The organism is Agromyces sp. NPDC055661 (assembly GCF_053618135.1).
The window spans coordinates 951,816-1,009,486 of sequence record NZ_JBSHHC010000001.1 but is presented as its reverse complement, the minus strand read 5'-3'; the positions used below and the strand labels follow the sequence as shown (position 1 = coordinate 1,009,486).

General features: G+C 70.3%; 49 protein-coding genes (1 of these 49 only partly in view). 32 read left to right on the top strand and 17 right to left on the bottom strand.

The window, feature by feature from the left end:
• The 5 genes from nrdI to ACWGO8_RS04595 form a co-directional block, all read left to right on the top strand.
• Positions 1–383, top strand: partial view of a class Ib ribonucleoside-diphosphate reductase assembly flavoprotein NrdI gene (gene nrdI, locus ACWGO8_RS04615; protein ID WP_452041948.1) — the 3' portion only. It extends 52 nt beyond the left edge of the window; the window shows 383 of its 435 coding nt (coding positions 53–435); its start codon lies beyond the left edge, outside the window; the stop codon is at positions 381–383.
• A 5-nt stretch (positions 384–388) separates the two neighbouring features.
• On the top strand, positions 389–2,521 hold the full coding sequence (gene nrdE / locus ACWGO8_RS04610) for a class 1b ribonucleoside-diphosphate reductase subunit alpha (protein ID WP_452041947.1): 2,133 nt from the start codon (positions 389–391) through the stop codon (positions 2,519–2,521).
• 93 nt (positions 2,522–2,614) lie between these two features.
• The gene (nrdF, locus tag ACWGO8_RS04605) at positions 2,615–3,637 is read left to right on the top strand and encodes a class 1b ribonucleoside-diphosphate reductase subunit beta (protein ID WP_376955938.1); all 1,023 of its coding nucleotides are present in this window, start codon (positions 2,615–2,617) and stop codon (positions 3,635–3,637) included.
• A gap of 115 nt (positions 3,638–3,752) precedes the next feature.
• Positions 3,753–4,130: a VOC family protein gene (locus tag ACWGO8_RS04600; protein ID WP_452041946.1), complete on the top strand. Its 378-nt coding sequence runs from the start codon at positions 3,753–3,755 to the stop codon at positions 4,128–4,130.
• A 71-nt stretch (positions 4,131–4,201) separates the two neighbouring features.
• Positions 4,202–4,801 (top strand): DnaJ family domain-containing protein, encoded by a 600-nt coding sequence (locus ACWGO8_RS04595; RefSeq protein ID WP_452041945.1) that lies wholly within the window; start codon positions 4,202–4,204, stop codon positions 4,799–4,801.
• On the opposite strand, the gene arfB is transcribed toward ACWGO8_RS04595, so the two are convergent.
• Positions 4,792–5,229, bottom strand: a complete 438-nt coding sequence (arfB, locus tag ACWGO8_RS04590) for an alternative ribosome rescue aminoacyl-tRNA hydrolase ArfB (protein WP_452041944.1) — start codon at positions 5,227–5,229, stop codon at positions 4,792–4,794. The two genes, ACWGO8_RS04595 and arfB, sit on opposite strands and share 10 nt — an antisense overlap.
• Positions 5,230–5,543: 314 nt before the next feature.
• Here arfB and ACWGO8_RS04585 point away from each other — a divergent pair, with 314 nt between their 5' ends.
• Positions 5,544–6,164 (top strand): Pr6Pr family membrane protein, encoded by a 621-nt coding sequence (locus ACWGO8_RS04585; RefSeq protein ID WP_452041943.1) that lies wholly within the window; start codon positions 5,544–5,546, stop codon positions 6,162–6,164.
• 11 nt (positions 6,165–6,175) lie between these two features.
• Here ACWGO8_RS04585 and ACWGO8_RS04580 read toward each other — a convergent pair whose 3' ends face one another.
• Positions 6,176–6,781: a dihydrofolate reductase family protein gene (locus ACWGO8_RS04580; RefSeq protein ID WP_452041942.1), complete on the bottom strand. Its 606-nt coding sequence runs from the start codon at positions 6,779–6,781 to the stop codon at positions 6,176–6,178.
• An 89-nt stretch (positions 6,782–6,870) separates the two neighbouring features.
• Here ACWGO8_RS04580 and ACWGO8_RS04575 point away from each other — a divergent pair, with 89 nt between their 5' ends.
• Positions 6,871–7,311: a DUF1801 domain-containing protein gene (locus ACWGO8_RS04575; RefSeq protein WP_452041941.1), complete on the top strand. Its 441-nt coding sequence runs from the start codon at positions 6,871–6,873 to the stop codon at positions 7,309–7,311.
• A gap of 13 nt (positions 7,312–7,324) precedes the next feature.
• Here the strand turns inward: ACWGO8_RS04575 and ACWGO8_RS04570 are convergent, their stop codons facing one another.
• Complete coding sequence (locus ACWGO8_RS04570; RefSeq protein WP_452041940.1) at positions 7,325–7,732, bottom strand: VOC family protein; 408 nt, start codon at positions 7,730–7,732, stop codon at positions 7,325–7,327.
• Positions 7,733–7,830: 98 nt separating this feature from the next.
• Positions 7,831–9,573: an L-aspartate oxidase gene (locus ACWGO8_RS04565; RefSeq protein WP_452041939.1), complete on the bottom strand. Its 1,743-nt coding sequence runs from the start codon at positions 9,571–9,573 to the stop codon at positions 7,831–7,833.
• A gap of 77 nt (positions 9,574–9,650) precedes the next feature.
• Here ACWGO8_RS04565 and ACWGO8_RS04560 point away from each other — a divergent pair, with 77 nt between their 5' ends.
• Positions 9,651–10,595, top strand: a complete 945-nt coding sequence (locus ACWGO8_RS04560) for a LysR family transcriptional regulator (RefSeq protein ID WP_452041938.1) — start codon at positions 9,651–9,653, stop codon at positions 10,593–10,595.
• 16 nt (positions 10,596–10,611) lie between these two features.
• On the opposite strand, the gene ACWGO8_RS04555 is transcribed toward ACWGO8_RS04560, so the two are convergent.
• Positions 10,612–11,052 (bottom strand): hypothetical protein, encoded by a 441-nt coding sequence (locus ACWGO8_RS04555; RefSeq protein WP_452041937.1) that lies wholly within the window; start codon positions 11,050–11,052, stop codon positions 10,612–10,614.
• A 147-nt stretch (positions 11,053–11,199) separates the two neighbouring features.
• Here ACWGO8_RS04555 and ACWGO8_RS04550 point away from each other — a divergent pair, with 147 nt between their 5' ends.
• From ACWGO8_RS04550 to ACWGO8_RS04510, 9 genes are all read left to right on the top strand, one after another.
• Positions 11,200–11,961 (top strand): aspartate/glutamate racemase family protein, encoded by a 762-nt coding sequence (locus ACWGO8_RS04550; protein ID WP_452041936.1) that lies wholly within the window; start codon positions 11,200–11,202, stop codon positions 11,959–11,961.
• A 48-nt stretch (positions 11,962–12,009) separates the two neighbouring features.
• Complete coding sequence (locus ACWGO8_RS04545; protein WP_452041935.1) at positions 12,010–13,389, top strand: FAD-binding oxidoreductase; 1,380 nt, start codon at positions 12,010–12,012, stop codon at positions 13,387–13,389.
• Positions 13,386–14,732, top strand: a complete 1,347-nt coding sequence (locus ACWGO8_RS04540; RefSeq protein ID WP_452041934.1) for a class I SAM-dependent methyltransferase — start codon at positions 13,386–13,388, stop codon at positions 14,730–14,732. The genes ACWGO8_RS04545 and ACWGO8_RS04540 overlap by 4 nt, the downstream gene beginning before the upstream one ends.
• A 54-nt stretch (positions 14,733–14,786) precedes the next feature.
• On the top strand, positions 14,787–15,329 hold the full coding sequence (locus tag ACWGO8_RS04535) for a hypothetical protein (RefSeq protein ID WP_452041933.1): 543 nt from the start codon (positions 14,787–14,789) through the stop codon (positions 15,327–15,329).
• 81 nt (positions 15,330–15,410) lie between these two features.
• Complete coding sequence (locus ACWGO8_RS04530; protein WP_452041932.1) at positions 15,411–16,553, top strand: 3-oxoacyl-[acyl-carrier-protein] synthase III C-terminal domain-containing protein; 1,143 nt, start codon at positions 15,411–15,413, stop codon at positions 16,551–16,553.
• Positions 16,550–17,257 carry an iron-containing redox enzyme family protein gene (locus tag ACWGO8_RS04525; RefSeq protein ID WP_452041931.1) on the top strand — a complete coding sequence of 236 codons (708 nt, stop codon included), beginning with the start codon at positions 16,550–16,552 and terminating at the stop codon, positions 17,255–17,257. The genes ACWGO8_RS04530 and ACWGO8_RS04525 overlap by 4 nt, the downstream gene beginning before the upstream one ends.
• Before the next feature lies 1 nt (position 17,258).
• Complete coding sequence (locus tag ACWGO8_RS04520; RefSeq protein WP_452041930.1) at positions 17,259–18,110, top strand: DUF6999 family protein; 852 nt, start codon at positions 17,259–17,261, stop codon at positions 18,108–18,110.
• 3 nt (positions 18,111–18,113) lie between these two features.
• Positions 18,114–18,590: a DNA alkylation repair protein gene (locus ACWGO8_RS04515; protein WP_452041929.1), complete on the top strand. Its 477-nt coding sequence runs from the start codon at positions 18,114–18,116 to the stop codon at positions 18,588–18,590.
• Positions 18,591–18,644: 54 nt separating this feature from the next.
• On the top strand, positions 18,645–19,391 hold the full coding sequence (locus ACWGO8_RS04510) for a formylglycine-generating enzyme family protein (protein ID WP_452041928.1): 747 nt from the start codon (positions 18,645–18,647) through the stop codon (positions 19,389–19,391).
• Positions 19,392–19,455: 64 nt separating this feature from the next.
• On the opposite strand, the gene ACWGO8_RS04505 is transcribed toward ACWGO8_RS04510, so the two are convergent.
• From ACWGO8_RS04505 to ACWGO8_RS04485, 5 genes are all read right to left on the bottom strand, one after another.
• Positions 19,456–20,037 carry a dihydrofolate reductase family protein gene (locus ACWGO8_RS04505; RefSeq protein WP_452041927.1) on the bottom strand — a complete coding sequence of 194 codons (582 nt, stop codon included), beginning with the start codon at positions 20,035–20,037 and terminating at the stop codon, positions 19,456–19,458.
• Between the two features lie 77 nt (positions 20,038–20,114).
• On the bottom strand, positions 20,115–20,843 hold the full coding sequence (locus ACWGO8_RS04500; protein WP_452041926.1) for a B3/B4 domain-containing protein: 729 nt from the start codon (positions 20,841–20,843) through the stop codon (positions 20,115–20,117).
• Between the two features lie 60 nt (positions 20,844–20,903).
• Entirely contained in the window at positions 20,904–22,331 is a 1,428-nt protein-coding gene (locus tag ACWGO8_RS04495) for an APC family permease (protein WP_452041925.1), read from the bottom strand.
• 145 nt (positions 22,332–22,476) lie between these two features.
• Complete coding sequence (locus ACWGO8_RS04490; RefSeq protein WP_452041924.1) at positions 22,477–23,232, bottom strand: TSUP family transporter; 756 nt, start codon at positions 23,230–23,232, stop codon at positions 22,477–22,479.
• Between the two features lie 74 nt (positions 23,233–23,306).
• Positions 23,307–23,978, bottom strand: a complete 672-nt coding sequence (locus ACWGO8_RS04485) for a YdeI/OmpD-associated family protein (RefSeq protein ID WP_452041923.1) — start codon at positions 23,976–23,978, stop codon at positions 23,307–23,309.
• Here ACWGO8_RS04485 and ACWGO8_RS04480 point away from each other — a divergent pair.
• From ACWGO8_RS04480 to ACWGO8_RS04465, 4 genes are all read left to right on the top strand, one after another.
• Positions 23,977–24,108 carry a hypothetical protein gene (locus tag ACWGO8_RS04480; protein ID WP_452041922.1) on the top strand — a complete coding sequence of 44 codons (132 nt, stop codon included), beginning with the start codon at positions 23,977–23,979 and terminating at the stop codon, positions 24,106–24,108. The two genes, ACWGO8_RS04485 and ACWGO8_RS04480, sit on opposite strands and share 2 nt — an antisense overlap.
• A 445-nt stretch (positions 24,109–24,553) precedes the next feature.
• Positions 24,554–26,983, top strand: a complete 2,430-nt coding sequence (locus tag ACWGO8_RS04475) for a M14 family metallopeptidase (RefSeq protein ID WP_452041921.1) — start codon at positions 24,554–24,556, stop codon at positions 26,981–26,983.
• A 133-nt stretch (positions 26,984–27,116) separates the two neighbouring features.
• Positions 27,117–27,611, top strand: a complete 495-nt coding sequence (locus ACWGO8_RS04470) for a bifunctional nuclease family protein (protein WP_452041920.1) — start codon at positions 27,117–27,119, stop codon at positions 27,609–27,611.
• 375 nt (positions 27,612–27,986) lie between these two features.
• Complete coding sequence (locus ACWGO8_RS04465; protein ID WP_452041919.1) at positions 27,987–28,931, top strand: NADP-dependent oxidoreductase; 945 nt, start codon at positions 27,987–27,989, stop codon at positions 28,929–28,931.
• Between the two features lie 94 nt (positions 28,932–29,025).
• Here the strand turns inward: ACWGO8_RS04465 and ACWGO8_RS04460 are convergent, their stop codons facing one another.
• Positions 29,026–30,051, bottom strand: a complete 1,026-nt coding sequence (locus ACWGO8_RS04460; RefSeq protein ID WP_376955973.1) for a LacI family DNA-binding transcriptional regulator — start codon at positions 30,049–30,051, stop codon at positions 29,026–29,028.
• A 168-nt stretch (positions 30,052–30,219) separates the two neighbouring features.
• On the opposite strand from ACWGO8_RS04460, the gene ACWGO8_RS04455 reads away from it, so the two are divergent.
• From ACWGO8_RS04455 to ACWGO8_RS04435, 5 genes are all read left to right on the top strand, one after another.
• Positions 30,220–31,710 (top strand): sugar ABC transporter ATP-binding protein, encoded by a 1,491-nt coding sequence (locus tag ACWGO8_RS04455; RefSeq protein ID WP_452043517.1) that lies wholly within the window; start codon positions 30,220–30,222, stop codon positions 31,708–31,710.
• The gene (locus tag ACWGO8_RS04450; RefSeq protein ID WP_452041918.1) at positions 31,707–32,729 is read left to right on the top strand and encodes an ABC transporter permease; all 1,023 of its coding nucleotides are present in this window, start codon (positions 31,707–31,709) and stop codon (positions 32,727–32,729) included. Before ACWGO8_RS04455 ends, ACWGO8_RS04450 begins: the two co-directional genes overlap by 4 nt.
• Positions 32,726–33,781, top strand: a complete 1,056-nt coding sequence (locus ACWGO8_RS04445) for an ABC transporter permease (RefSeq protein ID WP_376955975.1) — start codon at positions 32,726–32,728, stop codon at positions 33,779–33,781. Before ACWGO8_RS04450 ends, ACWGO8_RS04445 begins: the two co-directional genes overlap by 4 nt.
• A 62-nt stretch (positions 33,782–33,843) precedes the next feature.
• Positions 33,844–34,881 carry a rhamnose ABC transporter substrate-binding protein gene (gene rhaS, locus ACWGO8_RS04440; RefSeq protein WP_376955976.1) on the top strand — a complete coding sequence of 346 codons (1,038 nt, stop codon included), beginning with the start codon at positions 33,844–33,846 and terminating at the stop codon, positions 34,879–34,881.
• Between the two features lie 52 nt (positions 34,882–34,933).
• Entirely contained in the window at positions 34,934–35,860 is a 927-nt protein-coding gene (locus ACWGO8_RS04435) for a hypothetical protein (protein ID WP_452041917.1), read from the top strand.
• Between the two features lie 57 nt (positions 35,861–35,917).
• Here ACWGO8_RS04435 and ACWGO8_RS04430 read toward each other — a convergent pair whose 3' ends face one another.
• The 3 genes from ACWGO8_RS04430 to ACWGO8_RS04420 form a co-directional block, all read right to left on the bottom strand.
• Positions 35,918–37,237 carry an MFS transporter gene (locus tag ACWGO8_RS04430; protein ID WP_452041916.1) on the bottom strand — a complete coding sequence of 440 codons (1,320 nt, stop codon included), beginning with the start codon at positions 37,235–37,237 and terminating at the stop codon, positions 35,918–35,920.
• A 465-nt stretch (positions 37,238–37,702) separates the two neighbouring features.
• Positions 37,703–39,535 (bottom strand): hypothetical protein, encoded by a 1,833-nt coding sequence (locus ACWGO8_RS04425; RefSeq protein ID WP_452041915.1) that lies wholly within the window; start codon positions 39,533–39,535, stop codon positions 37,703–37,705.
• Position 39,536: 1 nt separating this feature from the next.
• A complete protein-coding gene (locus ACWGO8_RS04420) occupies positions 39,537–42,464 on the bottom strand; it encodes an MMPL family transporter (protein ID WP_452041914.1) in 2,928 nt (975 codons plus the stop codon).
• Between the two features lie 164 nt (positions 42,465–42,628).
• Between ACWGO8_RS04420 and ACWGO8_RS04415 the strand changes: the two genes are divergently transcribed.
• The 4 genes from ACWGO8_RS04415 to ACWGO8_RS04400 all read left to right on the top strand — a co-directional run bounded on the left by ACWGO8_RS04415 (position 42,629) and on the right by ACWGO8_RS04400 (position 49,423).
• Entirely contained in the window at positions 42,629–43,117 is a 489-nt protein-coding gene (locus tag ACWGO8_RS04415) for an N-acetyltransferase family protein (RefSeq protein ID WP_452041913.1), read from the top strand.
• An 18-nt stretch (positions 43,118–43,135) separates the two neighbouring features.
• Positions 43,136–44,149: a helix-turn-helix transcriptional regulator gene (locus ACWGO8_RS04410; RefSeq protein ID WP_452041912.1), complete on the top strand. Its 1,014-nt coding sequence runs from the start codon at positions 43,136–43,138 to the stop codon at positions 44,147–44,149.
• Between the two features lie 163 nt (positions 44,150–44,312).
• Complete coding sequence (locus tag ACWGO8_RS04405) at positions 44,313–48,875, top strand: S8 family peptidase (protein WP_452041911.1); 4,563 nt, start codon at positions 44,313–44,315, stop codon at positions 48,873–48,875.
• A 74-nt stretch (positions 48,876–48,949) separates the two neighbouring features.
• Positions 48,950–49,423: an NUDIX hydrolase gene (locus tag ACWGO8_RS04400; protein WP_452041910.1), complete on the top strand. Its 474-nt coding sequence runs from the start codon at positions 48,950–48,952 to the stop codon at positions 49,421–49,423.
• Between the two features lie 36 nt (positions 49,424–49,459).
• On the opposite strand, the gene ACWGO8_RS04395 is transcribed toward ACWGO8_RS04400, so the two are convergent.
• From ACWGO8_RS04395 to ACWGO8_RS04385, 3 genes are all read right to left on the bottom strand, one after another.
• The gene (locus ACWGO8_RS04395) at positions 49,460–49,858 is read right to left on the bottom strand and encodes a DUF1801 domain-containing protein (protein ID WP_452041909.1); all 399 of its coding nucleotides are present in this window, start codon (positions 49,856–49,858) and stop codon (positions 49,460–49,462) included.
• 5 nt (positions 49,859–49,863) lie between these two features.
• Positions 49,864–50,439 (bottom strand): GNAT family N-acetyltransferase, encoded by a 576-nt coding sequence (locus tag ACWGO8_RS04390; RefSeq protein WP_452041908.1) that lies wholly within the window; start codon positions 50,437–50,439, stop codon positions 49,864–49,866.
• Between the two features lie 194 nt (positions 50,440–50,633).
• Positions 50,634–51,035 (bottom strand): cupin domain-containing protein, encoded by a 402-nt coding sequence (locus ACWGO8_RS04385; protein ID WP_452041907.1) that lies wholly within the window; start codon positions 51,033–51,035, stop codon positions 50,634–50,636.
• Between the two features lie 287 nt (positions 51,036–51,322).
• Here ACWGO8_RS04385 and ACWGO8_RS04380 point away from each other — a divergent pair, with 287 nt between their 5' ends.
• Both ACWGO8_RS04380 and ACWGO8_RS04375 read left to right on the top strand, forming a co-directional pair.
• Positions 51,323–54,409, top strand: coding sequence for a DUF7402 domain-containing protein (locus tag ACWGO8_RS04380; RefSeq protein ID WP_452041906.1), 3,087 nt, complete (start codon positions 51,323–51,325; stop codon positions 54,407–54,409).
• Between the two features lie 58 nt (positions 54,410–54,467).
• A complete protein-coding gene (locus ACWGO8_RS04375; RefSeq protein WP_452041905.1) occupies positions 54,468–57,548 on the top strand; it encodes a DUF7402 domain-containing protein in 3,081 nt (1,026 codons plus the stop codon).
• Positions 57,549–57,671 lie beyond the last annotated feature (123 nt).

Genomic DNA, 57,671 nt, shown 5'->3' with positions numbered 1-57,671 from the left:
TCGAGAAGCTCGGCCGCCCTGCGGCCCGCATCCCGCTGCATGTTCGCGACGACGCCCTGCACGCTGAGGAGCCGTTCGTGCTCGTCGTCCCCACCTATGGCGGTGGGGACGGCAAGGGTGCTGTGCCGAAGCAGGTCATCAAGTTCCTCAACGACCCGCAGAACCGCGCACTGCTGCGCGGCGTCATCAGCGCCGGGAACACCAACTTCGGCAACGCCTACGGCCTCGCCGGCGACATCATCGCCGCGAAGACGGGCGTGCCCCATCTGTATCGATTCGAAGTATTCGGAACACCAGACGACGTTCGCGCCGTCGACGAGGGATTGGACGCATTTTGGTCACGACAAGCACAGCGGCGAACTCGGCAGCAGCAGACGGCGTAGCCCTCATGGACGCTCCGCGCACCACCGTCGCGATGGACTACCACTCGCTGAACGCGATGCTCAACCTCTACGGTGCCGACGGTCGGATCCAGTTCGAGAAGGACCGTGAGGCGGCGCGGGAGTACTTCCTGCAGCACGTCAACCAGAACACCGTCTTCTTCCACTCCCTCAAGGAGCGCCTCGACTACCTCGTCGAGAAGCAGTACTACGAGCAGGCGGTGCTCGACCAGTACCCGTTCGAGTTCATCCAGAAGCTCAACGACCTCGCGTACTCGAAGAAGTTCCGCTTCGAGACCTTCCTCGGCGCGTTCAAGTACTACACGAGCTACACGCTGAAGACGTTCGACGGCAAGCGCTACCTCGAGCGTTTCGAGGACCGCGTCGTCATGACCGCACTCGGCCTCGCCCAGGGCGACGAGCAGCTCGCGACCGACCTCGTCGAAGAGATCATCGGCGGCCGCTTCCAGCCGGCCACGCCCACCTTCCTCAACACGGGCAAGGCGCAGCGCGGCGAGCTCGTCTCCTGCTTCCTCCTCCGCATCGAGGACAACATGGAGTCGATCGCGCGCGGCATCAACTCGGCGCTGCAGCTCTCGAAGCGCGGCGGCGGCGTGGCGCTGCTGCTCAGCAACATCCGCGAGTCGGGCGCGCCGATCAAGCAGATCGAGAACCAGTCGTCAGGCATCATCCCTGTGATGAAGCTGCTCGAGGACTCGTTCAGCTACGCCAACCAGCTGGGTGCCCGCCAGGGCGCCGGCGCGGTGTACCTCAGCGCGCACCACCCCGACATCATGCGGTTCCTCGACACCAAGCGCGAGAACGCCGACGAGAAGATCCGCATCAAGACGCTGTCGCTCGGCGTCGTCGTGCCCGACATCACGTTCGAGCTCGCGAAGAACAACGAGGACATGTACCTCTTCTCCCCGTACGACGTCGAGCGCGTCTACGGCAAGCCGTTCGGCGACGTGCCCATCACCGAGCACTACCGCGCCATGGTCGACGACCCGCGCATCAAGAAGACGAAGATCAACGCGCGCGAGTTCTTCCAGACCCTCGCCGAGATCCAGTTCGAGAGTGGATACCCCTACATCGTCTTCGAGGACACGGTGAACGCGGCGAACCCCATCAAGGGCCGCATCAACATGTCGAACCTGTGCTCCGAGATCCTTCAGGTCAACACCCCGACCACGTACAACGAGGACCTGAGCTACGACGCCATCGGCAAGGACATCAGCTGCAACCTCGGTTCGCTGAACATCGCCCTCACGATGGACGGCCCCGACTTCGGCAAGACCGTCGAGACCGCCATCCGCGGCCTCACCTCGGTGTCGAACCAGAGCCACATCTCCTCGGTGCGGTCGATCGAAGACGGCAACGACAAGTCGCACGCCATCGGCCTCGGCCAGATGAACCTGCACGGCTACCTCGCCCGCGAGCGCATCTTCTACGGCAGCGAGGAGGGCATCGACTTCACGAACATCTACTTCTACACGGTGCTGTTCCACGCGCTGCGCGCGTCGAACACGATCTCCATCGAGCGTGGAGAGGTCTTCGACGGGTTCTGGGAGTCCAAGTACGCGTCGGGCGAGTTCTTCGAGAAGTACACGGATGCCGCGTGGGTGCCCGCGACCGCGAAGGTCACGCAGCTCTTCGCCGACGCCGGCGTGCACATCCCGACGCAGGAGGACTGGCGCGAGCTCGCGGCATCCGTCAAGCAGCACGGCATCTACAACCAGAACCTGCAGGCCGTGCCGCCCACCGGCTCGATCTCGTACATCAACAACTCGACGGCATCGATCCACCCGATCGCGTCGAAGATCGAGATCCGCAAGGAAGGCAAGCTCGGTCGCGTCTACTACCCGGCGGCGTTCATGACGAACGACAACCTCGAGTACTACCAGGACGCGTACGAGATCGGCTACGAGAAGGTCATCGACACCTACGCCGCGGCGACGCAGCACGTCGACCAGGGCCTCTCGCTCACGCTCTTCTTCAAGGACACCGCGACGACCCGCGACATCAACAAGGCGCAGATCTACGCGTGGAAGAAGGGCATCAAGACGATCTACTACATCCGCCTCCGCCAGCTCGCGCTGGAGGGCACGGAAGTGGACGGCTGCGTCAGCTGCATGCTGTAGCTCCGGTGGTCGAGTAGCGCCGCCGCAGACGACGCGTATCGAGACCCACTCCCCGCGACATCCGCTCGAGACATCCGTTCAGAAGGAACCGACATGACCCTCACAGACCCGGTGAACTCGGCGAGCAACGACCCGGCACACACCGGCGGAAAGCTGAAGCTCGTCGACCACGTCAACGCGATCAACTGGAACAAGATCCAGGACGACAAGGACGTCGAGGTCTGGAACCGCCTCGTCAACAACTTCTGGCTGCCCGAGAAGGTGCCGCTGTCGAACGACGTGCAGTCGTGGAACACGCTCACCGCCGACGAGCAGCAGCTCACGATGCGCGTGTTCACGGGGCTCACCCTGCTCGACACGATCCAGGGCACGGTCGGCGCGGTGTCGCTGATCCCCGACTCGCTCACCCCGCACGAGGAGGCGGTGTACACCAACATCGCGTTCATGGAGTCGGTGCACGCGAAGAGCTACTCGTCGATCTTCTCGACGCTGTGCTCGACGAAGGAGATCGACGACGCCTTCCGCTGGTCGGTCGAGAACGAGAACCTGCAGAAGAAGGCTGCGATCGTCATGGAGTACTACCGTGGCGACGAGCCCCTGAAGCGCAAGGTCGCCTCGACGCTGCTCGAGTCGTTCCTCTTCTACTCGGGCTTCTACCTGCCGATGTACTGGTCGTCGCGGGCGAAGCTGACCAACACGGCCGACCTCATCCGCCTCATCATCCGCGACGAGGCCGTGCACGGGTACTACATCGGCTACAAGTTCCAGAAGGGGCTCGAGCTGGTCGACCAGGCCAAGCGCGACGACCTGAAGGACTACACGTTCTCGCTGCTCTACGAGCTCTACGACAACGAGGTGCAGTACACGCAGGACCTCTACGACGGCGTCGGCCTGACCGAAGACGTGAAGAAGTTCCTGCACTACAACGCGAACAAGGCGCTGATGAACCTCGGCTACGAGCCGATGTTCCCGAAGACGGTCACCGACGTGAACCCGGCGATCCTCTCGGCGCTCTCGCCGAACGCCGACGAGAACCACGACTTCTTCTCGGGGTCGGGCTCGTCGTACGTCATCGGCAAGGCGGTCAACACCGAGGACGAGGACTGGGACTTCTAGCGCTCCTGTGAGGCGCGTCGAGAGCTCTGACGTGACCCTGCTCTGAAACGGACGCTCTGGTCCGGGCAACTGGACGGGACTACCCTTTCGCCTGAACGCAAGGTGAGGAGTAGTCATGAAGGTGGAGGGCATCACCTGGCACGCGGTCGTGCTCGAGGATGGGACGTTCGCTGCGACCCGGAAGCTGCTGACGGAGACCATGGGCCTGTCGCCCAAGCTCGAGATGGACGGATGGTCGATGTTCGGCATGCCGAACGGCTCGATCATCGACCTGTTCGCTCCCGAGGCGGCGTCGGAGATGTGTCCTTGGGGCCTCAACGACGGCGTCGTGTTCGGCTTCCGGGTGGACGACATCGATGAGGCCTCTCAGCAGCTGGAGGCAGGCGGCTGCGAGCTCCTCGGTGACGTCAACTTCATCGAGGAGTTGGACTACTCCTGGCGTCACTTCCGCGCTCCCGACGGTCGCGTGTACGGCATCAACCAGCAGCACTGACGGGCCTGCCGGGCCGAGGCGCTGCGTCGTATCGTGGAAACGGATATCCGACGCCGCGAGGGAGGTCGAGGATGAGCGAGGATCCCCAGCGCGCGGCGTGGCAGTACCGGATCGATCGCCTCGCCCGTGAAGAGGCGATCGCCCGTGGCGAGGACCCCGAGGTCGCCGCCGCGACCTCCGAGCCGGCTCGACCGTCCACGCAGGCCGAGCGGTCGGCGTACGTGGAGAACGCGATCCAGCAGGCGATCCGTCGCGGTGAGTTCGACAACCTCCCCGGCGCGGGAAAGCCCCTCGAGGGGTTGACCGGGCAGCACGACCCCGACTGGTGGATCCGTCGCAAGATCGAACGCGAGCAACTGCGCGGATTGGGTCCGCCGGCGCTCACCCTGCGGGTCGAGAGCCTTGAGCTCGAGGCCAACCTGGATCGGATGCATCGCGAATCCGAGGTGCGCGAGGCCGTCGAGGACTTCAACCGGCGCGTGATCGAGGCCCGCCGCCAGCTGCTCGGCGGGCCGCCCGTCGTGACCCCGACTCGGGATGCCGGCGACGAGGTTCGTGCATGGCGCGAGCGCCGCGAAGCCCGACAGCGCCAGGCGGCCGAGGAGCGCGCACAGCTCGAGCAGGAGCAGCGGACACCACGAACTCGCTGGTGGCGGCGTGGTCAATCCTGAGGTGGACGACGCAGCCGCTTGACGTCGGTGCGCCGCTTCTTCGCGTCCAGTCGCCGTTCCTTGGCGCCGCGACTCGGCTTCGTCGGTCGTCGTTGCGGTGACGGCGGCCGCAGCGCGTCGGCGACCACCGCGGCGAGCCGAGCGCGCGCAGCATCTCGGTTGCGCAATTGGGCGCGGTGCTCGGATGCTGCGATCGTCAGTACCCCGTCGACGAGGCGATTGCTCAGACGGTCGAGCAGCCGCTCCCGCTGGTGCGGAGTGAGCACTGTCGAGCCGGCGACATCCCACACGAGCTCTGCTCGGGAGTCGGCGGTGTTCACACCTTGCCCGCCGGGACCTGATGACCGCGAGAAGCGCCAGGACAGCTCGGACTCGGGGATCGTGAGTCGGGAGTCGACCCGAAGACCGGGACGGTGGGCAGCGACCATGCACCCATCATCCTCTTGGGGTCCAGCAGTTCGGGCGAGTCATATGCTCCTGCGCTCATGTAGTTGGAGCCTGTTCACAATCACTGGGCTCTTGTGTCGAGGTTTCCTCAATCCTCGCGCCAATCTTCCCGTGGCCGACTTCCGTCAGGACTACAACATCCCCAATCGGAAATGCAGTCGGATCGACCTGGGGGGATCTCATGCGTTGGATATGGTTCAGGGCCTCGGCCGCAATCGTCGCGAGTTCAGGCGTCGTCGCCGGACTGTTGGTCAACATCGATCGCGCCACACGCGAGGGTCAGGTTCGCGGCGACGTGCTGGCGAATTACTTCAGCCTGTTCACGATCGTGTCGTCGATCCTCAGCGCCGTCGTGCTGACCATCGCGGCGCGATGGATGTTGCGGCACCCCGGGCCTTCACCCGAGCCGGTCGGCATCGCCATGGCGATCGCCGCGGTCACGGCGCCGGTGATCCTGCTCGGCATCGTGTTCAACGTGCTCCTGCGCGGGAATCCAGCCCCGATCGCCGCTACCGACCCCGGCTGGGTCTCGTTCATGGACTCGTGGGCCACGGAAACGCTCCACGTCGTCCTGCCGATCTACTTCGTGATCGACCTGCTGTTCGCGAGCAGGCGCCGTGCGCTCCCATGGTCGTCGCTCGCCATCATCGTCAGCTACCCGCTCGCGTGGACCGTCTACACGATGGTCCGCGGGGAACGCGTGGTCAATCCTGACGGCAGCACGCCCTGGTGGTACCCGTACGGGTTCCTCGACCCGCACACGGCGGGGTACGTGTCGGCGTTCACGTACATCGGCGGCATCCTGTTCGCGTTCCTGCTGCTCGGGGCCGCCATCATCGGCATCGGTCGGGCTCGCGAGCGACACGCCGCGCATCAGGAGGCGTCGCGGCCGCGCATCGGCGGCCTGCCGTTCTGAACCTCGGCCGGTCAGCTCGCCCGGCGGTAGCGGATGTGCGTGGCCAGCGGCGAGTGCAGCACCTCGACGGGCTCGAACCCGAAGGATTCCACGCCGTCGAAGATCCGCTCGCCGGACACGAGCAGGACCGGGGCGATGTCGAGCGTGAGCTCGTCGATCACCCCGGCGACGAGCGCCTGCCGAACGGTGGAGGCGCCGCCCGCGATGTCGACCCCTCCGTCGCCGGCCGCCTCACGTGCGCGTGCATACGCGACGTCGAAGCCGTCGGTGACGAAGTGGAAGGTCGTCCCGCCCTCCATCTCGATCGGTTCGCGAGCGTAATGGGTGAGCACGAACACCGGCGCGTGATACGGCGGCTCGGCTCCCCACCACCCGCGCCAGTCGTCCTCCCACTCACCGCGGATCGGCCCGAACATGTTGCGGCCCATGACGTAGGCGCCGCGCGGGCGCATCAGCCAGCCGGCCGCGATCTCGTCGGCCCCGTTGGCACGCGGATCGCCGGTATGCCAGCCGTGCAGTTCGAATCCGCGCTTGCCGAGCGGGTTCTCGCGACTCTGGTCCGGCCCGGCGACGAAGCCGTCGAGCGAGATGGACATGTGGCAGGTGGTGTGCGGCATCCGACCCAGCGTACTCGTGCGGTCACACGTGCGACGGGGTAGCGTCCAGTGATCGGATGCCTCATGCGACGTGAAGGGCGGGGACGAGGATGGCAGACCAGGACGACCGCTCGGTCGACGGGTACCTCGCCTCGCTCGATGAGCAGACGGCCACGGACAGCGAGACGCTGATCGGGATGATGCGGCGGATCAGTGGGCAGGAACCCACGCTGTGGAATGTCGGCACCATCGGATTCGGCACGTACCACTACCAGTACGCGAGCGGCCGCGAGGGCGACGGCCACACGATCGGCTTCTATCCGCGCAAAGGCAAGCTCACCATCTACCTGATGGATGGCACGGCACGCCACTCGGCGCTCCTCGCCGAACTGGGGGTGCATTCCACCACGGGATACTGCGTCTACATCAAGCGGCTCAGCGACGTCGACCCGGTCGTGCTCGAGCGGATCGTCCGAGCGTCGTACGAGTTCGTCGAATCGAAGTCGCAGGAGGGGCCGATTCGCGAGATCCTCTGGAAATCCGAGGCGTAGACGACCACGCGCCTCAGCCTGCGCCAGGCTCCCGCGGCGGGTTGTACATGAACTCGAGGCGGATGCCGTTGTCGTCCTCGACGAAGGACGCGTAGTAGCGGTCGTTGAACCGCGGGTAGAGCTTCGGCTCGCGCACGGCCGTCCAGCCGGCGTCGAGCGCGATCGCGTGCAGGCGGTCGACCTCCTCGCGGGAGTCGATGGCGAAGGCGAGGTGCTGCCAGCCGACCCGGCCGTGGCGGTGCGGTCCGCTGCCCGGCTCGCGGGCGGGGAAGAGGATCAGCTCCTCCACACCCCGGTACCACGACACGCCGTTGTCGGCGTCCTGCCGCGTGCAGCCGAGTGCCGTCATCACCGGATCGAACTGGGCGACCGAACGAGGCAGGTCATCGACGGTGATGCCGAGGTGATCGAAGAGAGGCACCGGGACATCCTATGGGGGCGAGGTGCGACACCGCCCGCGCGCTCCGGAACTCGCAGAGCGCACGGGCGGCCCGGCGCGGCACAGCACGTGCGAACGGGCTACTCGACGAGCTTGCCCACAGTCGACACGTCGCGCATGAGCGCTGCGATCTCCTCGGGGATCGCGGGGATCTCCTCGCGGGTGACGCCCGTCGACGGCGACCACACCAGGTTCACCTGCAGTGACGGATCGAGCGACGGGTAGTCGCTCCGGTTGTGGCATCCGCGGGTCTCGCGCCGTTCGAGCGCGGCCTCGAGGGTCGCCCGAGCGGCGAGCGCGGCCGACTTCAGGTCGAAGGCGTGCGCCAGGTCCTGGTAGCCGGCGATGTCGGGGTGCACGCCGATGTCGGCCATGCGCGCCTTGATCGCGTCGAGCTCGGCGAGTCCGGCGAGGAGGCCGGCGTCGTCGCGCACCACACCGGCGTGCTCGGTCATGGTGTTGCGGATGGCGCGCTGCAGGGCGCGGACGTTCTCCGAGCCATCCGATGCCAGCAGCCCGGCGATCTCGGAGCGTGCCGCCTCGACCGCGGCCGCCGAGCGCTGCTGCGCAGGGAGCGCGGCAGAGTACGCCGCCGCCGCCTGTCCCACGATGCGTCCGAAGACGAGCAGCTCGATGAGCGAGTTGCCGCCGAGGCGGTTGGCGCCATGCAGGCCCGAGGATGCCTCGCCGATGGCGTAGAGGCCGGGGACATCCGTGCCGTGGTCGTCGGGGCGCACCCACACGCCGCCCATCGAGTAGTGCGCGGTGGGCGCGATCTCGATCGGCTCCTTCGTGATGTCGAGCATCTGCAGCTCGAGCATGGTCTGGTAGACGCGGGGGAGGCGCTGCATGATCGTCTCGCGGGGCAGGTGCGAGACATCCAGCCAGACACCGCCATTGGGTGTTCCGCGCCCCTCCTTGATCTCGGTGTACGCCGCGAGCGCGACGCGGTCGCGCGTCGAGAGCTCCATGCGCTCGGGGTCGTACTTCGCCATGAAGCGCTCGCCGAGGCCGTTGGTGAGGACGCCGCCTTCGCCGCGGGCCGCCTCGGAGATGAGGGTGCCCGCCGCGCTCTCGGGCTCGATGATGCCCGACGGGTGGAACTGCACGAGCTCGGGGTCGCGCACGCGGCCGCCCGCCTCGACGGCGAGGCGCCACGAGTCGCCCGTGTTCTCGTCGCGGCGCGACGAGGTGCGACGCCAGATGCGGTTGTGGCCGCCGGCGGCGAGGATGACCGCGTCGGCGTGGATGAGGTACCGCGTGCCGTCCTCGAGGTCGAAGCCGTAGGCGCCGAAGACCGCGCCGTCGTCGTTCACGAGGATGCGCGTGACGTACACCGTGTCGAGGATCGGCACGTTGAGCTGCGCCGCCCGGTTGACGAGGGTGCGCTGGATCTCGAGCCCGGTGTAGTCGCCCGCGAACGCCGTGCGGCGGTAGGTGTGGGCGCCGAAGAAGCGCTGTGAGATGCGGCCGTCGTCCTCGCGGGCGAACGGCATGCCGTAGCGCTCGAGGTCCTGGATGCCGCGGGCCGCGTTCTTCGTGACGATCTCGACGGTGTGCGGGTTCGCGAGGAGGTAGCTCTCCTTCAGCGTGTCGGCGGCGTGCTGCTGCCAGCTGTCGTCGGGGTCCATCGTGGAGAGGGCGGCGTTGATGCCGCCGGCGGCGAGCGAGGTGTGCGCGTCGGACTTCGGTCGCTTGCCGAGCGCGAGCACGTCGACGCCGGCCTCGGCGAGTTCGATGGCGGCGCGCAGGCCCGATCCGCCGGTGCCGATGACGAGCACGGTCGTGGAGAGCTGCCGCTCGGACGTGGTACTGGTGGTCATGCGCTCCACGCTAAGCATCCCTCGCGTATTACTCCAATGCATATTCGGCGTGCGAACGATGCGCGTAGGCTATTGATGTGAACCTCGAGCAACTGCGCAGCTTCGTCGAGGTGGCGAAGTTCGGCAACTTCACCCGGGCCGCCGAGGAGCTCTACCTCGCCCAGCCCTCCCTGAGCCGCCAGATCGCCGCGCTCGAGCAGGACCTCGGCGCCGAGCTGTTCCACCGCGCCCGAGGCGGCAGCACGCTCACGGTCGCGGGCGAATCGCTGCTTCCGCTCGCGCGCAGAATGCTCGCCGACGCCGATTCGGTGCGGCGCGAGCTCGCCGAACTCGCCGGCCTCGAGCGCGGGCGGGTGCGCCTCGGCGCGACGCCGACGCTCTGCATCAGCCTCGTCGCCGAGGTGTTCAGCGCGTTCCACGCGGAGCATCCCGGCATCGACCTGCACCTGTCCGAACAGGGCTCGCGCCGGCTGCTCGACGAGCTCGGCGCCGGCGAACTCGACCTCGCGCTCATTACGACCTCCGACGCGGCATCCGCCGGCGCGGCCGAACGGTTCACGGTGACGCCACTGCTCGTCGAAGAGCTCGTGGTGGTGTCATCCGCTGCGGCCCCGCCGGTGACCACCGCAGACACGATCAGGCTCGCGGATGTCGCCGAGCTGCCGCAGATCGTCTTCAGCTCGACCTACGACCTGCGCGCGACCACCGATGCGGCATTCCGCGCGGCCGAGCTCATGCCCGAGGTCGTGCTCGAGGGCGCCGAGATGGACGCGGTCCTGCGCTTCGTCGAGCGCGGGCTCGGGGTCGCCATCGTCCCCGCGATGGTGCTCATCGACCGCCCCGGCCTGCGATCGGTTCGGCTCGAGGAGCCGACGCTCGAGCGCACGATCAGCGTCGCTCGGCCGGCCGACGTCGCGCCGACCGCGGCGGTCGAGGTCATGCGCCACACCATCAGCGTCAGCGCGACGGCATTCGCTGCCAGGGCGGGGGAGACGATGCGGCTCGCCGGCGCGACGCCGTGACCCGATTCCTCGTCGTTCAGTCTCCGATGGGCTCCCAGACCAGCTCGGCCACATCCAGCACGAGCGCGGGGCCGGCATCCGAACCGCTGGACGATCGCACTTCGCCGACGCACACGCACACGACGTCGTTCAGCCTGCGGTAGTCGGGATGATCGCTCAGGTGCAGCACCGTGCCGACGACCTGCCGCGAACCGACCGGGTGAGCCCGCCCGTACCCGTGGCATTCGAACATGATCGTGGCAGCGTCGTCCGTCTCGATCACCCCGCGCATGTCGGGCTGGAACGGGCCGTCGTCCGTCCGCCGCAGCGGGGCATTCGCCGCCCGGAAGCGACCGGTGAGCGCGCCCTCGCAGGATCCCTCCGCCAGGTAGAAGTGCTGCTGCCAGCCGCCCTCGAGGTCGACCGCCCAACCCTGCGGATAGACGAATCGAAGTCGGTAGAGGTACTCGAGCCGCATCCGCCCCGCTCCTCGCTTCGGACTCGATCGTTCAGGTGCGGCTCCCTGGCCGCGCGACCCACGGTAGAAGTGCCGGCCACGGCGGTCAAGCGACGTCGCCGACCTCCCGCATGCCCGCGTACGGTGGAGCAGGGTCGAATCTCCACGATGACGTGGAGTGAGGGGGGCACCTTGGGCACGATCATCCACCAGCCTGCTGCACAGATGATGGCCGGGCACGCCGTCGGAATCCTGCTGCTGAACACCGGTTACCCGATCATCCCGGGCAACGTTGCGAACGCGTCGACCTACGACTACCCGGTCAGGTTCACGGTCGTCGAGGGCGCCGACAGTCCCCGCCTGATCGGCGGTGATCCGACGCTGCTCGAGCCCATCCTCGCCGCCGCCCAAGAGCTGGTCCGCGATGGCTGCCGCGCGATCGTCGGTGCATGCGGCTACTTCGCCAGATTCCAGCGCGAGCTCGCCGAGGCGCTGCCGGTCCCGGTGTTCCTGTCGAGCCTGTGCCAGGTCCCGATGCTGCTCGGAGCACTGCAGCCCGAGCAGCGGCTCGGCATCCTCTGCGCGAAGCAGAGCAGCCTCGACCAGCGGATGCTGACGGCGGTGGGCATCCGCGAGGACGCGCCCATCGTCGTGGCCGGAATGGAGCACAGCCCCGGGTTCCGCGGCGCGATCCTCGAGGACCAGGGCTGGATGGACGTCGACCAGGTGCGGGACGAGGTCGTCGGCGCGGCCGTTCGGCTCGTGGCCGATCATCCCGAGATCGGCGGCCTGCTGCTCGAGTGCAGCGACATGCCCCCGTACGCCAAGCAGATCCAGGACGCGACCGGCCTGCCCGTGTGGGACTACGTCACCCTCATCGACTGGATCCACTCGAGCGTCGTACGTCGCACCTACGACGGCTTCATCTAGCTCGACAGGGGAGTGCGTCCGCCGACTCCGAGGACTAGCGTGGGGCGCGTGTCCGTTCGCGAGGCCGACGCACGCACCGCTCACGCCGACGGCGTGGAGCGGCTCCTGGCAAGCTACCGGGCGCTGCCCGAGGCATCCGCGGTTCGGCTCGCGAAGCCCACGTCGAACCTGTTCCGGCCTCGCGTGCCGGCGGATGCCGCGGGGCTCGACACGTCGGGACTGACGCACGTCATGGCGGTCGACCCCGAGGCCCGCACGGCCGACGTCGCGGGCATGTGCACCTACGAGGACCTCGTGGCTGCGACCCTCCCGTACGGGCTCACGCCACTCGTCGTGCCGCAGCTGAAGACGATCACGCTCGGTGGCGCGGTCACGGGCCTCGGCATCGAGTCGGCGTCGTTCCGCAACGGGATGCCGCACGAGTCCGTGCTCGAGCTCGACATCCTCACCGGGGCCGGCGAACTCGTGACGGCGTCGCCCGACGAGCATGCCGACCTGTTCCGCGCGTTCCCCAACTCGTACGGCACGCTCGGCTACGCGGTGCGCCTGCGCATCGAGCTCGAGCCCGTGCAGCCGTTCGTGACGCTCACGCACGTGCGGTTCCACACCCTCGCGGAACTCGTCGCAGAGATGGATCGGATCGTCGAGACCGGCCTGCACGACGGCGAACGGGTCGACTACCTCGACGGCGTCGTGTTCAGCGCCGACGAGAGCTACCTCTGCCTCGGCACGCAGACCGCGGCATCCGGCCCGGTCAGCGACTACACCCGGCAGCGGATCTTCTATCGCTCGATGCAGCACGACGAGGGGGAGCTCCACGATCGCCTGACGATCCACGACTACCTGTGGCGGTGGGACACCGACTGGTTCTGGTGCTCGGAGGGGTTCGGCGCGCAGCATCCGCTCGTTCGCCGGCTCTGGCCGCGACGGTATCGCCGCAGCCGCTCGTACTGGAAGCTGATGCGGATCGCGCGGCGGTACGGCATCGCCGACGCGATCGAGCGCTTCAAGCGGCGCCCGCCGCGCGAATGGGTCATCCAGGACATCGAGGTGCCGATCGGGCGCACCGTCGAGTTCCTCGACTGGTTCCTCGAGAACGTGCCGATCGAGCCGATCTGGCTCTGCCCCGTGCGGATGCGGGACGACGACGGCTGGTCGCTCTATCCGCTCCGGCCGCGCGAGACCTACGTCAACGTCGGCTTCTGGTCGACGGTGCCGGTCGGGGCGACCCCCGGCGAGACGAATCGGCGCATCGAGCAGCAGGTCGGCGAGCTCGACGGGCACAAGTCGCTCTACTCCGATGCCTACTATCCCTGCGAGGAGTTCGACGCGCGGTACGGCGGCGACGCCTACCGCGCCGTGAAGGGCCGCTACGACCCCGACGGACGACTCCTCGACCTCTACGAGAAGGCGGTGCAACGACGATGACGACGTTCAAGGACCAGGCGCCCGAGACGGCCGAGACGGATGCCGCGACTGGACCGTCGGGCGACGACGGCAAGCTCAGCCTCGCCGAGATCCTCGAGCTGCTCGCCGGCGGGCGGCTGCCGCTGCGGTTCACCGCGTACGACGGCAGCGCGGCCGGCCCCGAGGACGCCCCGTTCGGGCTCGAGCTGACGTCGCCGCGCGGCACCACGTACCTCGCCACCGCGCGCGGCGATCTCGGCCTGGCCCGCGCCTACATCGCCGGCGACATCGAGGTCCACGGCGTCCATCCGGGCGACCCGTACGAGTTGCTCAAGGCCCTCGCCGACCAGCTGGTGTTCCGAATGCCGCCGCCGAAGACCATGGCGAGGATCGTGCGGTCCATCGGCGTCGAGCACCTGCGCCCGATCGCCCCGCCGCCGCAGGAGGTGCCGCCGCGCTGGCGACGGCTCGGCACCGGACGCCGGCACAGCAAGGCGCGCGACGCCGAGGTGATCCACTACCACTACGACGTCTCGAACACCTTCTACGAGTGGGTACTCGGGCCGTCGATGACGTACACCTGCGCGTGCTACCCGAGCGCCGAGGCATCCCTCGACGAAGCGCAGGAGAACAAGTACCGGCTCGTGTTCGAGAAGCTGCGGCTGAAGCCGGGCGATCGACTGCTCGACGTCGGATGCGGCTGGGGCGGCATGGTGCGCTACGCCGCGCGCCGTGGCGTGCGCGCGCTCGGTGTGACCCTGTCGCAGGAGCAGGCGATGTGGGCGCAGCGAGCGATCGCCGACGAGGGGCTCGCCGACCTCGCGGAGGTGCGCTACGGCGACTACCGCGACATCCGCGAGTCGAACTTCGACGCGGTGTCGTCGATCGGGCTGCTCGAGCACATCGGCGTGCGGAACTACAAGGGGTACTTCCGCTTCCTGCGGTCACGGCTGCGGCCGGGCGGGCTGCTGCTCAACCACTGCATCACCCGCCCCGAGAACACGACCGAGCCGTCGACGCACGGGTTCATCGACCGCTACGTCTTCCCCGACGGCGAGCTCACCGGCTCCGGCCGCATCATCACCGAGGCGCAGGATGCCGGGCTGGAGGTGCTGCACGAGGAGAACCTGCGGCCGCACTACGCGCTGACACTGCGGGACTGGTGCGCCAACCTCGTCGCGCACTGGGACGATGCCGTCGAGGAGGTCGGCCTCGAGAGAGCCAAGGTGTGGGGCCTCTACATGGCCGGGTCGCGGCTCCAGTTCGAGCGCGGCGGGATCCAGCTGCACCAGGTGCTCGCGGTGAAGGACGACGGGCACGGCGGCACGGGCGACCTGCCGCTGCGGCCGTGGTGGAGCGGGTAAGCGTTTTCGTCCGGGGGTGCCGCCGGCGCCTCGATGCCAGATAGGCTCCTGCGGGTGAAGCCTCTCGCCGCCGCCGCCACCGCCGCCCTGCTGATCACTGCGCTCGCCGGATGCGTCGGCTCCGACACCGTCACGCCCGGGACGCCCTCGTCGAGCCGGACGCCGAAGGCGAGCGCTCCGGCGACGGCGACCGCGACGCCTGGCGCGACCGACGCGACCGAGACCACTCCCGGCGCGGCTCCGGATCCCGCGCAGCTGAAGTGCCTCACGGTCGACCAGTCCGCCATCGACGTGATCGCGCAGGGATTGCTCAGCGGCGTCACGGTGAACACGGCGGCCGCTCACCTCGCGACCGACGACAGCGGGGTCTTCTACGTCACGCTCGATCTCGTCGGAGCCGGCGCGGAGTCCGGGCAGGCGGTCGCGACGTTCGCGACGAACGACGACCCCTCGGTGCCCGGCGGGGAAGGCATCACGATCGCCGTCGGCGAGGCGGCGCACCGGTTCTCGGACTGGCCGCGGGGCGAGGAGTCCGACTTCCAGCTGACCAGCGACTCGCCGGGCGTCGCCGAGTCGGTCGCGTGCCTCGGGCTCTGAGGCCGGTGCGCCTCGGGTCGACGGACCCGTGTTGTGCACACCTGACGGCTCCTGACGGCGTCGTGGCTTAATCTCGTCACCATGGGCTCGACGGCGACCGCATACCTCACGGGCTTCGGCCGGTACCTGCCAGGCGACCCGGTCGACAACGACGGGATCGTCGCGCGCCTCGGCGGCGACGACGCGGTCACCGAGCGCATCCGCCGTCGCATCCTCGACGCCAACGGCATCCGCACGCGGCACTACGCCCTCGACGAGCAGGGCGAGCCGACCGAGCTCAACGAGGAGCTCGCCGTCAAGGCGCTGCGTGCGGCGCTCGACGACCGGGGGATCGACGCGTCCGACCTGCGAATGCTCGCGTGCGCGACGACCATGGGCGACGTCCTCGTGCCGGGCTTCGCGTCGATGGTGCACGGCCGTCTCGGCGGGGGGCCGATGCAGCTGCTCACCGCATCCGGCGTCTGCGCGTCGAGCCTCGCCGCGCTCGACGCCGCCGCGAGCAAGATCCGGCTCGGCGACCATCCGCGCGCTGCGGTCGTCGGGTCGGAGCTCGCGAGCCGCAGCCTGCGCCAGCGCCGCTTCGACGGCATCCGCGCCGGCATGGACTCGCACTTCCTCCGCTGGATGCTCTCCGACGGCGCCGGTGCCGTGGTCCTCGAGTTCCAGCCGCATCCGACCAAGCCGTCGCTGCGACTCGACTGGGTGCGCCACGTCTCGCTCGCGCACGAGCACGAGGTGTGCATGCGCGCCGGCATGGAGGGTGCCGAGCCCGTCGTCGGGCACACGTGGCAGGACGTCGACCTCGCCGACGCCGAGGCATCCGGCATGTTCGTCATCAGGCAGGACGTGAGCATGCTCGACGACCTCGCCGACGCTGGGCTCGAGCAGTTCGAGGAGCTCGTGGACATCGGACTCGTCGATGTCACGCACCTCGACCACGTGGTCTGCCACTACAGCACCAACGTCTTCCGCGACCTGGCGTTCGAGGGGCTGCGGCGCCGCATCCCCACGCTCGATACCGACCGCTGGTACTCGAACCTCGAGACGCGGGGCAACACCGGCTCGGCGAGCATCTTCATCGCCCTCGAGGAGGCGTGGCACGAGGGCCGCTTCGCCCCCGGCGAGACGGTGCTGCTCGCGGTGCCCGAGTCGGGCCGGTTCTCGTTCGCCTTCGCCCACCTCACCGTGGTCGCCCCACCTGAACAGCAAGGAGCATCGACATGACCGACACGACGACCGCCCCGACCGTCGGCGCCGCCGCGCCGCTCGCCGACGTCGGCACGCTCGCCGAGCGCCTCGCCGAGGTGTGGATCGAGCTCGAGGAGCGCCTCGACCGGGTGCCGATCCTGCAGCGGCTCGCCGAGGGCACGGTGACCATCCACGACTACGAGCGGCTGCTCTTCAACCTCCGCCAGCAGGTCGTCGACGGCTCGCCGTGGATCTCGCGCGCGGCATCCAACTTCGACATCGAGCACTTCACGCTGCGTGCGGCGGCGATCAAGCACGCGGAGGAGGAGCATCGCGACTACCTCATGCTCGAGCGCGACTACGTCGCGATCGGCGGCTCCCTCGACGAACTGCGCACCGGCCGCAAGAACCTCGGCTCCGAGGCGCTCTCGGGCTACATGTTCCACTACGCCGACCAGCCGAACCCGGTCGGGCTCCTCGGCGCGATGTTCATCATCGAAGGACTGGGCGCGAAGTGCGCCGCGGGATGGGCCGCCCGGTTCCAGGAGGTGCTCGGCCTCGCCGACAACCAGGTGCACTTCATGCAGTACCACCAGGAGGCGGACGGCGCGCACACCGGCGATCTCGAGGCGATCCTCACGTCGGGCATCATCGACGACACGGCCGCCGACGAGATCGTGCGGTGCGCGCAGGTGGTCGCCCGGCTGTATGCGCTCCAGCTCGAGGAACTGGATCGCTGACATGGCGGAGTTCGTCCGCTCCGATCCGAGCATGTGGGAGGCGGTGTACGCCGACCCCTCGGTGCCACTCGACCGCGCGCTCGTGCGACTCATCATCGACGACCAGCGGCGCCTCTCACGGCGGTGGCTCTACCCGATCGCGCGCATCGTGTCGCGGATCCTCGTCGCGCTCATCTCGATCGTCAAGCGCGTGCTGCCGTTCCGGTGGATGCCGCTGCACACGATGGACGTGCTGTGCGTGTGGTTCCTGCGGCGGTTCGTCTCGCCCGACGCCGTCGAGCTGCTCATCCGGCACTTCGTCGTCGAGACCAACCTCGTCAACTTCATCATCCGCAACACGCCCGTCGCGATGGAGCCGGTGACGCTGCGTCCCGAGACCCTCTCCGGGCTCGGCGACCAGGCCGTCGTCGAACACGACGTCAACGTCTACGACGTGCTCATCGCGCTCGACGCCGTGCCGCTGACCCGGCCCGAGACGCTCGACTTCGCGCAGCTCGACATCCCGCCGCTCGACGCCGAGCGCTGGCGCCGACGCACCCTCCGCCTCGACATCCAGACCGCCCTCTGCTTCATGAACATCCCGTTCTCGATGGCGCTGACGGTCGAGGAGTACCGCCGCGCGGTGCACTCGATCCGGTTCGACGACTCGTTCCTCGAGATCCTCGCCCTGGTCACCGACGACGACACGTTCCGGCACTGGAAGAACGCGGGCATGAGCCTCTGGATGGACTCGAACGTCGACGTGCCGCGCATGGTCTACCGGCACGCGCTGGTGTGCGAATACGCCCACGCCCACCTGGTGAAGCTCGCCGGCGGCGCGTATCCGCGCGACACCGACGTCGAGTTCGACTGACACGTGGCCTCTCCCGCCGCCGAGTTCATCGACCGCACGCTCCGGTTCGAGGGCTCGGAGTTCCGGGCGGAGGCGGACGCCGAGCGGATCGGCGGCGGGCTGCGGTTCTACGGGGCGTCGGTCGGGGCGATCCGCGGCACGGTGCGCGACGCGGGCCGGCGGCATCCGGGCCTGACGCACGACGAGGTCACGGCGCTCGCCGCGGAGCTCTGGGAGGAGCCGGTCTACGAGCGCCGGCTCGCCGCGATCGTCCTGCTCCAGGGGCAGGTGCGGATGCTGCGGGGCAACGACCTCACGCGAATCGAGCAGTTCCTGCGCGATGCCCGCATCGGCGAGCTCGTGGATCCGCTCGCCGCCGACGTGGTGCGTCCGCTGCTCGATCGGCTCGAGGGTGCGGAGGCGGAGCGCGCACGCCGGATCATCGAGCGATGGACGACCGATCCCGATCCGATGCTGCGGCGGGCGGCCGCGTTGCTCTGAGCGTCCGCCGACTCGAACGGATGCCGCGTCGGCGCGCCGTGCGAGACTGCACCGGTGATGGACATCGAGCTCGCCCGCATCGCGGGCGGCACCGTGGGGCTCCACGACGCGCGCCGCAAGGTGCGGTGGACCGTCGAGCTCGAGCCGTTCGAGCTCGGCGTGTATCCGGTGACGCAGGCGCAGCTCGGCGAGCTGCTGGGGGAGACGGCATCGCATCCGCGGCGGCCCGCGACCGACGTGAGCTGGCTGCGGGCGATCAGGTTCTGCAACGCGGCATCCGAGTGGGAGGGGCTCGACCCCGTGTACGCATTCGACGGCGAGGACGTGACCTGGCACGTCGACGCCGACGGGTACCGCCTGCCGACCGAGGCCGAGTGGGAGTTCGCGTGCCGCGCCGGGTCGACGGCTCCGCACTACGGCCCGCTCGCCGAGGTGGCGTGGACGAGCGCCGACGGCGTGACATCGCCGCAGGACGTCGGCGGGAAGCATCCGAACCTCAACGGGCTCTTCGACACGCTCGGCAACGTCTGGGAGTGGTGCTGGGACCTGCTCGACCCCGCGCGGTACGACGACTACCGCGTGTTCCGCGGCGGCGGGTTCGCCGACGACGCGTGGAGCGTGCGGGCGTCGACCCGGCGCGGGGGAGCGCCGCGCATGCACCACGAGGACGTCGGGTTCCGCGTCGCGCGCGGCGGCTTCGACGACGCGACGGATGCCGCGCAGGGCTGGTCGACGCAGGCGGACCTCGAGCGTGCCGACCTCGACGGTCCGACGCCGTTCGGGTGGACGCCCCGGCGCTGACACGGCGTCGACCCGACGGCCGACGGCCGCGGGTCGCGGCCGCCGGGCACGCTGCGCCGCGACGCTACTTCACGACGCGGTAGCGCAGGTGCGTCGCGGCATCCGTGTCGATCACGACGGGCCCCTCGAGCCGCACGTGCTGCTCGAGCCAGCCATCGCCGAAGAGGGGCGTGCCGCTGCCGAAGAGCACGGGCACCAGGTGGATCGAGATCTCGTCGACGACGCCCTCGGCCAGGTACTGCCGGGCGATGTCGGCGCCGCCCATGATGCCGACGTCCTGGTCGCCGGCCGTCGCACGGGCTGCCTCGAGCGCCGAGCGGGTGTCGCCGGCGAACGTGTAGACGCCGTCCTCGGGAACGTCGGCGGGCGTGTCGTGGCTCACGACGAACAGGGGGATCCGGGCCGGGCCGGTCGGGCCGTCGGCTCCCCACCACCTGATGGAGTTGTCGTACGTGCGACGGCCGGCGATGACGGCGCCCAGCCGCTCGCCGGCCTGCTCGAGCAGTTCGCGGTCGCGCTCGCCGCCGTCGAGCGCCCAGTCGTGCAGCACCTCGCCGTCGACCCCCATGCCGACCTCGGGCGTCATGCCGCTCGCCGCGATGAATCCGTCGAGCGACATGCTGATATCGAAGATGACCGTCCCCATGATGAGCTCCTTTCTCGAAACGTTCGCTCACTGCTGCGTCGAACGGGGAAGGGGCTGGATCGACAGCGCGAGGATGTTCAGCCGTGGCGCTCCGCATCGCCGGCGCGGAGCAGCCGACGCGCGCTCGTCACCGACGGACCGAGTCGGGCCAGGTGCGCGACGAGCTCGTCGGCCGTGGCGGCCAGCTCGTCGTCGGACGTCGGGTCCAAGGCGTCGAGGATGAACACGGCGGCCGTCGTGTGCTCGGTGAGCTGCGTTCGACGGGCCTGACGCCAGTTCCAGCGTCGGCACGTCACGCCCGCATCGTCGCACCAGACGACCTCGCCGACCTCGGGATGCTCGACCACCTCGGCCCCGTCGGCGATCGTGTCGAACGGCTCGGCGCCGGTCGCCCGGAGCAGCCGCGGCGCGCCGCGGTATCGCGAGAGGTCCTCGCCGCCGAGCGGCACCTGGTGCAGCACGGACACCGCGTTGTAGAGGTCGGTGAGCGGATTCACCCGCGGTAGGCCGCCCGCGGCTCGACGAAGCAGCGCCTCGAGGCTGTTGCGCGTGCGCTGCGGCTTCGCGCCGAATGCGCGATACGCCTCGCGCCACGCAGCGACGTGGGGCAGCTCCTCGACGGGGGTGGCGGCCAGCGCGGCGCGAGCGGATGCCTCGGCGGCCTCGATGAGCGCGGCGCTCGTGCCGTCGCTCGAGCCCGGCACGAGTCCGTCGACGGCGATCAGGAGCGCCCGATAGTCGGGGCGCAGTCTGAACACGGCCGGTTCGACCTGCGCCCCCGACAGCGCGTCATGCAGTGCGTCCATCCCGTGACATCCTCCTCCGTCGAGGGTCCCGTGTCACCGGCGGTGCGCTCCGCGAGCGGGCTACTTCTCGGCGTCCAGGCGCTGCCGGTCGGCGTCGAGCAGCGCGTCCTCGCCCTCGTCGCCCTCGGCGATGACCTCGTCCTCCTGCAGCGACAGGCGCAGGCGGCGTCGGAACAGTCGGGTCATCACGAGCAGCGCGACGAAGCCGATCGCGAGCCAGATCAGGCCGTAGGTCATGGCCTCGCTGCTCACGTTGAGCCAGAGCACGACCGTGAGCACGACGCCGATCACCGGCAGCACGATGTTGCGCACGACCTGCCAGAGCGTCTTCACCTCGCGACGGCGGATCGCGAAGTGGAGGATGACCGACAGGTTGACGACGGTGAACGCGATCAGCGCGCCGAAGTTGATCATCGAGAACACGAAGTCGAGGTCGGCGATGGCCGCGCCGAGCGACACGATGCCGACGAGCACCACCGCGACTGCCGGCGTGCGGAACTTCGGATGCACGTACGACAGGCGCCGCGCGATCGGGCCGGTGCCGTTGCGGCCCATCACGTAGATCATGCGCGAGACGCTCGCGTGCGACGCGAGGCTCGAAGCCGCCGCAGCCGCGACCGCCGCCGAGACGAAGAAGATCTGGAAGACCATGCCGCCGACCGAGTACGCGATCTCGGGCAGCGCGGTGCCCTCGGTGAAGCCCTCGGTCGACGGGAAGAGCGACTGCGCGAACCACGCCGCGGTGAAGAAGATCACGCCGCCGAGCACCAGGGCGAGCACGATCGCCTTCGGCACGGTGTGCGCGTCCTTCGCCTCCTCGGTGTACATCGTGATCGCGTCGAAGCCGATGAACGAGAAGCACACGATCGTGGCCGCGCTGATGACCGTCGCGATCTGCGTGTTGGCGTGGTACAGCGGCTCGAGGCTGAACGCCGTGCCGTTGCCGGCGCCCTGCGACAGCGCACCCCAGGCGAGCACCACGAAGACCGCGATGAGCACGACCTGGAACACGAGCAGCGTCGCGTTCACGCGCGAGGTCGACGAGATGCTCCAGAGGTTGAGCAGCGTGATCAGGGCGACGTAGCCGAAGACCCAGATCCAGCCGGGCACGTCGGGGAAGAACGACTCGAAGTACTGGCGCACGAGCAGTGCGTTCACGAGCGGCAGCAGGAGGTAGTCGAGGAGGGCCGTCCAGCCGACGAGGAAGCCGACGTTCGGGTGGATGGTCTCGGAGGCGTACGTGTACGCCGATCCGGCCGAGGGGTAGACCCGCGTCATCCGCCCGTAGCTGATGGCCGTGAACAGCATCACGACCAGGGCGAAGAGGTAGGCGAGCGGCACGACGCCGCCGCTCTCCTCCGAGACGTAGCCGAACGTGTCGAACACCGTCATGGGCGTCATGTACCCGAGGCCGAGGGCCACGATGGCCCACAGGCCGAGGGAACGCCGAAGCTTCGTGGGGTTGGCCGTCCGTGTAGTGGTGGTCATCGTCGATCCTGTCGTCGCCATTGTCGAGCGAGGTGACATTACGCCAGCCGACGTGCTCGAGGCATGTACATGACGGCGATCTCGAACTCCACGATCCGCCACCGTGTCCAACCGGGCGGCCGGTCGGGCGTTGAGCAACCCGAGGCTACGCGCGCACGAGCAGGAAGATCCCCGACGACAGTGTGAGCACCAGCACGATGCGCTCGAACCAGACGGGGGAGATCCGGCGCGCGACGGCTCGACCGCCGAGCGCGCCCAGGATCAAGGCCGGCACCAGGACGAGGTTCAGCAGGAGCGACGGCCAGGTCATCAGCCCGAGCCCGACGGAGAACGGCACCTTGAAGGCGTTCACGAGCAGGAAGAACCAGGCGGCGGTGCCGAGGATGGCCTGCACCGGGAGGCGCGACGCCACGAAGTAGAGCGTCATCACGGGTCCGGCGGCGTTCGCGATCATCGTCGTGAACCCGCCGAGCGGGCCGAACACGTAGGCCAGTCCCGACGGCACGGGTCGTGGCTCCGCCGCGCTGCGGCGATCGCGCAGCAGGAACGACACGCGGAGCACCACGAGCAGGACGAGCGTCGCGCCGATGATCCGGCGCACGGCCGCATCGTCCGCGTACCAGAGCACGACGACGCCGAGCAGCACGCCCGCGACGACCGTGGGGATGAGCCGGCGGAGGATCGTCCAATCCGCGTGGGCGTGGTACATCCCGACCGCGATGAGGTCGCCCACGAGGAGCAGGCCCAGCACTGCACCCGTCGAGGCCTTCGCAGGCAGGACGGTCGCGAACAGTGCCGCCGGGATCGGCCCGAACGCGGGCATGCCGCTCTTCGAGGCGCCGACCGCGAGGGCGGCGACCGCGAGCAGCAGCCACTCGAGCGGGGTGAAGGCGGGCACCATGCCATCCTCGTACGGCCACGCGGCCGCCTCGATCAGGATGACGCGCCGGCGTCATCGACGCTCGTCGGGTCGGTTCAGGCGTCGGATGCCGCGGCGCGCGCCGCTTCGGCCGCCCGCTCGACCCATTTCGGCACCTCGCCGTAGCGCTGCGACGGCACGAGTCGCCCGGCGGCGCTGTCGTCGATGAGCTGCGCGAGCCGTCGCTCGCGCGTGGCCTCCTGCTTGGCGGTGAGGATCCAGTGCACGACCAGGCGGCGGTAGGTCGGCGTCGCCGCCTCCCAGAACGCCGATGCCGCGGCATCCGCTGCGAGCTGCTCGGCGAACGCGGGCGGCAGGTCTTGCGGGGGGTTCTCGAACGAGTACACGCCAGAGCGGTCGTCGCGCCGACGCTCGAACGCCGCGACGCCGGCGGGATGCATGCGACCCTCGGCGGTGAGCCGCTCGACGAGCGCGATGTTCACCGCCGACCAGTTGCTGCCGGTCTTGCGCGGGGTCCAGCGCTGGCGCCGCGCGTCGTCGTCGATGCGCTGCGAGACCGAGTCGATCCAACCGAAGCAGAGCGCTTCGGGCACGGCCTGCTCCCAGGTGAGGCCGCGATCGGGCACGTGCCGCTTGTTGAGGCCCATCCACAGTTCGGTCTCGGTGGCGTGGTTGGCCTCGAGCCAGGCACGGAACTCCTCGGGCCCGGTGAAGAACACGGCGGGTCGTTCGGGCGAACCGCCGGGAGTGCCGATGCTCGTGGCCATGGGAACGAGTCTGCCAGCAGCCACCGACGGGAACGAGGTCGAGGTGAGCTTGGTGCTCGACGCCGGCGTGGTCATCGCCACGGAGACGACGCGAGGAGTACTGACCGCCGACGCTCCGATCCGGCCCTGACGCGCAGCGGCGATTTCTTGCGCGTCCATTCCGACTGGAAACCGGTTTCAGGTGACATGTCACGTTGCACGCATGCGTGGTTCGGAATGTGCGTGATGAGGCCCGGTCGGGGCCGGAAACCGCGGGAATCCGCGGCATCCGGCAGCGCTTGCAGAGCGGAGATGCATCTCCGATTCCGGGTCCGCCTTTCGGGGGACTACGGGCGTCTTCCGCCGATTCGCCGACGCAAGATTGCACACTGCGCAATCCGAGCCGCCAGATCCGCAACTATTGACGCTCCAAGTCGCGATCCGCTAGACAGAACCGCAAGCAACGGCCCGACTCACCCGAAGAGGCGCCGGTGCTCGTCGGAGTGACGCCTCCCCTGCATCACCCCCTCGGTACGACTCCGGCTCGACTGCACGACAGCGCCACCGCAACGAGGAGGGAATGCCTGATGTACACGTTGAGAAGGAAGAGAGCGATCGGGGGGTCGGCGGTCGTCGCCGCACTGCTCGGCCTCACGCTCACCACGATGACGCCGATCGGCGCGGCTGCCGGTTCCGAGCCGCCGCCCGAACTGACGCGCGACGCCGACGAGGAGGTCAGCGTCGTCGAGGTCACCCTGGCCGACCACACCGAGCTCGACCGCCTGGTCGACACCGGCGTCGACCTCGACCACGCCGCGCACCTGAACCCCGACGGGACGATCACTGCCCATGCGGTGATCAGCGACGGCGAGGCCGATGCCCTGCGCGCCCGGGGCTTCTCGGTCGGCGTCACCCTGCACGACGAGGACGACACCGAGGCCGTGCTCGCCGAACGCGACGCGACGATCGCCGCCGCCGTCGCGGAGAACCAGCAGTTCGCCGCGGCGGCCGCCGCCGACGCCGCGGACGTCAAGATCATCCGCGCCGACTACTACACGCAGTTCGGCGTCGGCTACCTGTCGGTCGAGGCGAAGTGGGCCGACGGCCAGACGAACTCCGCCCAGCTGACGGTCCAGCGCGACAGCGGCCCGGGCACCCCGATGGGATCGGGCGGCACGCAGAACATCAGCCGCTTCGTCGACGCCGGCGTCTACCTCTACCACCGCGGTGCGTCGACGGTGACCACCCGGCCCGACACCGTGAGCATCACCAGCCCGACCGGCGACGTCGCCACCGCCAAGGTGAACGACTGGCTCCCGATCGAGGGCGAGGCCGCCTGGGGTCCGAACTACCAGACCGACTTCATCACCTCGTACCTCACGCCGACCGAGCTCTACGACCGGGTCAAGGCGCTGGCGGCGGAGTTCCCCGAGATCTCCGAGATCGTCGAGCTTCCGAACCCGACCAACGGCTACCGGCGTCACGCGCAGGCCGTGCTCGGCACCGCGAACGCGAGCCGCGTCGCGATCGATTCGAAGGCCTGGGGCCACGAGGGCGGCAACGACATCACCCTCGCGCTGACCTCGCCGGGCACCGCCAACTCGCCCCTGTCGGTCTCGGTCAACGGGTCCGCCATCGCGGTCTCCCTGGGCACGAACGCCGGTGGCACCGCGACGAGCACCGCGGCGCAGGTCGTCGCGGCGATCAACGCGTCGCCCGCGGCATCCGCGCTGGTGGTCGCCTACACCTACCGTGGCAACACGGGCACCGGTGTCGTGGCCGCGGGCTCGGCCGCGCTCACCGATGGACTCTCGGCACCCGCCTCGGTGTCGCGCGACCCGCAGCCGGTGTACGCGATTCGGATCGGCAAGACGCGCGACGGCTCGAAGCCGGGCGTCCTCGCCTACGCGCAGGAGCACGCACGCGAGTGGGTCCCGCCGCTGGTCGCGGTCGAGTCCGCCGAGCGCCTGCTGCGCAACTACGCGCAGGACGCGTCGACGAAGAAGCTGGTGAACAACCTCGACATCTGGATCGTCCCGTCCGTCAACCCCGACGGTGGTCACTACTCGTTCTACGACTTCGCGTCGCAGCGCAAGAACATGACCAACCACTGCGAGCGCTCGGGCAGCGCCGACTTCCTCTCCCGCACGAGCTGGGGCGTCGACAACAACCGCAACTACGACACCTACAGCCTGTTCGACGGCTACAGCGGCGCCTCCTCGTCGTGCACCAGCGGCACGTACGCGGGTCCGGCGGAGCTGAGCGAGCCCGAGAGCGCCAACATCGACTGGATCGCGGGCGCGAACCCGAACATCAAGTTCGCGATGAACCTGCACAGCTCGGGCAACTACTTCATGTGGTCGCCGGGCGCCTACACGACGCCGGACCGCGGCTCCTCGCCGCGCCCGACGCTCGAGGAGGAGTCGTACTTCTGGGGCGCCTCGTCGCGGATCCTGACCGAGATCAAGCGGTACCGCGGCATGTCGGTGACGCCGGCCCGCACGGGCCCGATCTCCGACGTGCTGTACTCGGCGGCCGGCAACTCCGGTGACATGCTCTGGTACAAGTACGGGATCTACGCGTGGAACTTCGAGGTCGGCACGCAGTTCCAGCCGCCGTTCGAGAGCGACGACCCGAACGGTGCCTCGGCGCATGCCGAGTCGCAGGAGTTCGCCAACGGGCTCATCGAGCTCATGCGCGTGGCGTACGACTTCGACAAGGACTCGCAGCGCCCGACGAGCACCGTGAAGGTCGCGGCGAGCGCCCAGGCCGGCATGGTCGACCTGACGTTCGAGGTCTCCGAGTCGGCGGCGGTGTTCTACACCCTCGACGGTTCGAAGCCGACCTACGAGTCGACGCTCTACGGCACGGCCGGCATCCGCGAGGGCGCCGAGGTGGTCAGGGTGCCCGCGGGCACCACGGTCAACTGGTTCTCGGTGGACTCCGCCGGGAACGTCGAGAAGAACTACCGCCCCGACGGGAGTGGCAAGAACTTCAACAAGACGACGGTGACCGCTCCGAAGTGATCCGCCAGTGAATCGGCTGCGGCCGCGGCATGCCCCCGGGATGCCGCGGCCGCGGTCGTTCGTCCCCGCCGGGAGCCCGTCGCGAGACGTACGATGGCAGTGTCACGCCCCGGTCATCGAGGGGAGGGGCACGATGGTCCAGGTCCGCGTCCTCGGCGTCGCGCTGGATGCCGCGCGCCAGCACATCGTGCTGCTGAAGCCGCTGCTCGAGGACCCCAACGCCCGCCGCGTGCTCCCGATCTGGATCGGCTCCCAGGAGGCGACCTCGATCCTGCTCGCGCTCGAGGGCGAGCAGGCGCCACGGCCGCTGACGCACGACCTCATGACGACCTTCCTCGAGACGCTCGGCGCCCGCATCGAGCGCGTCGAGGTGACCCGCATCGAGGACGGCACGTTCTATGCCGAGATCACGCTGACGACGCCGTCGGGCACGCTCGTGCTCGACGCCCGCCCGTCGGACGCCATCGCGCTGACGCTGCGGAGCGAAGCCCCCCTCTACGTGGCCGAGCGTGTGCTCGACGAGGCGGGGATTCCGGCGGAGCTGGCCGATCCGCGCACCGACGACGCCAAGGTCGACGAGTTCAAGCGGTTCCTCGACGACGTGGATCCCGAGGACTTCCAGGGCTGAGCCCAGTGCGCGGGTCCCGCCGCATGGCGTCCGCGCCGGCGGTCCCGCGGTTCACGCGACAGCGCGAGGTAGAAGACGAGCAGCAGGGCGGCGATCGCCGCGAGGCCGACCCCCGTCATCATGTCGAACAGCAGGTCCACGTCGACCCTCCTCCGTGCAGGCGCTCCGGCGGATGCATCGCCGGTGTCCCGGAAGACTACGCACCGGGACGAATGGCGCGCAGGGACTTGACAGTCGGAGCGTCGATGAGGCACCGCGGGGTTCCGAACGTGCGGTCGCGGCATCCGCTCGGCCCTCACGACCACCTTCGCAACATCGGCCGTCGCGCCTCGCGGGATGCGAGAGGCTGGAGGGGGACCGACCCGAGAGGACACCATGGCCAGAGCAGTCGTCTACCGCGAGATCGGCGGACCCGAGGTGCTGCACCTCGAGGAGGTGCCCGACGCGGAGCCGGGTGAGGGCGAGGTCGTCGTCGCGGTGCGCGCCGCGGGCGTGAATCCCATCGACTGGAAGCTCCGGTCGGGGGTCCGCGGCAACGGCACCGGTGGTCGCGCGGTGCGTCCGGGGTCGGATGCCGCGGGCGTCGTCGAGGCCGTCGGCGCGGGCGTCGACGGGGTGCGGGTGGGCGACGAGGTCATCGTGCGCAGCGCGCGCGGCGCGTACGCCACGCAGGTCGTGGTCCCGTCCGGGCGGCTCGTGCCCAAGCCCGCCGGACTCGGCTGGGCTGAGGCGGCGAGCATCGGCATCCCGGCGGGCACGGCGTACCAGGCGATCCGCTCGCTCGGGGTCGGCCACGGCGACACGCTGCTCCTGCACGGCGGCGCCGGCGGGGTCGGCCAGGCGGCGATCCAGTTCGCGGTCGCCGACGGCGCGCGCGTCATCGCCACCGCGAGCGAGGCGAACCACGATCGGCTGCGCGAGCTCGGCGCCGTGCCGGTGGCGTACGGCCCGGGGCTCGTCGACCGCGTCCGGGCGGTCGCGCCCGAGGGCGTCACGGTCGCGCTCGACGCGGCCGGCACCGATGAGGCGCTCGACGCCTCCGTCGAGCTCGTCTCCGACCGCGGCCGCATCGCGACCGTCGTGCGCGGCGCCGACGCGCCGAAGTGGGGCATCCATGCCTACGCGGGCGGCAGCGCCGTGCCGCTCACCGCCGAGGAGCAGCGCTGGCGCGACGAGGCGACGGGCATCGTCGCGCAGCTCGCCGCCGAGGGCCGGTTCGAGCTCGAGGTCAGCCGCACGTTCGGACTCGACGAGGCCGCGGAGGCGCAGCGCGTCAGCGAGGCCGGGCACGTGCGCGGCAAGCTCGTCATCCTCGTCTGAGCCGTCGGGGCATCCGTCGTCGCTCGTTCGGCATTCGCCGAGCCTGGCTCGTGAACGTCGTCGGGCGCGGATGCCCCGCGGCATCCGTCGCCGCTCAGTGCACGCGGCGCGGTGCCGGGTCGGTCGACCGGCGCACCACCAGCTCGGGCTGGAACACGGTCTGACGGGGGATGTGCTCGGGGTCGGCGGTCTCCTCGAGGAGGATTCGCAGGGCGGTGCGGCCGATCATGCCGCTCGGCTGGCGCATCGACGAGAGCGGCACGGCCGCCGCGCCCGCGAACGCGATGTCGTCGAACCCGATGATCGCGATCTCGTCGGGCACCAGCATCCGCCCGCCGACGACGAGCGACTGCAGCAGGCCGAGCGCGATGAGGTCGTTCGCGGCGAAGAGCGCGTCGGGCCACTCGTGGCGGGGACGCGAGACGATGCGGGCGCCCGCCGCCGCGCCCTCGTCGACCGTCATGGCCGCGGTCGCGACGACCTCGAGCTCGACGTGCTCCGCGTTCTCGGCGGCGACGCGTGCGCCTGCCAGGCGGTCGTTGACCTGGCGGATGTCGAAGGGCCCGCCGACGAACGCGATGCGGCGACGCCCGGTCTCGATGAGGTGCTCGACGGCCATGCGACCGCCCGCGACCGAGTCGACCGACACCGAACTGAACCGGCTGCTGCCGCCGAACCGGTCGACGAGCACGGCCGCGATGCCCCGCGACCGGAGCCGCTCGAGCCGGGGGAGGATGTCGCCGTACGGCGAGATGAGCACGCCACGCACCTGCTGCTCCTCGAACAGGTCGAGGTAGAGCTTCTCGCGGGAGACGTCCTCGTCGGTGTTGCCGTAGAGGATCGCGATGTTGTGGCGTGACGCCTCGTCCTCCGCGCCGCGCACGACGTCGTTGAAGAACGGGTTCTGGCCGTTGAGCACGACGAACCCGACGGTCGTCGAGACACCCGCCCTGAGCTTGCGCGCCGCGTCGTTGCGCACGTAGCCGAGGGCCTCGATCGCGCGGTTGACGCGGGCGATCGACTCCGCCGACACCTCGTCGGGGCGATTCAGCACGTTGGAGACCGTGCCGACCGACACCCCGGCGTGCTGCGCCACATCGCGGATGCTGGCCGGTGGCATTCGTGCTCCTCGTCGTCGATGTTGCACCGATGTCACGGGTGACTTGACCGATCACCCGTCCGTCCATAGAGTAGCCCTGAATCGCCCCTGAATCGATTCAGATCCAAATTCACCCTCGACGAGGAGGAACTCGTGCAGACGGACATCCCGCCGGCCGCAGCGCCCCCCATGCTGGAGCTCTCCCGGGTCGTCAAGTCGTTCGGCGCCGTCGTCGCACTTCGCTCCGGGAGCCTGCGCATGCAGTCCGGCTCCATCCACGCGCTCATCGGCGAGAACGGCGCCGGCAAGTCCACGCTGGTCAAGATCGTGGCCGGGCTGTACCGCCGCGATGCGGGCGAGTTCCGCCTGAACGGCGAGGAGGTCGACTTCACGTCGACCGCCCAGTCGAAGGCCGCGGGCATCGCCGTCATCTACCAGGAGCCGACGCTGTTCCCCGACCTGTCGGTCACCGAGAACGTCTTCATGGGCCGCCAGCCCGTCGGCCGGTTCGGCCGCATCGACCGCAAGGCGATGCGCCGCGAGGTCGAGTCGCTGTTCCAGCGCCTCGGCGTGCGGATCGACCCCGACCGTCCGGCGGAGGGCCTGTCGATCGCCGACCAGCAGGTCATCGAGATCGCGAAGGCCGTGTCGCTCGACGCGCGCGTGCTGATCATGGACGAGCCGACCGCGGCGCTGTCGGGCGTCGAGGTCGACCGGCTGTTCGCGATCGCGCGCAGCCTGCGCGACGAGGGCCGGGCGCTGCTGTTCATCTCGCACCGGTTCGACGAGGTGTTCGACCTCTGCGACACCGTCACGGTCATGCGCGACGGCTCCTACATCGCGACGACGCCGATCGCCGAGACCACCGCCGACGAGCTCGTGCGGCAGATGGTCGGCCGCGACGTCACCGACCTGTTCCCGAAGATCGAGGCCGAGATCGGCGAGCCGCTGCTCGAGGTCGAGGGCCTGTCGAGCGCCGGCGTGTTCCACGACATCTCGTTCACGGTGCGCGCGGGCGAGATCGTCGGCCTGGCGGGCCTCGTCGGCGCCGGCCGCAGCGAGGTCGCCCGGGCCGTGTTCGGCGTCGACGGGTACGACTCCGGCTCGGTCGCACTCGAGGGGCGCCCGGTGAAGAAGGGCGATCCGGCACGCGCCATGCTGCAGGGCATCGCGCTGGTGCCCGAGGACCGCCGCAAGCAGGGACTCGTGCTCGAGTCATCCGTGGCTCGCAACATCACCCTCGCGATCCGCAACCAGCTCGCGAAGGCCGGCATCATCACGTCGGGCTTCGAGAACCGCGCCGCGAAGGTGTGGGCCAGCCGCCTCGAGGTGAAGACGAACGCCCTCTCGACGGTCGCCGCGACCCTCTCCGGCGGCAACCAGCAGAAGGTCGTGCTCGGCAAGTGGCTCGCGACCGAGCCGCGCGTGCTCATCGTCGACGAGCCGACCCGCGGCATCGACGTCGGCACGAAGGCCGAGGTGCACCGGCTGCTCTCGGAGCTCGCCGGACGCGGCATCGGCATCCTCATGATCTCGTCTGAGCTGCCCGAGGTGCTCGGCATGGCCGACCGCGTGCTCGTCATGCGCGAAGGCCGCATCACCGCCGAGATCGATCGCGCCGACGCCACCAGCGAGAACGTGATGTTCGCCGCGACCCACGCCCAGGGAGCCCACTCGTGACCGCCACGATCGAGAAGTCCGACGTCACGAAGCGCCTGCGCGCCGTCGGCGCCGCCCGCGAGTTCGGCATCCTCATCGCGCTGCTGCTCGTCATCGTCGCCGCGACGATCGCGAACCCGAACTTCCTGTTCAGCACCGACGGATGGCGCGACCTGCTGCTGACCCCGTCGATCCTCGTGCTCCTCGCGGTCGGCCAGGCGATCGTCATCATCACCCGCAACGTCGACCTCTCGGTCGGCTCGGTGCTCGGCCTGTCGGCCTACCTGTGCGGCCGCCTCTTCATCGACCTCGAGGGCATCCCGATCATCGCGGTGTTCGTGATCGTGATCGTCTTCGGCGGACTGCTCGGGCTCGTGAACGGGGCGCTCGTCGCCTTCGCGAAGGTGCCGTCGCTCGTCATCACCCTCGGCACGCTGTACGCCTACCGCGGCATCAACGTGCTCTGGACCGGCGGTGACCGCATCAACGCGTCCGACCTGCCGCGCGACTTCCTCGCGCTCGGCACGGGGCAGATCCTGTTCATCCCGATCCTCACGATCATCGCCCTCGTCGTGCTCGCGGTCGCGGGCTGGCTCATGAAGAACACCCGCGGCGGGCGCGAGTTCTACGCGATCGGATCCGACCCGTCGGCGGCCGAGCTCTACGGCCTGCGCGTCACCCGGCGCCTGCTCACCGCGTTCGTGCTCTCGGGCGCCCTCGCCGGACTCGGCGGCGTGCTCTACGCCGCCCGCTACGGCACGATCAGCTCGCAGGCCGGATCGGGCTGGGAGCTCGACGCGGTCGGCGCCGCGGTCATCGGCGGCGTCGCGATCTTCGGCGGCAGCGGCACCGTGTGGGGCGCCGCGATCGGCGCCGTGCTGCTGCTCACCATCAACCGCGCCCTCCCGATCCTCGGCATCCCCGACTTCTGGCAGCGCGCGGTCGTCGGCGCCCTGATCATCGGCGCCATCGTGCTCGACCGCGTCCTCGCGATCCGGCAGAAACGGAAGCTCCTCGAAGCCAGGGAGGAAGGCGAATGACCGCGACCACCACCACCGACGCGGCCGTGCGCACCTACCGCGACTACGACCGCCCCCTGTGGCAGCGCGTGCTGCTGACCCGCGAGATGGCGATCATCGCGCTGCTACTCATCGTGGCGCTCATCGCGATCCCCACGGTGCGCGGGTTCAGCCAGCCGATCACGCTCACGTTCCTGCTCCTCGACGTGATGCCGATCCTGCTCATCGCACTGCCGATGACGCTCATCATCATCACGGGCGAGATCGACCTCTCCGTCGCGAGCATCGCGGGCCTCGCCAGCGTGCTGACCGGCGTGATGACCCAGGCCGGCGTGCCGTTCGAGCTCGCCGCCGTGCTGGCGATCGTCGCCGGCGCGATCGGCGGCGCGATCAACGGCTTCCTGATCACCGTGGTCGGCCTGCCATCGCTGGCCGTCACGATCGGTACCCTGGCGCTCTACCGCGGCCTCGCCGTGGGCCTGCTCGGCACCACAGCGATCACCGACTTCCCCGAGTTCTGGACCGACCTCGCCAAGGCGCGCGTGGGTGGTTCGAACATCCCGGTCGTGCTGTTCCTCTTCCTCGTGCTCCTCGTGGTGTTCGTGGTGCTGCTGCACTTCACGCCCTTCGGCCGGGGCATCTACGCCATCGGCCTCGCGAGCGAGGCGGCGCGGTTCTCGGGCGTGCGCGTGGAGCGGACGAAGTTCATCCTGTTCATGCTCTCGGGCACCATCTCGGCGCTCGCGGGCATCTACTACACGCTCCGCTACGGCAGCGCGCGCGGCGACAACGCGACCGGCCTCGAGCTGCAGGTCATCGCCGCGGTGCTGCTCGGCGGCGTGTCGATCTTCGGCGGCCGTGGCGCGATCCACGGCGTGATCGCCGGCGTGCTCCTCATCGGGGTGCTCGCGAGCGCGCTGCGCCTCGCGAACGTCACCTCCGACGTCATCAACATCATCACCGGCGTGCTGCTCGTGCTCTCGGTGGTGACCTCCAGCTTCCTGGCCTGGCTGCGAAAGCGGCGGCGAGCACCAGGGGGAACACCGCGCGTCGAGGCCTCCACAGCAGGGTGACCGGGCTGCGCGACTGTCGAGGCGATCACCATCGCCCTCATCCGATGAAGGGAAGAACAACGATGTTTCACAACAAGCGGCGTGCGGGCGCACTGACGGCGCTCGCCGCGGCCGCGGCGCTGGTCCTGGCCGGCTGCGCGGTGGATTCGGGCAGTGGTGGTACCGGGGGTACGGAGGGTGGCGGCAGCGACAACCTGGCGATCACGTTCCTGCCGAAGAACCTGGGCAACCCGTACTTCGACACGTCGTCGGCGGGTGCGAAGGAGGCGATCGACGAGTTCGGTGGCACGTTCGCCGAGGTCGGTCCCGCGGAGGCGACCCCCGATTCGCAGGTGTCGTACATCAACACGTTGACCCAGCAGGGCGTGGGCGCGATCGCGGTGTCCGCGAACGACCCCGAGGCGATCTGCGACGCGCTGAACGAGGCCCGTGACGCGGGTGTGAAGGTGGTCACGTTCGACTCCGACACGAACCCCGAGTGCCGTGACCTGTTCATCAACCAGGCCACCGCGGAGGGCATCGCGAAGGTGCAGATCGACCTGATCGCCGACCAGATCGGCGACGCGGGCGAGATCGCGATCCTCTCGGCGTCGGCGAACGCGACGAACCAGAACGCGTGGATCGAGCTCATGAAGAAGGAGCTGGAGAACCACCCGAACATCACCCTGGTCGACACGGTCTACGGCGACGACGACGACCAGACCTCGTTCGACAAGACCGCGGCGCTGCTGCAGACGCACCCGAACCTGAAGGGCATCATCTCGCCCACCACGGTCGGCATCGCGGCCGCGGCCCGGTACCTGTCGACCTCGGAGTACAAGGGCAAGGTCGCGCTGACCGGCCTGGGCACCCCGAACCAGATGCGCGAGTACGTCGAGGACGGCACGGTCACCGCGTTCGCGCTGTGGAACCCGGCCGACCTGGGCTACCTGACCGCGTACGCGGCGAAGGCGCTCATCGAGGGCACGATCACGGGTGAGGAAGGCGACTCGTTCGAGGCCGGCAAGCTCGGCGACTACGAGGTCGGCGCCGACGGCACCGTCCTGCTCGGCGACCCGTACGTCTTCGACGCCGACAACATCGGCGACTTCGACTTCTGAGCCGACGTCGTCGGGCCGGGTCCTCCGTCCGGTCGAACACCAGGAAGAGCGGATGCCTCGCACGGGGCATCCGCTCTTCCGCGTCTTCCCCGTCTCGTGCGTCTTCCCCGCTCGGGCCGACTCCGACATGATCGTCGTGGGGGTGGGACGCATGGAGATCTGCTCGTACGACGACACCGAGGCGCTCTCGGAGGCGGTCGACGTGATCCGGGCCGGCGGAGTGGTCGGCACGCACTTCGGCACGGTGTTCGGGCTCCTGGTCGACGGAAGCCACGCCGGCGTGGCCGACGAGATCATGTCGATCAAGGGCGCGGCGCGCGGGCACAAGCCGCTCGCCGTCGCCGCCCGGCCCCGACGGCTCGTCGAGCTCATCGACGTCGCCTCGCTGCCGCACGAGGTGCGCCGCCTCACCGAGGAGCCCTGGTTCGCGGACCGGCTCGCCGGCATGGTGGCCGTACGCGCTCCCGCGGCGCCGCAGGTCGCCATCCCCGAGCACCTCGTCTCCGAGGTGGACGGACACCGCTGGGTCCAGGTCTTCGACCCGCTGCGGATGCCCGGGGCATCCGATCTCATCGCGGCGATGTGGGCCGGAGGCGTCGACTGGGTCGCCGGGACGTCGATGAACGAGAGCGGGCAGGTCGAGATCGTCGACCTCGAGGAGGCGGTGGACTTCGCCGAGCGCCACGGGCTGCCGCTGCTGTTCCAGCCCGAGGCCATGCACGAGGCATCCGGTTCGCTGCCGATCCTCCAGCTGGACCCCGACGACGGGTTGCTGCTCGACCGGCAGGGCATCATCGCGCACACCGACCTCGAGACCGCGACGCACGAGTCGATCGACGCCACGCGGGCGATCCCGGCGCACTACCCGCCGATGGCGGTGCCGCCCGGGCTCCTCGACGGACTCGATCCCGCCGACGCGACGGCCGAGCTGCTGCGGCTGCTCTACCCGCTGTACCGCGCGCAGCCGTCGACGGCCTGACATGCGAAGAGCGGATGCCCCGCAGGGGAGGCATCCGCTCTTCGGTCTGTGGTCGACCTAGGCGTGCAGGTCGACGCCCTTCGGCTCCTTCACGAGCGAGACGCCGATGAGCGAGACGACCGCGGCGATCGCGATGTAGACGCCGATCGTCCACGACTGGCCGGTCGCGCCGATCAGGGCCTCGGCGATCATCGGGGCGAACGCGCCGCCCAGGATCGCGCCGAGCGCGTAGCCGATCGAGACGCCCGAGTATCGCACGTTCGCCGGGAACATCTCGGCGTAGAGCGACGCCTGCGGGCCGTACGAGAGGCCGAGGCCGAACGTCATCACGAACAGGGCGACGAAGTACCAGACGATGTCACCGGTGTCGATGAGGAACCACATCGGCACGGCCCACAGCGCGAGGAACGCGTAGCCGATCTGGAACGTGCGCACCCGGCCGAGCCGGTCGGAGACCGCTCCGCCCCACAGGGTGAAGATGAGCCAGCCGAACGAGGCGAGCGCCGTCGCGAGGAGGACGGTGGGCCGGTCCATCCCGAGCACCGTGACCGCGTAGGTCGCGAAGAACGCGATGAGCAGGTAGCCCGCGGCGTTGTTGCCGATGAAGATGACCGCCGTGAGGATGACGTTCTTGCTGTTGTGCCGGAAGAGCTGGCCGAGCGGAGCGGACGATTCCTTGCGGCGACGGAGGAGGTCCTCGAAGATCGGGCTCTCCTCGACCGCGCGGCGGATCACGTAGCCGACGATGATGAGCACGATCGACAGCAGGAAGGGGATGCGCCAGCCCCACTCCATGAATGCCTCGGGCGACATGGACGAGGTGAGGATGAACAGCGTCGAGGTCGCGAGGATCATGCCGACCGGCACGCCGATCTGCGGGAACGCGCCGAAGAAGCCGCGCTTGCGGTCGGGGGCGTGCTCGACGGCCATGAGCGCCGCACCGCCCCACTCGCCGCCCGCCGAGAAGCCCTGCAGGATGCGGAGCAGGATCAACAGGATCGGTGCGGCGATGCCGATCGCGGCATACGTCGGCAGGAAGCCGATGAGCGCGGTCGAGATGCCCATCATGACGAGCGTGAAGACGAGCATCTTCTTGCGGCCGAGCTTGTCGCCGAGGTAGCCGGCGACGACGGCGCCGAGCGGGCGGAAGAGGAACGAGATGCCGATCGTGGCGAACGACAGCACCTGCGCGAGGCCGGGGTTGGACTCGGCGACCGGGGCGAGGAAGAGCGGGGCGAGCACGAGGCCGGCGGCCTGGGCGTAGATGAAGAAGTCGTACCACTCGATGGACGTGCCCACGAGCGTGCCCGCGAGGACCTTGCGTTCCTCGCGGGTGATGCTCCCGGTGCGTTCCTGTTCCTGGACAGATGTCGACATGCGAACTCCGTTGTTCTGATGCGTGCGGGGTGAGGGGGACCGGCACTGGGGTGGTGCGCCGCAATTCCTGACCGATCGTTCGGTCAGGTGTCCGACCATAGCGCATGGACGGCGCATTCCGGAAGTTCGGATGCGACGAGCGGAGGCGTCCGTGCGGTGAGCGGTCGGGGGGCGGATGCCGCGGGCGGGTGTGTCGGTGCTCGCTGCTGCGTCGAGTGGGCGATGTTGGCTGGGCGCGCGGGGGCGGGGTCGCCAAGATCGCCCACTCGCGGCATCCGGATGCCTCGGGGTCGTCGAACCGGCGCGGATGCAGGGTTCGACCGTGCATCTGAGACTGATCGATCTGGCGAGTGGGCGATGTTGGCTGGGTGCGCGGGAGCGGGGTCGCCAAGATCGCCCAGTCGCGGTGTCCGGATACCGCGGGCGGGCCGCGAGCAGATGCCACGAATCACCCGACGCGTGCCGTTACGCCGCCGCCTCCGCAACGCGCACCCGGCGACGCGCGGCGATGCCCGCGAACATGAGGCCGATGCCGAGCGCGGCCCAGCAGAGGAGGCCGACGAGGTCGGCCCAGCCGTCGCCATTGGCGAGCGCCGCTAGCAGGAGGCCGAGCGCCGGCGTCGTGGGGAGCACCCCGGCGAGGGACTCGACGAACGGAGGGACGGTCGACGACAGGCCGACCGCGAGCGCCAGCACGGCCACGAGCACCGCGAGGAACCGGCCGGGGCCGCCGAACGCCGCGGCGAGGCCTTGGTTGACCAGGGCGAACACGATCCCGATGAACGCGCACGCGCCGATGAACTTGACCCAGCCGAACGGGTCCGTCTGAACGGCGAAGAGCACCGCGATCCCGACGACGAGACCCTGCGCGGCGCCGAGCGCGACGCCCGGGAGCGCGGTCCGCAGCAGGATCGAGCCCGACGACTCCGCCGTGAGGAGGGGCCGGGTCGGCACCGCCGACCGGGCGAGCGCGAGCGCGATCGCGCCGATCCAGAGCGCGATCACCGCGAAGAAGGGCACCGACTGCATGCCGGGCGCCGGCGTCACCCGGTCCGCGCGCACGGGCTGCGACACGACCGAGGTGAGGATCGCGATGTCGTCGTCGGTGTAGGTCGGGATCTGCTCGACCGCCTGCGCGAGCCCGTCGGCGAGCTGCGCGGCGCCCGCGTCGACCTGCGCGGCACCCGCGGCGAGGTTCTGCGCACCGGTGTCGAGCGTCGCCGCGCCGTCGTCGGCCGAGGACGCCCCCGAGGCGACCTCGGCCGCGCCAGACGCCGAGGCGTCGACGCCGCCGACCAGGCCGGGCATCGCGTCGGCGAGCTGCTGGTTGCCCGAGGCGACCGCGTCCGCGCCGGCGGCGAGGGCGCCCACGTCCGAGTCGGCCTGCTGCAGTCGCGCGAGCGCCGCGCGGGCACGGTCGCACAGCGGTCCGATCGTCTTGCAGACGGTGTCGACCACCCCGGCGAACTCGTCGGTGGCGCCCGAGATCGCGCTCGCCGCGGCATCCGTCGCCGACGCGATCTGGGCCGAGCCCTGCGCGAGCTGCGCCGTCTGGCCCGGAAGCGACTGGACGCCCGCGTCGAGCTCGGCGAGGCCGCTCGCGAGGGCGTCGGCACCGGCGTCGAGCTGGTCGAGTCCGGCCGCGAGCTGGCCTGCACCGGTCGCGAGCTGCGACGCGCCGTCGGCGACCGAGGATGCCCCGTCGGCGAGCTGCGACGCGCCGTCGGACGCCTGGCCGATCTGCTCGTTGATCGTGTTGAAGCCCGCGTAGACCTGCCCGAGGTACTGCGAGATGAGCTGCGCGTTGAGCGCGGACACGGCCGCGGACGTGATCGCGGTGCTCAGTGCCGGGTCGAGCAGCGCCGACGTCGGGGCCGTCTCGACGTCGAGCTCGGCCTGCACCGCGTCGGACGCGGGTCCCGAGAACGACGTCGCAGACGCCGAGAAGGTGGGCGGGATCGTGACGACCGCGACGTAGGTGCCGTCGGCGAGGCCGGATGCCGCGTCGTCGTCGTTCGTGAGCACCCAGTCGAAGTCCGAGCCCGCGCCGGCATCGGGGGAGCCCGCGATGAGCCCGGCCGCGAACTGCCGCCCGACGGGCACGGTCTGGCCGTTCAGCGACACGGGCACGTCGTCGTTCACGATGGCCGCCGTGACGCGGTCGAGGTCCTCGGTCGGCGTCGACAGCGACCACGTCAGCAGCCCCCCGACGGCGAGCGGCAGCGCGACCAGCCCGATGCTCCCGAGCACGCCGAACCGCTCGGGTCCGGCGGTGGCGGCGAACGCGCGGCGGGCCATCTCAGCGCACCGTCGCCAGGGTCGGGCCGGCCGCGGACGAGGCGAGGGTCACGGTGCGCACGATCGCGCGCGGGGGGAGCAGGTCGTCGAGCCGGGCGTCGGGCCGGCACGCGACGACGAAGGTGAGGGGAGCGCCGTCCGGTCGGCGGTCGGCGGTCGCGGCATCCGTCATCAGGTGGCGCACCCGGGCCCGCAGCACCGGGTCGGTCACCGCGTCGATCGCGTCGACCATGACGACGGATGCCCCGACGAGCGCATTCCGCAGGTCGCCGACGACGTCCTCCGTGCGGTCCGCGTGCACGTACGCGGTGCGCCGGCGCACGGCGCCCGCACGCGTGGGGAGCACCAGCCCGTCGACCTTGACCCGCCCGCCGAGCACCGGTGATCGGCCGCCGAGCGCGAGCAGCACCGCGCTGCGCGCCGATGCCGTGCCGCCGCGCACGAGCAGCAGCTCGCCCGGTGCGACCGAGAGGTCCACCACGGGTGCGCCCACGGCGTCGGACGTGCGGAGTCCCTCCGCGACGAGCGCGAGCTGGGCGCCGGGCTCCGGCCAGTCCGCGAGCTCGAGCTCGTGCGAGAGCCCCTCGCCCTCGACGTCGAACCGGGGGAGCAGCCGGTCGAGCCAGGCCGGGATCCACCAGGCGCGGTGCCCGAACAGGGCGAGCACCGCCGGGATGAGCGTCATCCGCACGACGAACGCGTCGATCGCGACGCCCACGGCGAGGCCGAAGGCGATCGGCTGGATCGACGCGTCGCCCTCGGGCACGAACGCGGCGAACACGGCGACCATGATGATCGCCGCGGCGGTCACGACCCGGCCCGAGCCGACGAAGCCCTCGATGATCGCGCGCCTCGGCGTGCCGTGGTGCACGTAGTCCTCGCGCATGCGCGTGACGAGGAACACCTCGTAGTCCATGGCGAGCCCGAACAGCACGCCCATGAGGATGATCGGCATGAAGCTGATCACCGTGCCGACGGACGCGACGCCGATCGGGCCGGCGAGGAAGCCGTGCACGAACACGAGGGCCGTGAGGCCGAGGGCCGCGGCGATCGACAACACGTACCCGAGCGCGGCGGTCACGGGCACGACGATCGAGCGGAACACCATCGCGAGCAGCACGAGCGAGAGCCCCACGATGAGCACGCCGAACGGCAGCAGCGCCTCGGTCAGCTGGATGGAGATGTCGATGCCCGCGGCCGTGTAGCCGGTGACCGCGAGGTCGACGCCGTACTCCTCTTGGAAGTGGTCGTGCATCCCGCGCAGCTCGGCGACGAGCGCCTTCGTCTCCTCGGAGTCGGGGCCGCCTTCGGGGATCACCTGCACGATGCCCGTGTCGCCCGCCTCGTTCGGCGTCGACAGGGGCACGGATGCCACGCCGTGCACGGTCGCGATCTCTGCGCCGATGTCGTCCATGAGCCCGACGGGGTCCGTGCTCTGGATGACCTGGCCCGTGACGAGCAGCGGCCCGTTGTACCCCGGACCGAAGTGCTCGTCGATGAGGTCGTACGTGATGCGCGCAGGCTCGGTCTCATCGAGCGAGCCGGCGTCGGGCAGCGCGAGCCTGAGGCTCGCCGCGGGCACGGCCAGCAGGCTCAGCCCGATCACGACGAGGGCGACCGTGACGATGGGCCAGCGGATGACGCCGCGGACCCACCCCGCGAAGAACCCGCGCCGCACCGGGGCCGCGGGCTCGTCGTCGGGGAGGGGTTCCTCGGCATGCGGGTCGGGTCGCTCGGACGGGGCCGCCGGCTCGGACTCCTCATCGGGATGCGTCGGCTTCGCGGCATCCGTCGGCTTCGCGGCATCCGTCGGCTTCGCGGCATCCGTCGGCTTCGCGGCATCCGTCGACTTCGCGGCATCCGTCACCGCCGCTGCCGCCGCGGCCGCGCCGCCCGGCCGGAACCGCCTCGCGACGACGTGCCACTTCGCGAAGCCGAGCAGCGCCGGCGTGAGCGTCGTGGAGATGAGGACCGCGATGGCGACGGCGAGGGCCGCCGCGACGCCCATGGTGGTGAGGAACGGGATGCCCGCGACGGCGAGGCCGAGCAGCGCGATGATGACCGTGGTCGCGGCGAACACCACCGCCGAGCCCGCGGTCGCCACCGCCCGCGACGTCGACTCCTCGGGTTCGATGCCCTGCTTCAGCTGGTCCTGGTGGCGGGAGATGATGAACAGCGCGTAGTCGATGCCCACCGCGAGTCCGAGCATGAGCGCGAGCAGTGGCGTGGTCGACGTGATCGTCAGGAACCGCGTGCCGACGTACACGATGGCGAGCGCTGCGCTCGCTCCGAGCAGCGCGGTGAGCAGCGGCATGCCCGCGGCCGCCAGCGACGCGAACGTCACGAGCAGCACCACGAACGCGACCGCGAGGCCGACGAGCTCGGTCGCGCTGATGCCGGTCGAGGTCTGCGAGAAGAGCTGGCCGCCCACCGACACCTGCGAACCGTCGGGCAGGGATGCCTCGAGCGCGGCTCCCGCGTCCTGCAGCGCCTGCGCCGTCGACGGCTCCACCGCCGTGGTGCCGACCGAGAGCTGGATCGGCACGAGCACCGCGGAGTCGTCCTCGGCGATGTTCGCGCTGCCGGGGGTGTCGTAGGGGTTCGAGACCGACGAGACCTGCGGGATGCCCGAGATCGCGTCGATCGACGCGGCGACGTCGGCCTCGAAGTCCGACTGGGTGACATCGCCGCCGTCGGGCGCGACCGCGATCAGCTGCGCCGAGCTGCCGGCGACCTGCGGGAACGTGCGGGCGAGCGCGTCGAGCGCCTCCTGCGACTCCGTGCCCGGGATGCGGTACGTGTTGTCGGTGCCCGTGCCGACGAGCGCCGCGACGGTGAAGAGCACCGCGATCGCCACCGCCCAGCAGACCACGACGAGCACGCGGGCCCGGTAGGCCCAGCGGCCGAGCATGGAGAGCACGGAGGACATGGTCACCCGTTCCGATCAGCTGCCGTCCCGCCCGGCAGACAGTGCCCTCAACCTACGACCGGGCACGCGACAGCCGCAAGGCACCGATTCGGGGTACGGCCCGATACGCACGGCTCGGCGGCGCGGGCCGCGACCGGCCCCGTCGGCGAACATAGGCTCGGAGCGTGCCCCTCGCGACGATCGCCATCGGCGACACCTCCTTCATCCTGCGCCGCGCCGTGCGCGACGACCTCGAAGCACTGGTCGCGCTCATCGCCGCCGACGCGCTCCGTGCGAACGACGACAGCTCGGCGCCCGAGCACCTCGCGCGGTACGAGCGCGCGTTCGCGGCGATCGACGCGGACCCGGCGCAGACGCTCGTGGCCGTCGAGACATCCGACGGCTCGGTGGTCGGCACGATGCAGCTCACGCTGATCCCGGGACTCTCGCGCGGCGGCGCGAGCCGCATGCAGGTCGAGGCCGTGCGCATCGCCGACGGGCTGCGCGGCATGGGGCTCGGCAGCGCGATGATCCGGTGGGCGATCGACGACGCCCGGGCGCGCGGCGCCGCGCTCGTGCAGCTCACCTCCGACGCGCGGCGCACCGACGCCCGCCGCTTCTACGAGCGCCTCGGCTTCGAGGCGTCGCACGTGGGGTTCAAGCTGTTCCTCTGAGGCGATTACGCTGGCCGCGTGGCCGAAGACCCTCCGCTGCTCGACGTGGCCGGGCTCGACGCGACCGGTGAGCGCGTCTACGTGCACGTGCTCATGCACGGCCGGTCGAGTGCGGCCGAGGTCGCCGCGCAGTTCGACCTGGCCGAGGAGACCACCCTCCGGCAGCTCGAGGGGCTGCGACAGCTCGGGCTCGTGACGCGCCTCGAGGGCCGGCGGCCGCAGTACTCGGCGGTGGACCCGCGGTTCGCCCTCCGGGCGGTGCTCGATCGGCTGAGCGACCAGGCGATGCGGATCCGCGAGGCGATCCCCATGCTCGTCGAGTACTTCGATGCGGCATCGCCGAGCGAGTCGGGGTCCCACCAGGCCGTCGTACTGACCGATCCCGACACGGTCGCGGCCTGGTACGCGCGCCTGCAGCACCAGGCGACGCGCGAGTTCCTCTCGTTCGACCGGCCGCCGTACGTCTCGGCCTCGTTCGATCCGTTCGAGGCCGAAGTGCTCGCCCGGGGGGTGGACTGGCGCGCGATCTACACGCTCGCGAGCTTCGACGAGGGCTCGACCTGGGACGAAGTCGAGGGACTCGCCGAGCAGGGTGAGCAGGCGCGCATCACCGAGGAGCTACCGGTCAAGCTCGCGATCGTCGACGGCGAGATCGCCCTGATCTCGCTGACGCTGGAGCCGGGACGCGTCGACGCCCTCATCACCCACGCGCCGCCGCTCGTCCAGGCACTGCGTGAGCTGTTCGAGTTCCACTGGTCGCGGGCCGTGCCACTGCCCGACGCCCGCGCGCAGGTCGGCGACTCGGGATCCGAGGGGCGACTGCTGCCCGGTGCGCAGGTCCGACAGGCGTCCGTCGAGGAGCGGTCGATCCTGGCGCTCATGGCCGTGGGGATGAAGGACGAAGCAATCGCGCGACAGCTCGGGATGTCGCCGCGCACGCTCCGGCGCCGGAGCCAGGAGCTGCTCGCAGAGCTGGGTGCGGGCAATCGCTTCCAGGCGGGTGTCGAGGCGGCTCGCCGGGGCTGGATCTGAGCGCCGGCAGCGTCTCATGTAACGCCCGCGTTTCAAGATCTGGCCGGTAGCGGTCGTTGGCCTGAACCGGACATCGCGGCCGAGGGGTGCTCGCGCACAATGAGACCACCGTCGGCCCCTCGCGGGTCCGTCGCCTGGTCCCACCTCGTTTCCAAGGACTCCCGTGATCACACCTCCGCGCTCCTTCCATGCCTCGCGGCGTCGCCTCGGCGTCGCCGTCGTGGCGACGCTGCTCGCCGCGTCCGTCACCGTCGTCGCTCCCGCATCCGTGGCGGCGGCGCAGCCGACCCCGCCGTCCGAGCCGACGGCGCCGGCCGCCGCGTCGCCCGTCGGCGCCGACCCCGCCTCCGAGTTCGCCGACGGACGCTACATCGTGACCCTCCGTGACGAGGCCGTGGCGACCTACGCGGGCGGCGTCGACGCCTACGCGGCCACCCGGGCGCAGGAGGGCGACGACCTGAACGCGCGCTCGAAGCGCGCCGTCGCCTACGCCGAGCACCTGGCGGACACGCAGGAGTCCGTCGCCGAGTCGGTCGACGCCGAGATCATCAGCTCCTACACGCTTGCGACCAACGGGTTCAGCAGCCGGCTCAGCGCCGAGCAGGCCGCGTCGCTCGCGGCCGACCCGCGCGTGGCGACGGTCGTGGCCGACGAACTCCTCCACATCCAGGAGGCCGTGCCGTCCACCGAATTCCTCGGCCTCAGCGGCGACGGCGGCGTCTGGGACGACCTCGGCGGCAGCGACGCCGCCGGCGAGGGCATCGTCGTCGGCGTCATCGACACCGGGATCTCGCCGGAGAACCCGTCGTTCGCCGGCGACCAGCTCGGCGACGCATCGGGTTCGGCGCCCTACCGCGACGGGGACGCCATCGTCTTCGAGAAGGCCGACGGCGGGACCTTCCGCGGCGCCTGCGTGGGCGGCGAGCAGTTCGACGCCGCGGACTGCTCGACCAAGCTCATCGGCGCCCGGTACTTCGTCGAGAACTACGGCGGCGACTACATCGGCCGGGAGCGGGGCGAGGTCCTCTCGCCACGCGACGGCAACGGCCACGGCTCGCACACCGCCAGCACGGCCGCGGGCGAGTTCGGCGTGACCGCGATCGTGGGCGGACGCGAGTTCGGCGAGATCTCGGGCGTCGCGCCCGCCGCCAAGGTCGCCGCCTACAAGGTCTGCTGGGCCGGCCCGACGCCCTCCGACGACGGATGCTCCACCGGCGACATCCTCGCCGCCATCGACGCCGCGGTGCACGACGGCGTCGACGTGATCAATTACTCGATCGGCGGAGGGGCAGCCCTCACGACGGTGTCGCTCACCGACCAGGCGTTCCTGCGCGCCGCCGCCGCCGGCATCTTCGTCGCGGCATCCGCCGGCAACGACGGACCAGAGGCATCGACGGCCGACAACGCGGCGCCGTGGGTCACCACCGTGGCCGCCTCCACCATCCCGAGCTACGAGGCGACCGTGCGCCTCGGTGACGGGCGCGCCCTGCCCGGCGGCTCGATCACCGTTCCGGCCGGCGGCCTCGCCGGTCCGCTCGTCGCGGCATCCGCCATCGCTGCGGCCGGTGCCGCCGACCCGCGGCTCTGCGGCCCGGGCACGCTCGACCCGACGCTCGCGGCCGGCCGGATCGTGCTCTGCGACCGCGGCGTGATCGACCGCACGGCGAAGTCGGCCGAGGTGGCGCGCGCAGGCGGCATCGGCATGGTGCTCGTCAACGCGACACCCAGCTCGATCGACGTCGACGCGCACGTCGTGCCGACGGTGCACGTCGACGCCGAGTGGTACGAGGCGCTCAACGACTACGCCGCCACCTCCGGCGCCTCGGCCGTGCTCGAGGACGGGAACACGACCGGTGGCCCGTCACCGGCGACGCCGCAGATCGCCGGCTTCTCGTCGCGGGGCCCGATCCTCGCCGACGGCGGGGATGTGCTGAAGCCCGACCTCACGGCACCCGGCGTCGCGATCCTCGCCGACGGTCGCAACGCCGAGGGCGAGGACCCCACGTTCGAACTGCTCTCGGGCACGTCGATGTCGTCTCCGCACGTGGCGGGACTGGCCGCGCTCTACCTCGGCGTGCACCCGCAGGCCTGGCCGGCCGAGGTCAAGTCGGCGCTCATGACCACCGCGTACGACACCGTCGGGCCCGACGGCGCGCCGATGACCGATCCGTTCGCGCAGGGCGCGGGGCACGTCGACCCCACCCGCTTCCTCGAACCCGGCGCCCTGTTCCTCAACGGCCTCGACGACTGGTACGGCTACGTGCAGGGGCTCGGGATCGCGGACCTCGGCGTGGCGGGGATCGATCCGTCCGACCTGAACCTCGCGTCGGTCTCGATCGGCAGCCTCGCCGGCGTGCAGGCCGTGACGCGTACGGCGACCGCGACCGCGGCCGGCCGCTACGAGGCGCAGCCCGTGGACGTGCCCGGCGTCGACGTCACCGTCAGCCCGTCGGTGCTCGAGTTCGGCGCGGCCGGCGAGGAGCAGCAGATCACGATCACCTTCCGGCGCACGGATGCCGCGCTCGACGCCTTCACGACGGGCGTGCTCCGGTGGAGCGGCGACGAGGGCTCCATCACCATGCCGCTCGCGGTGCGTCCCGTCGTCATCGCGGTACCGGGCGAGGTCCACGGCGAGGGCATCGCCGGCTCCGTCGAGATCCCGGTCTCGGCGGGCGACACCACGGAGGTCCCGATCGACGTGCAGGGACTCGTCGCCGGTCGCGTCTTCCACGGCGCCATCACGGCGGGCGGGGTGCGCGACCGCCACGTGATCGACATCCCCGAGGGCACCACGCTCGCGCGGTTCGACCTCGACGCCGCCGACGACGCGGCCGACCTCGACCTGCGGCTGTACACGGTCGATCCGTACGGCGTGACGTGGCAGATGCGGGAGGCGACCTCGCCGAACGCGGACGAGCAGATCGTGCTTCCCGACGCGGGCGCCGGACGCTACGTGCTCGAGGTGGACGCCTTCTCGGGCGATGGCGACCTCGACTACGACCTGACCGCGTACCTGCTCGGCGGCGACCCGGCTGCGGGCGCGCCGACCGCCGACCCCGAGGTGCTCTCGATGCAGCTCGGGGAGCCGGCCGCGGTCGACGTGTCGTGGTCGGGCCTGGCTCCCGGCTCCCGTTACTACGGCCGGGTGCGGTTCGTCGACACCCGCGCCGTGACCGACGTGGTCGTCACGACGCCCGGCGAGCCGCTCGTCGACGACACTGAGACCTCGATGACGGTCGCTCCCGGCTTCGTCCGACCCGGCAAGCCGTTCGCCGTGACCGCCGTCGGGCTCGAGCCGCGTGCCGCGTACACCGTGACGTTCGACGGCGCCCCCTTCGCGACCGGCGTGGTGGGCGACGACGGCACCGCCGCCCGGCAGTTCACGATGCCGGCGGATGCCGCGGAGGGCCCGCACGCACTGCGGTTCGTCTCGGGCGACCGATCGGCCGAGGGCGTGGTGGACTCGGCGTCGCTGCTCGTTTACGACGCGTGGGGGGTCGTGGACTACCTCGCCGACGGGACGGCGACGGCGGCCGCGGAGGTCACCTACGGCGGCCGCGGGACGTCGCACGTGGTCATCACCAGCGCGGCGGGCACGGTGCTGCTCGACGATCGGATCGAGCTCGATCTCGACCCGATGTGGGACGTCGACTCGCGCCGATCCTCGAGCGTGCCGGTGACCCCGGGCGACTACGTGGCGACCGTCTCGGCGGTGGCGGCCGACGGCAGCGACCGGCAGGTCCTCGATCGGCCGTTCACGGTCGAGGCGACCGCGCCGAACGCGCTCACGCTGGAACCGAACGCCGACGACCCGAACGCGATGGACCTCGTCTACGACAACAGCGTCGGCGCGGTGTCGCAGCTCACGATGCGCTACAAGCTGTGCACGGGACCGCTCGTGTTCGCTTCCCTGTGGGTCGACAAGCCCGTCGTCTCGGGCACGTTCGACGTCACGGGTGTCACCGGCGTCGACGTGATCCTCGATGGCGCCCTCATCGGCTCGTACGAGAACGAGGGCTCGGAGCGCTGCGCCGAGGAGCCCGAGATCTCCAACGAGTTCTGGGCGACCTTCTCCGACGGTTCGCTCGAGGACGTTGCCCCCGGCGACGGCGACGCCGAGCACGGGGCGGACGCCGCCGCCGCGGCCGAGACGCCGATCACGCTCACGATGACGAACCGGTACCCGGCCTACAGCAGCGGGTTCGACCTCTCGGTCGGCTACGGGGACTCCATCTACTCGGGTCGCTTCTACCTCGAGTCGGTGCCGCACGACCGCGTCACCGAGCCCGGGCCGACCGAGTCGCGCACCATCCAGGTCGAGGAGGATGCCGCGTTCTGGGTGCGCGCCAAGTACGAGGTGATCCACGACGACTACCAGATGTCCGCGCACCGGCTGATCCTGACGACGCCGGTGGCCCTCGAGGATCTCGCGCCGGTCGTCGACCCCGGTGACCCCGGTGATCCGGGCGACCCCGGCGACCCGGGTGACCCCGGCGACCCCGGCGACCCGGGTGACCCCGGCGACCCCGGCGACCCGGGAGGCCCCGGACATCCCGGCGGCCCGGGCGACCACCCGGGCGGCACGAAGCCGCCGGCGGGCGGATCGGGCCTGGCGCACACCGGGGCCGACATCGCGGGCGCCGTGGCGCTCGCCGGCATCGTCGTGGTGCTCGGCGGCCTGCTGATGGTCGCGGAGTTCCGACGCCGACGGCGCGCCGAGCGCTGAGCCCGCACCGGCCGGATGTCGTCACGAGCGGCATCCGGCCGGTTCGGCGCGGTGCGGTCGCCTAGGGTCGAGGCATGCCCACGCCCGACTTCGTGCTCGAACTGCGCCGCCACGTCGGCACCCTCCCGCTCTCGCTCGTGGGCGTGACCGCGGTCATCCTGCGCGGCGACGAGGTGCTGCTCGGCCGGCGCTCGGATAACGGCGCCGTCACGCCGGTCACCGGCATCGTCGATCCGGGGGAGGAGCCGGCGGATGCCGCGCAGCGCGAGGCGCTCGAGGAGGCGGGCGTGCGCATCCGCGTCGACCACCTCGCGTGGGTGCACCAGATCCCGCGGATCACCTACGCGAACGGCGACCAGGCGGACTACCTCGACCTGACGTTCCGCTGCACGTGGCTCGAGGGGGAGCCGTTCCCGGTCGACGGCGAGATGACGGAGGTGGGCTGGCATCCGCTCGGCGACCTGCCCGAGATGAGCGAGGAGCAGCATCGGCGCATCGCCGCGGCGGTCGACGGGCAGGGCGCGGCGCGATTCGAGGGCGGGGTCTGAGCCCTCGCGTCATTCACGCGTCGGGCCGCATCGACCTCACGCGTCGGGCTCGAACGCGAGCCAGGCGCGGACGAGCGAAACCACCGCCGCCTGCGCCGCGGGGTCGTCGGCGGGCGGTGCCGTGAGGCTCGCCCGGATGTCGGAGTGCCAGGTGAGCAGCCCGTCGGGATCGCCGCCGAACCGGGACGCGACGCCGGCGCGCTCGGCGCGTGCGGTGCCGAAGTGCAGGATCAGCCGGACGGGCCCGCGCCCGGCCGCGTTCACCGTGACCCGGTCGACGCCGTCGAGCACGAAGTCGGGCGAGTTCCACTTCACGGTCTCGACGAGTCGCGGCTCCGCCTCGCGCACGAGCGATCGCAGCAGCTCGACCTGTGCGCGGCGCGCGGGATCCTGGGCGGCGAGGAACTCGTCGACGGTGCGGAAGCGATCGGCCATGCGCGTCAGCCCAGTTCGAGCCGCATGAGCACGCGGGGGAATCCGTTGAGCACCGAGTCGGTGTCAGCCGCCTTGGTGAAGCCGGCGCGCTCGAACAGGCGTCGGGTGCCCACGTAGGCCATGGTGAGGTCGACCTTCTCGCCGCGGTTGTCGACGGGGTACCCCTCGATCGCCGGCGCGCCGTGCTCGCGCGCGAACCGCACCGCCCCCTCGAGGAGGTGATGGGAGATGCCCTCGCCGCGGTGTCCGGGCCGGACCCGGATGCACCACACCGACCAGACCTCGACGTCGTCGACGTGCGGGATCTTGCGGTTCGTGGCGAAGCTCGTGTCGGCGCGCGGATGCACGCCCGCCCAGCCGACGACCTCGTCGCCGTCGTACGCGAGCACGCCCGGCGGCGGGTCCTGCCGCACGAGCCGCTTCACCCGCTCGCCGCGCTCGGGGCCCTTCAGGGACAGGTTCTCCTTCGACGAGGTGAGCCGATAGCTGAGGCACCAGCACACGTTGGCATCGGGCCGCTTGGGCCCGACCACCGCGCGCACGTCGACGAACCTCGTCGCCGGACGCACCTCGATCGCCATACCGCCACCCTGCCAGCGGCCGCCGACACCGGCGATCGAAGGGGTGTGGTCGTCAGCTCGCCGTCGTCGCGGCATCCGTCGACGGAGCGGGCGTGTTCGCCGCACTCGGCCTCGTCCAGCAGACGATGAGGATGATCCTCGCCCAACATCATGCCGCAGGGCTCGCCCGCCGCGCGGATGGGGGAATCCTCCGGCTACTCCTCCGCCCAGGTCTGCACGATCACGTCGGACGCGTGGATGCAGAGCACCCGGAGCGGGCCGGTGCCCGCATTCTTGAACCCGTGCCAGATGCCCGCCGGCACGGTCGAGGTGTCGCCCGCGTTCGCGACGAGTTCGCGGTCGCCGATGGTGATGCGCGCGGTGCCCTCGATCACGACCCACGTCTCCGCGTAGGGATGCCAGTGCAGGCCGGGGCCCTCGCCGGGGTCGTTGTCGACGTAGAAGTACGAGATGCCCGATCCGTGATCGCGCCCGACGAACCGGCGCGTCCGTCCGGAGCCGATGCGGAGCGCGTCGCCCGGGACGATCACCGGTTCGCTCGGCGGCGTCGTCGTGGGTGCCATGGTGATCTCGGTGTCGTAGTTCGCGCTGGCCATCCGGTGCCTCGTCTCTGTCGGAGCAATGACGGCTCCACTGTTCCGGATGCCCCGTCGGAAGTCGAGCCGGAGCGCCTCGACCTCGTCCCCCGATCGGCGTGCCGAACATCCCCCAGTCACTCAATCGGGGGGTACTGGCTGACGCCGACGGACGTTAGGCTCCGATTCAAGGTGAATTCCCAGCAAACGAATGGGAACGCACGCATGAACGCCGACCTGCCCTAGTCCGCGTTCTCGCCACGGACGATGGGGTCGGAGCAATGGCGATCACACGAAACGATTCCGCTGTGTCTGCGATCGCCATCCCGCCCGATCCGGCTTCGTCCCTGCGCGCCACGCGGTGGCTGCCGTGGGCGGTGTCCACCGCGCTCGTCGCGGCGCTCCTCACGGTCGTGCCCGCGATGCCGGCCTCGGCCGCGCCCGTGAACGTGGCGCGGGTGTCGGGGGTCTCGGTGTCGGCGTCGTCGCAGAACACGTCGACGGGGCAGACCGCGGCAAAGGCCGTCGATGGATCGGCGACGGGCTACCCGGGCGACCACACGCGCGAATGGGCGACGCAGGGCGGCAAGGCGAACAGCTGGATCCAGCTGAACTGGTCGTCGCCGGTGACCATCGACCGGGTCGTGCTCTACGACCGGCCGAACGCCGACGACCGGGTGAACGCGGGAACGCTGACGTTCTCGTCGGGATCGTCGGTCGCCGTGGGCCAGCTCGGCAACTCGGGCGCGGCCACGACCGTGACGTTCTCGGCGCGCCAGGTGACGCAGCTGCGGTTCACGATCACGTCGGTGTCGTCGACCACGTCCAACGTCGGCCTCGCCGAGCTCGAGGTGTGGGGTGAGACCGCCGCGCCCGCGAACCGGCCGCCGGTGGCGAACGCCGGACCCGACCAGGCGGTCGCGACCGGATCGACGGTGACGCTCGACGGATCGGCCTCGTCGGATCCCGACGGCACGCCGCTCACCTACCAGTGGGCGCAGACCGGAGGTCCGTCGGTGGCCCTCGGGGCGCCGGGCGTTGCGAAGCCGACGTTCACCGCGCCGTCCGCCGGCACCTACACGTTCCAGCTGACGGTGTCCGACGGCGCCGCGACGGCCGTGGACTCGGTGAGCGTCACAGCCCAGAACGCGGCCCCGTCGGCGAACCTGGCACGCATCTCGGGCGTCACCGCGACCGCGTCGTCGCAGGCGTCGTCGACCCAGTCGCCGGCGAAGGCGATCGACGGCGTGGCATCCGGATACCCCGGCGACTCGTCGAAGGAGTGGGCGACCGCAGGCGGCAAGGCCGGCAGCTGGATCCGGCTCGCGTGGACCGCTCCAGTGACGGTCGACCGGGTGGTGCTCTACGACCGCCCGAACGCCGATGACCGCGTGAACGCCGGCACGCTCGTGTTCAGCGACGGCTCGTCCGTCGCCGTCGGCGCGCTCGGCAACTCCGGCGGAGCGACGACCGTCACGTTCCCGAGCCGCACCATCTCCAACGTGCGGTTCAACATCACCGCCGTCTCATCGACGACCCACAACGTCGGCCTCGCCGAGTTCGAGGTCTGGGGTGCGCCGGTGCCGCAGCCGCCGGTGGCGCGCGCGGGCGCCGACCAGTCGGTGCCGGCGAACGTCGCGTCGGTGACGCTCGACGGCTCGGCGTCGTCGGATCCCGAGGGCGCGGCGCTCACGTACTCGTGGACGCAGACCGCAGGCACGTCGGTGACGCTGAACGGCCCGACCACCGCCACGCCGACGTTCACACCGCCGGCGGGCACCGGGACGTACACGTTCCGGCTCACGGTCTCCGACGGATCGCTCACGGCGACCGACGACATCACGGTCACCGTGGTCTCGGCGGCGGTGCTCTCGGTGTCGAACAGCGGCACGAGCGCCGTCTGGAACGCGAACTTCAGCTCGACGCTCTCGGGCCAGACGATCAGCCTGCAGAAGCAGACGATCGTCACCACGACCACCGACGAGGTGCCGCAGGCCGCCTGGGTGACGATCGCGTCGGGCGCCGCGAACACGAGCGGCGACCGCACGTTCACCGTGACCGACCCGCTCGAGGTCTCGCACGCGTACCGCGCGATCTCGGGTGCGCACGTCTCCAACCTCGTCACGTACGCGGCGCCGCTGAAGACGATCAGCACCGGCTTGCCGACCGTGCACATCAACACGAACGAAGGCGCGACGGTCGACTCGAAGGACGTCTGGTTCGAGGCCCAGTTCAGCATGACCGGCGGCCCCGGCTGCACGGCGGTGAACCCGTCGCTGACCCGTGTGCGCGGCCGCGGCAACACCACCTGGTTGCGCGACAAGAAGCCGTACAACATCAACCTCGACAAGAAGACCGACCTGTGCGGCATGGGCTCGAACAAGAAGTGGGCGCTGCTGGCGAACGACTTCGATCCGGCGCTCATGCGGACCGAGGCATCCATGTACCTCGGCGAGCAGCTCACGAACATGGCCTGGGTGCCCGAGACGCGACCCGTCGACGTCTTCATCAACGGCACGTTCCTCGGCTCGTACACGCTGATCGAGCGGGTCGAGATCGCGTCGAACCGCGTCGACATCGACGAGCTGAAGGACAACCAGGGCGGCGTGAACGACAGCGCGCCGCAGGTGACCGGTGGTTACCTGCTCGAGTGGGACCACCGCGCACGCGGCGACCACAACGTCGAGGTGAACGACAGCGGCTGGGTCGCGATCAAGTCGCCCGAGGACGAGGACGACGGCTCGGGCATCACGCCCGCGCAGGTCGCCTACGTCGACCAGTACCTCGACGAGGTCGACGACGCGATGTTCAGCGACCACTTCACCGACGACACGACCGGCTGGAAGAAGTACATCGACGTCGCCTCGGCGGTCGACTACTACCTGGTCATGGAGCTCACGAAGATCGACGACGGCAACATGTGGGCCAGCGTCAACATGTACAAGGATCGTGACACCGACCCGGCCCCGGGCGACCAGGGCAAGCTCTACTTCGGACCGATGTGGGACTACGACACGTCGATGGGCTACAGCCTCGAGTGGGAGGGCGCCTACGAGCCCGGCGACCTCATCAACCCCGAGGGCTGGTACCTGCGCGACAACCTCGAGACCAAGACGCAGTCGCAGACGGTGTCGTGGTTCTACCGCCTCAACGAGGACCCCGAGTTCCGCCAGCTCGTCGAGCAGCGCTGGGCGCAGGTGGTCCAGCAGCTCCGCTCCGTCGATGGCTACATCGGCTCCTACGAGGACCTGATCGCGAACTCGGCCACGCAGAACTTCGTGACCTGGTGGGGCCACACCCCCTCGCAGTCGCGCGCTGAGTGGCAGGAGCAGGTCGACTACATGCGCAACTGGCTGAACACCCGGATCGAGTGGATGAACGATGAGCTCGGATGACCCCCGGCGGATGCCGCGACGAGGACGGAACGGAACGGACATGCAGGAGGACGAGGCCATGACCTCGAGTGCGATCGGCGTGATGTCGGGCCGCCGGATGCGATGGCTGGCCTGGCTGGTGGCCATGGCGATGACGGCCACGGTGCTCGCGGTGATGCCGGCGGTGTCGGCGTCGGCCGCGCCCATCAACGTCGCCCGATCGGCGGGCGTGACGGTGACCGCGTCGTCGCAGAACTCGTCGACGGGCCAGACCGCGGTCAAGGCCGTCGACGGGTCGGCGACCGGCTACCCGGGTGACTCGACGCGCGAGTGGGCGACCAGCGGTGGCAAGGCCGGCAGCTGGATCCAGCTGAACTGGTCGTCACCCGTGACCATCGACCGGGTCGTGCTCTACGACCGGCCCAACTCCGACGACCGGGTCACCGCCGGCAACCTCGTGTTCTCGTCGGGCGCCCAGGTGGCGGTCACGAGCCTCGCCAACGCCGGCACCGCGACCGAGTTCACGTTCTCGCTGCGCACGGTGACGAGCGTCCGGCTCAACATCACGCAGGTGAGCTCCACCACGCACAACGTCGGCCTCGCCGAGTTCGAGGTGTGGGGCGAGCCGGGCACCCCGGGCAACCGGGCCCCCGTCGCGAACGCCGGCCCCGACCAGGGGGCCGTGACGGGCGTGCTGACGACGCTCGACGGGTCGCTGTCGTCGGACCCCGACGGCACCCCCCTGACGTATCAGTGGGTGCAGACCACGGGTCCGGGCGTCGCGATCAGCGGCGGTACGACGGCGAAGCCGACCTTCACGCCGACCGGCACCGGCGTGCACACGTTCCAGCTGACCGTCTCCGACGGCGTGCTGAGCGCCAGCGACACCGTCGTCGTGACGGTGACGGTGCCCTCGTCCGCCACGAACGTCGCACGGCTGGGCAACGTCACGGTCACCGCGTCCTCGCAGGCGTCGTCGACGCAGGCGCCTGCGAAGGCGGTCGACGGCGTGGCATCCGGATACCCCGCCGACTCGTCGAAGGAGTGGGCGACCGCCGGCGGCAAGGCGGGCAGCTGGATCCAGCTCACGTGGCCCGTGCCGGTGACCATCGACCGGGTCGTCCTCTACGACCGTCCGAACGCCGACGACCGCGTCACGGCGGGCGCGCTCGCGTTCTCCAACGGGACCTCGGTCGCGGTCGGCTCGCTGAACAACGCCGGCGGCGCGACCACCGTCACGTTCCCCGCACGCACCGTGACGAACGTGCGCTTCAACATCTCGGCGGTGTCGACGACCACGCACAACGTCGGCCTGGCCGAGTTCGAGGCGTGGGGTTCCGTGCCCCCGCAGCCGCCGGTCGCCAGGGCGGGCGCCGACCAGTCGGTCGCCGCGAACGTCCCGCAGGTGACGCTCGACGGCTCGACCTCGTCCGACCCCGAGGGCGCGGCGCTCACGTACCAGTGGACGCAGACGGGCGGCACCGCGGTGACGCTCACCGGCGCGACCACCGCGAAGCCCACCTTCGTGCCGCCGGGCACGGGCAGCCTGACGTTCCGACTGACCGTCTCCGACGGGCAGCTCACCGCCACCGACGACGTCACGATCACGGTGATGGCCCCGGCAGTGCTCTCGGTCGCGAACTCCGGTGCCAGCGCGCTCTGGACCGCGAACTACGACTCGAGCCAGGCGAACGCGACGGTCGCGCTGCAGCGACTGCGCATCGTCACCACGATGACGACGCAGGTCACGTCCGCCACGTGGGTCAACGTCGGCGCGACGCGGACACTGAACGCGAGCGGCGACACCACGTTCACGGTCACGGATCCGCTCGAGGTCGAGCACTCGTACCGGGTGGTCCGCACGTCCAACGGCTTCGCGACGAACGAGCTGAAGTACGCGGCGGCTCGCGTCTCGCCGAACACCGGGCTCCCGACCGTGTACGTCGACACGAACGAGGCCGGCGGCATCAACGACACCGAGACGTACCTCGAAGGTCGGTTCACGATGACCGGCAGCACGTCGTTCCCGCAGTGCACCGCGGTCTCCTCGGCGCTGATGAAGATCCAGGGCCGCGGCAACTACACGTGGACCCTCGACAAGAAGCCGTACAACTTCTCGCTCGACAAGAAGGCCAACGTGTGCGGCATGGGCAGCGACAAGAAGTGGGCGCTCCTCGCGAACCACTACGACCGCTCGCTCCTGCGCAACTCGACGGCCCTCTACCTGGGCGGCCTGATGACGAACCTCGCGTACACGCCGCAGTCGATCCCGGTCGACGTGTACGTGAACGGCGTCTACCAGGGCGCGTACAACCTCGTGGAGCGCGTCGGCGTCAACGAGAACCGCGTGAACATCGACAAGCTCGAGGGCAACACGGGCGGCGTCAACGACAGCGCACCCAACGTGACCGGCGGCTACCTGCTCGAGTGGGACTTCCGCGAGGGCGGCGACCACAACGTGTACGTGGGCCAGAGCACCGGCTGGGTGGCGATCAAGGAGCCCGAGGACGAGGACGACGGCTCGGGCATCACGCCCGCGCAGGTCGCCTACATCGACGGCTACCTCGACCACGTCGACGACGTCATCTTCTCGCCCGGCTTCGCCGACCCGGTGAACGGCTGGCGGAAGTACCTCGACCCGGCCTCGACCGTGGACTTCTACCTCATCCAGGAGCTCACGAAGAACCTCGACAGCAACATGTACACGAGCGTGTTCATGTACAAGACGAGGGACACCGCAGCCGGCGCGGGCAAGCTCTACATGGGACCGCTGTGGGACTTCGACACGGCGATGGGCGATGCGGAGTACCCGGGCGACCAGGGCGACCCGACCGGCTGGTACCTGCGCGACGAACTCGACATCGAGGCGAAGCAGACGACGGAGACCTGGTTCAACCGGCTGTTCCAGGACCCGGCGTTCCAGGCGATGGTGGAGGCCCGCTGGCAGCAGATCTACCCGCAGCTGCGCACGAGCGACCAGTTCATCGCCGGGCAGCTCCCGCTGCTGCAGGCCTCGGCGAACCTGAACTTCCAGAAGTGGAGCGTCACGGAGCGCCTCGAGGACGTGCAGGTCATCAAGGGCAGCTGGCCGAACGAGACCGCGTACCTGCGCCAGTGGCTGGACGCGCGCCTCGACTGGATGAACGACCAGCTCGGCTGATTCCGGGCGGGGGCCCCCGGCGGGGGGCCCCCGGGGGCGCCCCCCCGGGGGGGGCCGGCGGGGCCCCCCGGGGGGCCCCCCCGGGGGGGGGCCCGGCGGGGGGGCCGCGCCCCCACAGCGCCG

Coding starts and splice junctions, on each gene's coding strand:
- ACWGO8_RS04375 (WP_452041905.1), top strand. CDS start 54,468: ATGACCTCGAGTGCGATCGGCGTGATGTCGGGCCGCCGGATGCGATGG.
- ACWGO8_RS04600 (WP_452041946.1), top strand. CDS start 3,753: ATGAAGGTGGAGGGCATCACCTGGCACGCGGTCGTGCTCGAGGATGGG.
- ACWGO8_RS04390 (WP_452041908.1), bottom strand. CDS start 50,439: ATGGCGATCGAGGTGCGTCCGGCGACGAGGTTCGTCGACGTGCGCGCG.
- ACWGO8_RS04525 (WP_452041931.1), top strand. CDS start 16,550: ATGACCGACACGACGACCGCCCCGACCGTCGGCGCCGCCGCGCCGCTC.
- ACWGO8_RS04520 (WP_452041930.1), top strand. CDS start 17,259: ATGGCGGAGTTCGTCCGCTCCGATCCGAGCATGTGGGAGGCGGTGTAC.
- ACWGO8_RS04555 (WP_452041937.1), bottom strand. CDS start 11,052: ATGCGGCTCGAGTACCTCTACCGACTTCGATTCGTCTATCCGCAGGGT.
- ACWGO8_RS04465 (WP_452041919.1), top strand. CDS start 27,987: ATGGCCAGAGCAGTCGTCTACCGCGAGATCGGCGGACCCGAGGTGCTG.
- ACWGO8_RS04400 (WP_452041910.1), top strand. CDS start 48,950: ATGCCCACGCCCGACTTCGTGCTCGAACTGCGCCGCCACGTCGGCACC.
- ACWGO8_RS04565 (WP_452041939.1), bottom strand. CDS start 9,573: ATGACCACCAGTACCACGTCCGAGCGGCAGCTCTCCACGACCGTGCTC.
- ACWGO8_RS04420 (WP_452041914.1), bottom strand. CDS start 42,464: ATGTCCTCCGTGCTCTCCATGCTCGGCCGCTGGGCCTACCGGGCCCGC.
- ACWGO8_RS04505 (WP_452041927.1), bottom strand. CDS start 20,037: ATGGGGACGGTCATCTTCGATATCAGCATGTCGCTCGACGGATTCATC.
- arfB (WP_452041944.1), bottom strand. CDS start 5,229: ATGGTCGCTGCCCACCGTCCCGGTCTTCGGGTCGACTCCCGACTCACG.
- ACWGO8_RS04425 (WP_452041915.1), bottom strand. CDS start 39,535: ATGGCCCGCCGCGCGTTCGCCGCCACCGCCGGACCCGAGCGGTTCGGC.
- ACWGO8_RS04445 (WP_376955975.1), top strand. CDS start 32,726: ATGACCGCGACCACCACCACCGACGCGGCCGTGCGCACCTACCGCGAC.
- ACWGO8_RS04575 (WP_452041941.1), top strand. CDS start 6,871: ATGGCAGACCAGGACGACCGCTCGGTCGACGGGTACCTCGCCTCGCTC.
- ACWGO8_RS04485 (WP_452041923.1), bottom strand. CDS start 23,978: ATGGCCACGAGCATCGGCACTCCCGGCGGTTCGCCCGAACGACCCGCC.
- ACWGO8_RS04495 (WP_452041925.1), bottom strand. CDS start 22,331: ATGACCACCACTACACGGACGGCCAACCCCACGAAGCTTCGGCGTTCC.
- ACWGO8_RS04385 (WP_452041907.1), bottom strand. CDS start 51,035: ATGGCCAGCGCGAACTACGACACCGAGATCACCATGGCACCCACGACG.
- ACWGO8_RS04460 (WP_376955973.1), bottom strand. CDS start 30,051: ATGCCACCGGCCAGCATCCGCGATGTGGCGCAGCACGCCGGGGTGTCG.
- ACWGO8_RS04595 (WP_452041945.1), top strand. CDS start 4,202: ATGAGCGAGGATCCCCAGCGCGCGGCGTGGCAGTACCGGATCGATCGC.
- ACWGO8_RS04455 (WP_452043517.1), top strand. CDS start 30,220: ATGCTGGAGCTCTCCCGGGTCGTCAAGTCGTTCGGCGCCGTCGTCGCA.
- ACWGO8_RS04430 (WP_452041916.1), bottom strand. CDS start 37,237: ATGTCGACATCTGTCCAGGAACAGGAACGCACCGGGAGCATCACCCGC.
- ACWGO8_RS04550 (WP_452041936.1), top strand. CDS start 11,200: ATGACGTGGAGTGAGGGGGGCACCTTGGGCACGATCATCCACCAGCCT.
- ACWGO8_RS04580 (WP_452041942.1), bottom strand. CDS start 6,781: ATGCCGCACACCACCTGCCACATGTCCATCTCGCTCGACGGCTTCGTC.
- ACWGO8_RS04435 (WP_452041917.1), top strand. CDS start 34,934: ATGCCTCGCACGGGGCATCCGCTCTTCCGCGTCTTCCCCGTCTCGTGC.
- ACWGO8_RS04395 (WP_452041909.1), bottom strand. CDS start 49,858: ATGGCCGATCGCTTCCGCACCGTCGACGAGTTCCTCGCCGCCCAGGAT.
- ACWGO8_RS04540 (WP_452041934.1), top strand. CDS start 13,386: ATGACGACGTTCAAGGACCAGGCGCCCGAGACGGCCGAGACGGATGCC.
- ACWGO8_RS04490 (WP_452041924.1), bottom strand. CDS start 23,232: ATGGTGCCCGCCTTCACCCCGCTCGAGTGGCTGCTGCTCGCGGTCGCC.
- rhaS (WP_376955976.1), top strand. CDS start 33,844: ATGTTTCACAACAAGCGGCGTGCGGGCGCACTGACGGCGCTCGCCGCG.
- nrdF (WP_376955938.1), top strand. CDS start 2,615: ATGACCCTCACAGACCCGGTGAACTCGGCGAGCAACGACCCGGCACAC.
- ACWGO8_RS04480 (WP_452041922.1), top strand. CDS start 23,977: ATGGGAACGAGTCTGCCAGCAGCCACCGACGGGAACGAGGTCGAGGTG.
- ACWGO8_RS04470 (WP_452041920.1), top strand. CDS start 27,117: ATGGTCCAGGTCCGCGTCCTCGGCGTCGCGCTGGATGCCGCGCGCCAG.
- ACWGO8_RS04500 (WP_452041926.1), bottom strand. CDS start 20,843: ATGGACGCACTGCATGACGCGCTGTCGGGGGCGCAGGTCGAACCGGCC.
- nrdE (WP_452041947.1), top strand. CDS start 389: ATGGACGCTCCGCGCACCACCGTCGCGATGGACTACCACTCGCTGAAC.
- ACWGO8_RS04530 (WP_452041932.1), top strand. CDS start 15,411: ATGGGCTCGACGGCGACCGCATACCTCACGGGCTTCGGCCGGTACCTG.